Source organism: Streptodolium elevatio, assembly GCF_040649515.1.
Taxonomy (GTDB): domain Bacteria; phylum Actinomycetota; class Actinomycetes; order Streptomycetales; family Streptomycetaceae; genus Yinghuangia; species Yinghuangia elevatio.
In genome coordinates this window covers 1-57,671 of the sequence record NZ_JBEZFP010000039.1, presented here as the reverse complement: position 1 = coordinate 57,671, position 57,671 = coordinate 1, and the positions used below count along the sequence as shown (strand labels likewise).

Here is a 57,671-nt window from a genome sequence, read left to right as displayed (position 1 = left end):
TTGTGGCGGCATGGGGCCTGGGCGTCTTCGGGGTTTTCCTGGCGATCGGCTTCCTGATCGACCACTACATCATCCTCGGCATCATCGGCCTCCTCTTCGGCCTGGTGGCGGCGGCCTTCGTGTTCGGACGCCGCGCCGAGAAGGCCGTGCTCGGCGACATGGCCGGCCAGCCGGGTGCCGCGGCGGCGGTGCTGCAGTCGCTGCGCCGCGGCTGGGTCGTGACCCCGGCGGTGGCCGTGACCCGCAACCAGGACGTCGTGCACCGCGCGGTCGGCCAGGCGGGCATCGTGCTCGTCGGCGAGGGCCAGCCGAGCCGCGTCGGAAACCTGCTGGCGGCCGAGAAGCGCAAGATGTCGAAGATCGCCGAAGGCGTCGTGGTCACGGACGTGATCGTGGGCGACGGCGAGGGCCAGGTTCCGCTGCGCAAGCTGCAGGGCCACCTCGTCAAGCTGCCGCGCACGATGTCGAAGGCGCAGGTCGCGCAGATCAACGACCGGCTCCGTGCGCTCGGCAGCCTGATGGACAACATGCCGGTGCCGAAGGGCCCGATGCCGAGGAACGCGCGCATGCCGCGCGGCCCGCGTCGCTGACGCCCCTGTCGCGGACACCCGCGCCACTGTGACACCCACATCGCTGCAAAACGGCGGTGGTACGGCCCTGCCGGGCCCGTACCACCGCCGTTGTTCGTTGCTCTTTGTGTGTGCCGCAGCTAGCGCGGGACGCGCTTGCGCCGTCAGGCGCGGACGACGGCCGTGCCGACCGCCTTGTCGTGGAATCCGCGGCCGTCGCGGTCGTACACCGCGGCCGGGAGCACGAGGCACAGCAGCAGCGTGCGTACCACGACCGCGAGCGGCGTCAGGTGGTCGCGCGTCACCGACACCACGCGCAGGCCCATGAAGCGCTTGCCGACCGTGTAGCCGAGCGTGCTGACGAGCAGCAGGTTCTCGGCCGCGAAGACGGCGAGGGTGCCCATGTTGGTGCCGGTGGCGTTGAGGTCGCCGCGGCCTATGAAGGCGAACGCGATGACGTAGCAGAGCAGCCAGTCGATCACGAGCGCGATCAGGCGCCTGCCGGTGGGTGCGAGCGAGTTCGAGCCGTCCTCGGGGAGGCCGAGGCGTTTGCCCCGGTAGCCGAACTCGTCCTCTTCCGCGTCGGGCGCGGGGGCGGGCGCGGTACGCCGCTCCGCCTGCCTCGGGGGCCGCGCCGCGGCGGCCGGGGCGCCGCCGGGGCCGCTCCGTCCGCCCTGCCGATTGCCGGTTCCGTTGCCGGTCCGCTTACCGGCCTGTTTCCTGGTCACGACACCACGGTAGATGAGTGATGTGGGCAACATCCCCACCGGGGCAATCGCGAAGGATGCGTTAAGTTCGGCGGGCTCGCAAGCACAGTGGCCCGATTGGGCGACCACGTAACTTGTGTGAAACATTCGGGACACCGGCGGGAAACCGCCCCGCCATACCTTCGGGACCAGTGGCCAGCGGGGAGAACGGCCGCCCCCCGAACGAGAAGCTAACCCGAGCCCGGAGCCGGGTCGAGGAGGCATGGATGTTCAACAACGCCGACGAGGTGTCGCGGTACATCACCGACAACGACGTCAAGTTCGTCGATGTCCGGTTCTGCGACCTGCCTGGCGTCATGCAGCACTTCACGATCCCGGCCGAGATCTTCGAGCCGAACGAGACGCTGGCGTTCGACGGCTCGTCGATCCGTGGTTTCCAGGCGATCCACGAGTCCGACATGGCCCTCCGCCCGGACCTCTCGACGGCGCGTGTCGACGCGTTCCGCAAGGACAAGACGCTCAACATCAACTTCTTCATCCACGACCCGCTCACGGATGAGGAGTACAGCCGCGACCCGCGCAACATCGCGAAGAAGGCCGAGCGCTACCTCGCGGGCACCGGCATCGCCGACACCGTGTTCTTCGGCCCTGAGGCCGAGTTCTACGTGTTCGACGACGTGCGTTTCGAGACGAACCAGCACGAGTCGTACTACCACATCGACTCCGTCGCCGGCGCCTGGAACACCGGCCGCGTCGAAGAGGGCGGCAACCGCGGCTACAAGGTCCGCTACAAGGGCGGTTACTTCCCGGCCCCGCCGGTCGACCACTTCGCCGACCTGCGTGCCGAGATCTCCCTGGAGCTGGCCGCCGCCGGCCTTCAGGTCGAGCGCCAGCACCACGAGGTGGGCACCGCCGGCCAGGCCGAGATCAACTACAAGTTCAACACGCTGCTGGCCGCGGCCGACGACCTGATGCTCTTCAAGTACATCGTGAAGAACGTCGCGTGGCGCAACGGCAAGACCGCGACCTTCATGCCGAAGCCCATCTTCGGCGACAACGGCTCGGGCATGCACTGCCACCAGTCGCTGTGGAAGGAAGGCGTGCCGCTGTTCTACGACGAGGTCGGTTACGCGGGCCTGTCCGACACGGCGCGCTACTACATCGGCGGCCTGCTGAAGCACGCCCCGTCGCTGCTGGCCTTCACGAACCCGACGGTGAACTCGTACCACCGCCTGGTCCCGGGCTTCGAGGCGCCGGTCAACCTGGTCTACTCGCAGCGCAACCGCTCGGCGTGCATCCGCATCCCGATCACCGGTTCCAACCCGAAGGCCAAGCGCATCGAGTTCCGCGTGCCGGACCCGTCGTCGAACCCGTACCTGGCGTTCTCCGCGATGCTGATGGCCGGCCTCGACGGCATCAAGAACAAGATCGAGCCGCTGGAGCCGGTCGACAAGGACCTGTACGAGCTGGCGCCCGAGGAGCACTCGGCCGTCCCGCAGGTGCCGGGCTCGCTGCCCGAGGTCCTGAACGCGCTCGAGGCCGACCACGAGTACCTCCTCGAGGGCGGCGTCTTCACCCAGGACCTCATCGAGACCTGGGTCGACTACAAGCGCACCAACGAGGTGGACCCGATCCGCCTGCGTCCGCACCCGCACGAGTTCGAGATGTACTTCGACATCTAGGACATCCGAGCACCGTGCCGCGGCCCTCTTCCGGGACTCCCCGGATGAGGTGACCGCCCCGCAACTCGAAGGCCCCGCCATGACTCGCTCTGGCGGGGCCTTCGATGTGTCCGGAGCCCGGCGGCCGAGAGCGTCGGCGAGACGCCAACTCCTTTGCGGTGACCGGAAATCGCCGCCGCGGCTGCTTTCGGCAGGAAGAACACGACAAGGGCGGACTGTCCGACGAAGCGTTCGACTATCCGAATCGCGCAATGCGATGTGCATACTCGGTTTCTTGGGTGACGATGGCTCAGGGAGTGCACGTGGGGTGAACCCGCGTCACTCCTTTCCTTGTTTCCGAAGTGAAGGAGCCGCCGTGCTGCTAGTGGCCGGAGCGACGGGCAATGTCGGATCGGCTTTGGTCGACATACTCACTGCGGCTGGGCACCGCATACGTACACTCACCCGCAATCCCCTGACCACCGGACCCCAGGACGAAATCCAGCACGTCATCGGCGATCTGAACAAGCCGAAGTCCCTGGACGGCGCGTTCACCGGCGTCAAGGCCGTGTTCACACTCGCCGGATACGACGACATGCCGGCACTCGCGGCCACCATGCGTGACCAGGGTGTGGAACACGTCGTGCTGATGACCGGTGGTTCCGCCGGGATCCAGCGCATGGACAACGCGATCTCCCGCTACATGACGCTGAGCGAGCGCGCGATTCGCGAATCCGGGATGACCTGGACTTTTCTGCGGCCCCGCGCGTTCATGTCCAACTCCCTGCGCTGGGCACCCCAGTTGCGTGCAGGCAACCTGGTCCGTGTGCCCTTCTCCTGGCGGCGGACGGCGTTCATCGACCCCGGCGACATCGCCGCCGTCGCGGCGCGGGCCCTCGTCGCCGACGAACACCGTGGCGCAGTCCTGGAGTTGACCGGCCCTGAAGCCATCCTGCCCGCGGAGCAGGTGGAGATTCTGGGTGCGGCACTCGGGCGGAAGCTGCGCTTCGAGGCCGTGTCGAACGACGAGGCCCGCATCGAAATGGAATCGCGTATGCCCAAGGAGCGGGTGGACGCGTACTTCGGTTTCTACGTGGACGACCTGATCGACGAATCCGTGGTTTTCCCGGCCGTCGGCGAGGTCGTCGGCCGGCCTCCCCGCGACTACCGGACCTGGGCCGCGGACAACGCGCACCGCCTCGCCGCCTAGCCTTCCCGGAGTACGCACCTGCACAGCCAGGCCATGCCGCCCCGCCACCGATCGCACACCGGTCGGAGGCGGCGGACGGCACGGATCCGGACACCGCGATTACGTTGCTCGTCGGCCGGAATGCGCGAGCGGGGCCCCTCGGCTACTCCTCCTCGGACGTGTCCTCGTGTGTGTCCTCGTGCGTGATGGTGCCGTGCTCGTCCATCACGGGGTGGATCTGGCTGGGGCCGTAGTTGTCCACGTCGGACGGGCGGGCGGATTCGGGTCCGTCGCCGCCGATGCGGACCATGCGGCCGACGCGGGCGACGGAGTACAGGCGGTCGTCCACGCAGAGGCTGTTGGCCCGTACCTGTGCCTGGAACTCCCGGGCGAGGGCGGCGTAGCGGGCGGCCTCGGCTTCCGGCAGGTCGCGCATGAGCGGCCAGAACCGGATCAGCCAGTTCGTCAGCGCACGCCGGGCGCCGTGCGGGGTGCCCATGAGACCGGTGAGCGGGGTCCAGGAATCACCGGTGTGTTCGACGACGCAGTACGCCGGCGGGAGCAGGACCACGCCGGGGTGGGTCGCCATCGCCTGCTCGGAGTCGTGGCGTACCTCGGGCGGATAGCGCTCACCCCGGTAGTGGAGGCGTTGCAGGGCCAGGCGTTCGGTCGTCGCGACGAGGCCCGCCGCCGCGGAGTGGTCGATGACGAAGTCGCGGTCGAGCGGCGTGTCGTCGTAGCCGTCCCAGTCTGGTACGGCGGGCTCCGGGTCCGTGGGGCGCGGCGGCTCCGGCACGCTGTCGCGGCTGAAGACGAATTCGTCGGCGCGGACCACCCGGTAGCGGACGTCGAGCACGGTGAGTTCGTCGACGGGCTCGGTTTCCAGGACCCGTACGGCGGCGAGGAGTTCGCGGCGTACGAGCGGATCGTCGGTGTCGTCCTTCGCCTTGAACCACAGGTGCGAGTTGAGGGAGTCGCGTGCCTGCTGGGCGAATCCGTCGGTGATCGGGGTGAGCACCTGCCAATGGCCGTGACCCGGCGGTGACTGGGTGGCGATTCCGAACACCGGCCCGCGGACGTTCAGTGTGGTGTAGCGCGTGCGCGCTATCGACGCGTCCGCCTCCACGGCCGCCGCAACAGGGTGGTCGTCGACCTGGACCCGCATGACCAGGGGATCGGGATCATCCGATTTGTCGCTGCTCATATCCCATTGATCTCACAGCGCACGGCGGCCTGTCAGTCGATTCGCCACCCTGGCCCACGGCACCCGCCAGTCGCGGGCAGATGCCGTGGGCGGTGCGGTTCTGCCGTCAGCGCACGCGGCCACGGGGCTTGAGCGGCGTCGGCGGCAACTCGGGGGCGTCAAGACGCGGCGCGTGGTATCCGTGCACGACGCCGAAGCGCTCCTCCGCCTGCCACTGCGTCCGCGCCTCGGCGATCTCCTCGGAGGTGCGCCCGACGAAGTTCCACCACATCACGATCTTCTCCGCGAACGGCTCGCCGCCGACGAGGATCAGGTTCGACGCCGCCTCGGTGCGGATGTGCACGTCTCGGCGGCCGCAGCCGAGGTAGAGCAGCGAGCCGATCGGCACGGGTACGCCGTCGACCACCGCACCGGGCTCGGTCGCGACGACCGCGTACTCGAAGTCCCGTTCCAGCGGCAGGCGTACGTCGACGTCATCGGCCAGCGTCAGGTCCGCACCCGCGATCGGCGAGTACGCCTGACCCGGCGACCGGGCCCCGTCGATCTCGCCCATGATCACGGTGCCGGACACGCCGGGCGCCTCGAACCGCGGCAGCTCGGTGTGCAGTTCGAAGTGCGGGTCGCCGTTGCGCGCACCGTCGGGCAGGGCCACCCACAGCTGCACGCCGTGCAGGAAACGTGCGTGCGGCACCGGCGACTCCTCGGAGTGCGAGATGCCGCGCCCGGAGGTCATGAGCCCGAGGTGCCCGGGCAGGATCGTGGCGGTGTGGCCTTCGCTGTCGCGGTGCAGCATCTCGCCCTCGCGCAGCCAACTCACCGTCTGGAGGCCCATGTGCGGGTGCGGGGCCACCTGGGCGCCGGGCCCGTCGGCGATGTCGTCGGGGCCATAGTGGTCCAGGAAGCACCACGGACCGACCATGCGGCGGCCGAGGGTCGGCAGCATGCGCCGTACCGGCCGGTCGTCGCCGATGCTGACCTCGCGCCCGGGGGTGAGTTCGAGGGCCGGCTCGGCCGAGACGTCCTCGCGCCCGCCGCATTCCTTGAGGGTGGGCTTCGTTTCCAGATCACTCATGTGGCCACCGTAACCGGGGCGGCGGAGGTCGCGGCGGATGCCGTGAACGGCACCGGCGAGAGGCCGGGCACGACGCCGGTGGCCGAGCGCAGGAGTTCGAGCTGCGCGGTGTACGGCGACCCGTCGGGCGGCGTGAAGATCAGCAGTTGCTGGTCCTCGTTGGGCGTCAGGAGCCGCTCGCACATCAGGTCCACGGTGCCGACCACGGGGTGCACCACACGCATGCGGCTGCTGCGGCGCACGCCGACCTCGTGCAGCTCCCACAGGCGTACGAACTCCTCGCTCACGTCCCGGAGCCGGCGGACCAGGCGCACGGCCGCCTCGTCGTGCGAGCGCCGCGCGACGGCCGCGCGCAGGTCTGCGACGTGTTGGCGGCCGTAGTGCTCCCACTCCTCGACCGGGTACGCGCCGCGCACGACCGGATCCGTGAACCAGCGCCACACGATGTTGCGCCCGTGCTCGGAGACCGTGCAGACGCCGCCGAACAGTTCCTCGGCGAGGCAGTTCTGCGCCAGCACGTCGCCCAGGTCGCCCAGGATCTGCGCGGGGGTGTCGGCGAGTCGGTCCAACAAGTGCCGCAGCGCCGGGCTGATGGTCTCGCCGGCCTGCCGCCCCGCGGGCGGCCGGTGCCCGGCGAGGAGGTAGAGGTGGTCTCGCTCGTCGTCGCCGAGACCGAGGGCACGGGCGAGGGCGGCGAGTATCTGCGGGGACGGCTGCGGCCCGCGCGCCTGTTCGAGACGGATGTAGTAGTCGGCGGACATGCCGGTGAGGGTCGCGACTTCCTCGCGGCGGAGTCCCGGTGTACGTCGGCGCGGGCCGTCGGGCAGCCCGACGTCGGCCGGACGCAGCCGCTCGCGTGAGCGGCGCAGGAAGTCGGCCAGTTCGCGGCGGTCCATCCCGGTGGCCATGTGCGTGCCCTTCCCGTGCCGGCGGCGTATCCAGGGACCGCCGGTCCCAGGCTGGACGGTCCGCTCCTCATCGCGTGCCAAGTCCGGAAGGGTCATGGATGTTCCCGAACGAACACACGAAAGCAGGATGATCGCATGTCCGAAAACACCACCGTCGCCCCCACTGCTCCCTTCGCGTCCGCCTCGGCGGGATCCGCCCCGGCATCGGCCGCGGGATCCGCCGCGGCGGAAGCCGGACGCCCGTCCCGCGCGGTCCACTTCGCCGCGCACGGCAGCCCCGACGTGCTGGAACTCGTCGAAGTGGACCGCCTGCCCGAGCCCGGCCCCGGCGAGGTCCGGATCCGGGTGCGGGCGGTCGGCGTCAACCCGATCGACTGGAAGATCCGCTCGGGAGCGATGGCCGCGGTCTTCCCGGTCGTTCTCCCCCATGTCCCCGGCCAGGATCTCGCGGGCGTCGTCGACGCGGTCGGCGAGGGTGTGACCCGGTGGCGGGCGGGCGACGAGGTCTTCGGCCTGGGCACGCGGACGTACGCGGATCACGTCGTCACCGGCGAGAACCGCCTCGCCGCCAAGCCGGCCGCGATGCCGTGGGAGCTCGCGGGCGCGCTGCCGACCGCGGCGGATGCGGCGTACCGGGCGCTCGCGGAGGCCGGCGTGCGGTCGGACGAGACGGTTCTCGTGCACGCGGCGGCGGGCGGAGTGGGCGGCCTCGCCGTGCAGTTCGCGGTGGCCGCGGGCGCACGGGTCATCGGCACGGCGAGCGGGCGCAACCACGCGTACCTGCGCGACTTGGGCGCCGAGCCGGTCGACTACGGACCCGGTCTGGTCGACCGGGTACGCGAACTGTCCGCGGACGGGGTGGACGCGGCGGTCGACCTGGTCGGCGGCGGAGTGCTGCGCGACTCGGTCGAGCTGACCGGCGACCCGGGCCGGGCGGTGAGCATCGTGGACCCGGCGGACGCCGCGGCCAACGGCGTGCGGTTCTCGTCCGGCCACGACGGCGAGGACTACCTGTTGCGTGCGCTGGCCAAGGCGGCCGAACTGTTCGAGGCGGGCACCCTGTCCGTGCCGCTGGCCGGCGTCTACGCCCTCCCCGACGCTGCCGAGGCGCACCGCGCGAGCGAATCGGGCCACACCCGGGGCAAGTTGGTGCTGGTCACCGGATGACACCCCGGGACTCCGGGCGGGTCGCGGGGAGTTGACCCTCCACGCGACCCGCCCGGCTTTGCGTTTTCGTTACCCGAATTTCTGTTACCAGCGGTAACTCCCGGGGGTTACCCTCCAGTCACTTAGGTCCTCTCTTCCGGATCTTGTCGGAAAGCCCGCGTCGTCTGGCGCGTGCGATCGCAAGGCACAGGGCCGCAGCTCGTACTCGGTCGTACTCGCCAGGCCCTGCAACGCAGCGAGCGCGCGTGCCCGGCGTCGCGTGCCCGGCTGCATCCGGCAGAGAGGGCCCCGTACGGGCTCACCGCACCACCCCACGATCCCCCCGTCGCAGAGGGAGCAGGCATGAGCTCAGGAAAGGTTCCGCGCGCACGCACCGTCAGATCCCGCCTGGCGGTCGTGCTCGCCGTACTCGCCGCCCTGCTGGTTCCGGGCGTCGGCGCCGCGCCGCAGGCCGCCGCGGCCGGGCCGGCGTTCCGGTTCGTCGACGTGCCGGTGGCGCCCGGCGTCGTCCTCAAGGCCAACGTATTCGTCCCGGCGGGAGCCGACGCCGCCCACCGCGCGCCCGTCGTGGTGCTGCCGGCGAGTTGGTCGATGCCGCAGATCGAGTACGTCGCCCAGGCGAAGCAACTCGCCGAGAACGGCTACATCGCCCTGTCCTACACGGCGCGCGGATTCTGGCTGTCCGGCGGCGAGATCGGCGTCGCCGGCCCGGACGACGTCGCCGACGTGTCGCGCATGATCGACTGGGCGCTCGCCAACACCCCAGCGGACCCGGCGCGTATCGGAACCGTCGGCGTCTCCTACGGCGCGGGCCTCGGCCTCCTCGCCGCCGGCCACGACCCGCGCATCAAGACCGTTGCCGCACTGAGCGGTTGGGCCGATCTGGTCGACTCGATCTACGCGGGCCAGACGCAGCACATCCAGTCCGCCGCCGGACTTGCCGTGGCCGGTTACGTGACCGGCCGTCCCAGCGACGAATTCGGGCAGTTCCTGGTCGACTTCCTCACCACGGCCAACGTGCCCGAGCTGATCGCGTGGGCGAACGTACGCTCGCCCGCCACGTACCTGGACCGGATCAACGCGAACGGCCCGGCCGTCATGCTGGCCAACGCGTGGGGCGACAGCATCTTCCCGCCCAACCAACTCGCCGAGTTCTACGAGAAGCTGACCGTGCCCAAGCGCCTGGAGTTCCGGCCCGGCGATCACGCCACACCGGAGATCCCGGGGCTGGCCGGGCTGCCCAACGACACCTGGGCCAACACCCGCGCCTGGCTCGACCACCACCTCAAGGGCGTCGACAACGGCATCGACCGGCAGCCGCCCGTGCAGATCAAGCCGCGCATCGAGGGCGGGTACGAGGGCTACGCCGACTGGGCGGACCTGACCGGTTCGCGGCTGAACCTGCGGCTCGGCGACAACGGCTGGTCGCGCACCGGCCCGCTCGCGCCGAGTGCGGGCACCGGCTGGACCACGCCCATCGGCACAAATATCGATTCAGGCGCCAATGGAGGCGTGATCTTCCTGACCAACCTGGTCGAGGAGTACCTGCGCATCCCACCGATGGTGTCGGTCCCGCTGCTGCCGCGGGCGGTCGCGGCGGTGTGGCAGTCGGACCGCCTGGCCTCCGAAAGCCAGGTACGCGGCACGACGAGCCTGCACGTGACCGTGAATCCGAGCGCTTCCGCCGGCACATTCGTGGCCTACCTGTACGACGTGGACTCGCTCGGCGTCGGCAAACTCGTCACGCACATGCCCTACACGTTCTTCGGCAAGCAGGCGGGACGGCCCTTCGCCGCCGACCTGGACCTGCTCGCGACGGCGTACGACGTCCCGGCAGGCCACCGGCTCGCCCTCGTCATCGACACCGTCGACCCGCTCTACATCGAGCAGAACCCGGCTTTCTCGACGCTCGCGTTCGGCTCCCCGAGCGCCGACCCCTCGTGGATCTCGGTGCCGCTGCGCTAGCGCGTCCCGCACACCGCCCGCGTATCGCCCGCGTATCGCCCGGCCCACCGCCGAGCACGCCGGTCGGCCGCCACCGCACGCGGCCGTGCGCGACCCGGGGTCCCGCCCGCACGGGGGACCCGGGGTCGTCCGCAGGGGGTACACGTGATCGTCCGAACCGTACCCGCGGGTGATCGGCGCACCGCCTGCCTCTGGCAGACTGGGTCCTTATGGGGGAAACGCAAACCCAGCAGAGCCCGCCGCAGTCGTCGCCGGACGCTTCGGCGGCGATGGGTCCCGCGTCGGCAGCGGGTGAGCCGACTCCGCTGTACGTGCGCGTGCGCACGTACCTGCGGACACCCCGCCGCCCGCGCTTCGTCGTGGAGCTGGCGCTCGTGGCGCTCAGCTACTGGGTCTACTCCCTCATCCGCAACGCGGTGCCCAACCGCGAGTCCCTCGCCGTGGAACGCGCGTGGCAGCTCCTCGACTTCGAGAAGTCGCTGCACATCGACGTGGAGTACGCGATCAACCACGCCGCCGACAAGGTGACCTGGCTGATCGTCGGCATGAACTACTACTACGCCACGCTGCACTTCATCGTGACCATAGGCGTGCTGGTGTGGCTGTTCCGCTGGCATCCGGGCCGCTATCGGGCTGTGCGCACAGTCCTGTTCGTCACCACGGGGCTCGCGCTGTTCGGGTACTTCTTCTACGCGCTTGCCCCGCCGCGCCTGCTGCCCGGCGCGGGCTACATCGACACCGTGCTCGTGCACAACACCTGGGGTTCGATGTCCTCGGGCAACATGAAGAGCGTGTCGAACCAGTTCGCCGCGATGCCGTCGATGCACATCGGCTGGTCGACCTGGTGTGCGGTCGCCATCTGGAAGTTCGCGATGCCGATGTGGGTGCGCGTGCTCGGCGTGCTGTACCCGCTGATGACGCTCGTGGTGATCATGGCGACGGGCAACCACTTCATCCTCGACGCGGTCGGCGGCTGGATCACGCTGGCCGCCGGGTTCGCCGTGCAACGGCTGGTGAACGGGTGCTCGGCCTACCAGTTCCCGCGCTACACGCCTGATGACCCGCGGTACGAGGAGCACGGCGGCGACCGGCACGGTGACGCCGACGGCGACCACGACGGACGCGGGGACGGCGGCCCTTCGGGGCGGGATGCAGCCCACGCATCCGGGCGGTCCCCGGCAGAAGGTGCGAAATCCCCCCGAGGGCCGGACAATTCCTCCGGCAGTCAGCGCGAGCCGGCCGCTTCGTTCCCGTCACCGTAGGTCTCGCCGTAGAACACCCGGTCGACGACGGCCCTGGCGTGCCGCGTGATGCGGCGGTAGTCCTCGATCACGGTGCCCGCCCCCACCGGGCCCGCGCCGGTCGCGCGGTAGCCGAGCAGACGTGCGACCCCGGCCAGTTCGCGCACGTCGGAGGGGAACTGGTCGGACGGGCGGCCGCGTACCACCATCACCGCGTTGCGCACGCGCGTCGCCTCCAGCCACGCGTCGTCGAGCACCTTGGCGTCCTGCGCGTCCAGTAGCCCGGCCTCGGCCGCCGCGGCCAGCGCCTCGCGCGTCCCGGTGGTACGCAGCGCCGGCACCGCGTGCGCGTGCTTCATCTGCAGCAACTGCGCGACCCACTCGACGTCGGCCAGGCCGCCGCGCCCCAGTTTGGTGTGCGTGGTCGGGTCCGCGCCGCGCGGCAGCCGCTCGGCCTCGATACGGGCCTTCATGCGCCGGATCTCGCGTACCTCGTTGTCGGTCAACCCGGCCGTGGGCCAGCGCAGCGGCGCGATGAGGTCGACGAACCGGGCGCCGAGGTCGGCATCGCCCGCGACCGGCGCGGCCCGCAGCAGCGCCTGGCTCTCCCACAGCTTGGACCAGCGCTCGTAGTAGGCCCGGTACGACGCGAGCGTCCGTACGAGCGGGCCCTGCCGCCCTTCCGGCCGCAGGTCGGCGTCGACCACGAGCGGCGGGTCGGTGGCGGGCAGTTGCAGCAGGCGGCGCATCTCGTTGGCGATGGCGTGTGCCTGCTTGGCCGCCACCTCCTCGCCGGTGCCCTCCTCGGGCTCGTGCACGAAGACGACGTCGGCATCGCTCGCGTAGCCCTGTTCGTGCCCGCCGAAACGGCCCATCGCGATCACCGCGAGGCGGGTGCCGATCGCCTTCCCGGTCTGGCGCGCGTACTCGTCGGCCGCCGCCCGCAGGGCGCCGGTGAGGGTCGCCGCGGTGACGTCGGACAACGCGCGGCCCACCTCGTCGACGTCCAGCCTGCCGAGCACGTCGGCGGCGACGATGCGGAACAGCTCGCGGCGGCGCACGCTGCGGGCGATCTGCACGGCGACCTCGGCGCTGGGCGCGCGGCCCACCGCGGCCAGCACCTCGGACTCCAGGGCCGCGCGGGAGCGGGGCCGCAGGCCGTCCGGGTCGCCGAGCAGGGCGACCGCCTCGGGCGCACGCAGCAGCAGGTCGGGGGCGAGACGCCCGGAGGCCAGCACGCGGGCCATGTTCTCGGCCGCCGCGCCGCCGGCGTGCCCGGCCCCCGAGTCGCGCAGCAGGCGCAGGTACCAGTGCGTGTTGCCGAGCGCGTCGGAGATCTGCCGGAAAGCCAGCAGACCCGCGTCCGGATCGGCGGAGTCGGCGAACCAGCCGAGCATGACGGGCAGCAGCGTGCGCTGGATGGACGCGCGGCGGCTCACACCGGAGGCGAGCGCCTCCAGGTGGCGCAGGGCGCCGGCGGGGTCGGCGTACCCGAGCGCCTCCAAGCGCTGGGCGGCGGCTTCCGGGGTCAGCCTGGTCTCGCCGGGCTGGAGCCGGGCCACCGCGTCGAGCAGCGGGCGGTAGAACAACTTCTCGTGCAGACGGCGCACCTCGTGCCGGGTGCGGCGCCAGGTGGCCTCCAGCTCACCGACCGGGTTCGCGCGGAACCCCACCGAGCGGCCGAGCCGGCGCAGGTCGACGGAGTCGGTCGGCAGGAGGTGGGTGCGGCGCAGGCGGTGCAGCTGGATGCGGTGTTCGAGCAGGCGCAGGAAGCGGTACGCCTCGTCGAGCGAGGCCCCGTCGGCGCGGCCGACGTACCCCTCGGCGGACAGCGCGGCCAGTGCCTCCAGGGTGGATCCGCTGCGCAGCGACGAGTCGGCGCGGCCGTGCACGAGTTGCAGCAGCTGTACGGCGAACTCGATGTCGCGCAGGCCGCCGGGGCCGAGCTTGAGCTCGCGCTCGACCTCGGTGTGCGGGATGGACTCGACGACGCGGCGGCGCATGGCCTGGACGTCGGGGACGAAGTTCTCGCGCTGGGCGGCGGTCCACACGAGGGGGGCGATGCGCTCGACGTACTTGCGGCCGAGGGCCATGTCGCCGGCCACCGGGCGGGCCTTCAGCAGTGCCTGGAACTCCCAGGTCTTGGCCCAGCGCTCGTAGTACGCCAGGTGGCTGGTGAGCGTGCGGACCAGCGGCCCGTTGCGGCCCTCCGGCCGCAGGTTGGCGTCGACCGGCCAGATCGTGCCCTCGCGCGTGGTGTGCGAGCAGGCGCGCATCATGGCGGCGGCGATGCGGGAGGCCGCGGCGATCGCGGTGCCCTCCTCGACACCGGGCCGGGCGTCGGCGACGAAGACCACGTCGACGTCGCTGACGTAGTTGAGCTCCCGGCCGCCGCACTTGCCCATGCCGATGACCGCGAGGCGGCACTGCCCGGCCTCGACGGGGTGTTCGCGGGCCACGAGGTCGAGCGCCGCGTCGAGTGTGGCCCCGGCCAGGTCGGCGAGTTCGGCGGCGACCTGGGCGACGTCGGCGGTTCCGCACACGTCGCGGGCGGCGATGGAGAGCAGGCAGCGGCGGTACGCGACACGCAGGGCGTCGAGGGCGTCGTCGCCGGCCAGCGTGCCGTTCGTGCGGTCGTCCAGAGCGGCGCCGAGCGTACGGCGGAAGTACTCGGGGGTCGGGTGCGCGTCCTGTACGTCGTACGTGACCAGGGTCCGCCAGTCCTCGGGGTGCCGGGCGAGGTGGTCGCCGAGGGCGGCGCTGACGCCGAGCACGCCGAGCAGCCGGTCGCGCAGGGGCTTGGCCGAGGCGAGTGTGGACAGCAGGACCGGGCGGTCGTCGGCGGTCTCGGCCAGGCGTACCAGGCCGAGCAGCGCGAGGTCGGGGTCGGCCGTCGCGGACAGGCCTTCGAGCAGTTGCGAGTCGTCGCGTATGCCCGCGAGGACCGGGTCGGCCAGGCGCCGCGCGGCCGCGGCCGCGTCGGTGAAACCCAGCCTGACCAGGCGCGCTGTCGACACTCCCGTGGATACCGGGTCCCATGTGGTCACCTGCCGAGCGTAGCCTCGCGGTGGCCTGCTCCCAACAGCTGACCCACCGTCAGATGCGAGAATGCGGGCGGCGAGGCGGCGGCGCGCTCGCCTGGGCGGGCACGAACATCAGGCCAGGACACACGCCGAGCAGCACAGGCCAAGCAACACAGGCCAAGCGACACAGGCGGGTCGGGCGGGGAGCTGCGGTGGAACGCAACATGCGGCCGCCGGGAGGGAGCTCCCGACGGCCGCACGCCGTAGGCGCGTCCCGACCATCGAGTCCCCCGACCGCGATGACCGGTGCCGACGCGCTACCCGCCCGGTGGTTCAGGAGAACCGTCCCGTCAGGTCGTCCGTCCCACGGCCTGGGGGATCCTCCGTCTTGCCAGTTCTCCATACGCCACCGTACGGGAAGTCACCCTACGTTAGCGTGTGAGGCATGCGCAACGGTGTTCCCCCGGACAGTGTCCGAACAGACAGACCCGCACGGGCCGGCAGACGCACGCTGTCGCGGGACGATTGGGCACGCGCCGCTCTCGAGGCGATGCGCGAAAGCGGCCTCGGCGCCATCGCCGTGGAACCGCTCGCCGAACGTCTCGGGACGACCAAGGGCAGCTTCTACTGGCACTTCAAGGACCGCGACGCGCTCATCCACGCCGCCCTCGAACTGTGGGTCGAAGAGTCCGACGCGATGATGTCGGCCGCCGCCCGCATCACCGATCCGGCCGAACGCGGGCGGTGGCTCACCGAGTTCGCGTTCACCGGACCGCAGGGCGCGGACATCAGCACCACCCTGCTGGTGAACTCGACGCACCCGGTCGTCGGCCCCTTCCTGGAGCGCGTCACCGAGCAGCGCATCGCGTGGGGCGCGTCCCTCAACGAGGAGCTGGGCCTCGCCCCGGAGGCCGCGCGGCAGCACGCGCTGGCCGCCTGGATGGTCGCGGTAGGCATCGCGCTGGTCCGCCGCGGCGCGCCGCAACTGCTCCCGCAGGGTGACGAGTCCGACGCGTTCAAGCGCTACATCATGGAGCTGCTGCGCCCGAGGCCGTGACCGGCGCGCCCGCCTCGGCGGGCGTACCGGGGACGGCTCGGCGGTCCGCGGCGGTCCGCCGCCCACGGGGGAACGGGCGGCGCGCGATGCGGCACGCCTGCCGAGGTGTCTCCTGAGGGACGCGTCGGCAGGCGGTCAGGCTGCGGGTCGGTACGACGGTGGCGCGGGCGGTCGGCACATCCGCCGGCCGGCACGTCATGCGGCCGACGGCATGCACGGGTTACAGGACCGGCAGGTACTTTTGCAGCTCGAACGGCGTGACCTGCTGCCGGTACTCCTCCCACTCCTGGCGCTTGTTGCGCAGGAAGAACTCGAAGACGTGCTCGCCCAGCACCTCGGGCAGCAGCTCGCTGCGTTCCATCAGGGCGATGGCCTCGGCCAGGTTCTGCGGCAGCGGCGCGATGCCCAGCGCGCGGCGCTCGGCATCGGTCAGCGCCCACACGTCGTCCTCGGCACCGGCCGGCAGCTCGTAACCCTCTTCGACGCCCTTGAGCCCTGCACCGAGCAGGACGGCGAAGGTCAGGTACGGGTTGCACGCCGAGTCGATCGACCGCACCTCGATGCGCGTCGACTGGCCCTTGGTGGGCTTGTACATCGGCACCCGTACGAGCGCCGAGCGGTTGTTGTGCCCCCAGCAGATGTACGACGGGGCCTCGCCGCCCATGCCCGCGGTACGCGCCGACGCGCCCCACAGCCGCTTGTACGAGTTGACCCACTGGTTCGTGATCGCCGCCATCTCCCCCGCGTGCCGCAGCAGGCCCGCGATGAAGGAGCGCCCCACCTTGGAGAGCTGGTACTCCGCGCCGGCCTCGTAGAAGGCGTTGCGGTCGCCCTCGAACAGCGACAGGTGGGTGTGCATGCCCGAGCCCGGGTACTGCGAGAACGGCTTCGGCATGAAGGACGCGTGCACGCCCTGCTCCAGCGCGACCTCCTTGACCACCAGGCGGAAGGTCATGATGTTGTCCGCGGTGCTGAGCGCGTCGGCGTACCGCAGGTCGATCTCCTGCTGGCCGGGGGCGCCCTCGTGGTGGCTGAACTCCACCGAGATCCCCATGTTCTCCAGCATGGTGATCGCCTGGCGGCGGAAGTCGTGGCTGACCATCTGGGGCGTGTGGTCGAAGTAGCCGCTGTGGTCGACCGGCGTGGGCGGCGTGCCGTCCAGCGGCATGTCCTTGAACAGGAAGAACTCGATCTCGGGGTGCGTGTAGAAGGTGAAGCCCCGGTCGGACGCGCGCTCCAGGGTGCGCTTCAGGACGTACCGCGGGTCCGCGAACGACGGCGAGCCGTCGGGCATGAGGATGTCGCAGAACATGCGGGCGGTCCCGGGCGCCTCGGCGCGCCACGGCAGTATCTGGAAGGTCGCAGGATCCGGCTTGGCCAGCATGTCCGACTCGTGCACGCGCGCGAAGCCCTCGATGGCCGAACCGTCGAAGCCGATCCCCTCGGCAAACGCCTGTTCAAGCTCGGCAGGGGCCACGGCGACCGACTTGAGAAAGCCGAGCACATCGGTGAACCACAGGCGCACGAACCGAATGTCGCGCTCCTCCAGCGTGCGAAGCACGAACTCCTGCTGCTTATCCATGGGTACATCTTGGCCTGTCCCGGTTGCGAACACATTACGGGCCCTCCAACAAAGGGAGCGCGGCGCGAATCAGCCCCCCGGGCGTGACCGGCATCACACCGGCGGCTCCCGGGGACTGTCACATCCGCAGGGGGCCGCCCCGTCGTTCTCACGTCCGCCGCATCCGGGCGGCGGGCCGCAAAAAACACCGGAAGGACCGCCTCAAATGCAGCAGCGCATGGACATCTCCCAGGCCGCACCGCAGGGCTACCAGGCCGTCATCGGCCTGGAGAAGTACGTCCGGGCCAACGTCGACCCGACCCTCCTCCACCTGATCAAGCTGCGCGCGTCCGTCGTCAACGGCTGCGCCTTCTGCGTCGACATGCACAGCACCGAGGCGCTGAAGGACGGCGAGCAGGGCCGGCGCCTCTTCGCGGTGAGCGCGTGGCGCGAGTCGCCGTTCTTCTCCGAGGTCGAGCGGGCCGCGCTCGAGCTGACCGACGAGGTCACGGCGCTCGGCGAGCACGGTGTCACGGACCAGGTCTGGGCGGCGGCGCAGGACGCGTTCTCGGACAAGGAGCTCGCCGACATCATCCTCGCGATCAGTACGATCAACGTGTGGAACCGGGTCGCAGTGAGCACACACCTCCAGCCCCCGGCCCTGTGACGGAGACGCTCACCGAACGGCCGGCGTCCGGGAACGGCGCCGGGAGCGGGTACGACGAGGTCTTCGAGCGGCACCGGCAGGTGCTGCTCGGCCTCGCGTACCGCATGCTCGGCAGCTGGTGGGACGCCGAGGACTGCGTCCAGGAGGCGTGGCTGCGCTGGCGCCGGGCGACCGCCGACCCCGGCACCGCGCCGATCGACGACCCGCGCGGCTGGCTCGTCACCGCCACCACCCGGCTCGCGCTCGACCAGCTGCGTTCGGCGCGGCACCGGCGGGAGACGTACGTCGGCCCCTGGGTGCCCGAGCCGGTGCCCACGGGCCGGCTCGCGCTCGACCCCGCCGAGACCGCGGCGCAGCGGTCCACGGTGTCGCTGGCCGCGTTGCGGCTGATGGAGCAGTTGTCGCCACCCGAACGGGCGGTCTTCCTACTGCGCGAGGCGTTCGAACTGCCGTACCAGGAAATCGCCGACGCGCTGGGCATCGAGGCCGCCAACGCCCGGCAGCTGCACCGCCGCGCGGCCGGACGGCTGGACCGGGACCGTGTCCGCTTCCGCGTCGACAGCGGCGAACACCATGCGCTGGTCGACCGGTTCGTGGCGGCCGCGGCGTCGGGCGACCGCAAGGGGCTCGAATCGCTGCTGGCGCGCGACGTGGTGCTGTGGAACGACGGCGGCGGCCGGGTCAGTGCCGCGCGCAATCCCATCTACGGGCCGGAGCGGGTCGTACGCTTCCTGCTCGGCGTCATGGACCGCTGGCCCCGCACCCGCGCGCACCGCATCGAGGTCAACGGCGGCCCCGCGCTGCTGCTGGACTTCGACACCGTCCGGCTGCTGCTGAGCTTCGAGACGGGCGACGGAATCATCGTGGGGATCCAGGGAGTTGTGAACCCGGACAAGCTCGGCACGGTCGCCACGCCGGACGGCGAACCGTACTTCGAGTACCGGCCGGAGGACTTCCCGCCGGCCTGACCCGCGCGGCGCGCCGAGACCTCCACCACTATTCGTCACTTTGACGTCAAGGTCGGCTAGACTGCCGCCGTGCCTCAGCTTCGGATCGCCCTCAGCCAGCTCAACCCCACCGTCGGCGACCTGACCCGCAACGCGGACCTGGTCGTCGCCTGGACCCGACGCGCCGCCGCCAAGGGTGCGCACCTGGTCGCCTTCCCCGAGATGGTGCTCACCGGCTACCCGGTCGAAGACCTCGCCCTGCGGGCGTCCTTCGTCGAGGCGTCGCGCCGCACGCTCGACGCGCTCGCGCTGCGGCTCGCCGCCGAGGGCCTGGGCGACACCACCGTCGTCGTCGGTTACCTCGACCGCTGCGACACCTCCACGCCGCGGCTCGGCCTCCCGGCCGGGGCACCGCAGAACGCGGCGGCCGTGCTGCACGGCGGCCGGGTGGTCGTGCGTACCGCGAAGCACCACCTGCCCAACTACGGCGTGTTCGACGAGGCCCGCTACTTCGTGCCGGGCGACACGCTGGCGGTCGTGCGGGTACACGGCATCGACGTCGCCCTCGCCATCTGCGAGGACCTGTGGCAGGACGGCGGTCCGGTCGCGGCGGTGCGGGCGGCCGGGGCGGGGCTGCTCATGGTCGTCAACGGGTCGCCGTACGAGCTGGCCAAGGACGACGTACGCCTCGACCTCGCCCGGCGGCGGGCCTCCGAGGCGGGGTGCGCGCTGGCGTACGTCAACATGGTCGGCGGGCAGGACGAACTGGTCTTCGAGGGGGACTCCCTGGTCGTCGGCGACGACGGCCGACTCGTCGCCCGCGCCCCGCAGTTCGAGGAGGCGCTGCTGATCACCGACCTGGAGCTGCCGGCGGCGTCGACGGACGAGAGCGCGTACAACGCGGGCGACGTGGTCGCCGACGGACTGACGATCGTGCAGGCGACGGTGTCCGAGACGCCCGTGCCACCCTACGAGCCGCTGGCGCCCACCGTCGCCGACCACCTCTCCGACGACGCCGAGATCTACGCCGCAACGGTCGTCGGCCTGCGCGACTACGCCGCGAAGAACGGCTTCAAGTCCGTGGTCCTGGGCCTGTCCGGCGGTATCGACTCCGCGCTCGTGGCGGCCATCGCGGCCGACGCCGTGGGAGCGGAGAACGTGTACGGCATCTCCATGCCGAGCAAGTACTCCTCCGACCACTCCAAGGACGACGCCGCCGACACCGCCGAGCGCATCGGCCTCAACTACCGGCAGGTTCCCATCGCGCCGATGGTCGACGCGTACCTCGACGCGGTGCACCTGACCGGCGTCGCCGAGGAGAACCTCCAGGCGCGCGTGCGCGGCACGACCCTGATGGGCGTCTCCAATCAGGACGGCCACCTCGTCCTCGCGACCGGCAACAAGAGCGAACTCGCCTGCGGCTACTCGACCTTGTACGGTGACGCGGTCGGCGGCTTCGCGCCGATCAAGGACCTCCCGAAGACGGTCGTGTGGCGCATCGCGCGCTGGCGCAACGAAGAGGCGCTGCGCCGCGGCACCGTGCCGCCCATCCCGGAGAACTCCATCACCAAGCCCCCGAGCGCCGAACTGCGGCCGGACCAGAAGGACTCCGACTCGCTGCCGGACTACGAGATCCTCGACGACATCCTGGACGACTACGTCGAACTCGACATGGGCCGCGACGAGATCGTCGCCGCGGGCTTCGACCCCGACCTCGTCGACCGTGTCCTCAAGCTCGTCGACAGTGCCGAGTACAAGCGCCGCCAGTACCCGCCGGGGACCAAGATCTCCCTCAAGGCCTTCGGCCGCGACCGCCGCCTGCCGATCACCAACCGCTGGCGCGAGAGCTGACCCGGTCGGCTCGTCAGTGGGGAGCCGGGCAGGCGCAGGAGTTCGGGTAGTCGGCTGCCATGCGGTCGAGCCGCTCGGCGTACGCCGCCCGGCCGAGGTCGCGGTAGGCCCTCGCCCACAGGGGCTTGAGCTCCGCGAAGTGGCAGGTGGGAGAGGTGACGAACGCGTCCATGAGCACGAGGAGAGCAGTCGCCGGATGCCCGGCGGCGAGGGCGCGGCGGGCCGCGGCCAACGTCTCGGCCAGGGACGGTTCGTCGCCGGGCGCGAAGGGTTCCCCGACGTCGAAGGCGGCGGCCGGGGCGAGAACTCCGATGCCGTCGTACCCGGGCTCGTTGCGCCACCCTTGCGGGACGTCGAACACGATCTCGAACTCGTCGTCTCTCGTCACGCCGGAGCCGTGCCAGGACGATCCCGGGTAGACCCGGTCCGGGTCCGGCCGCACGTGCAGTTCCTCGGCCAGCCGACCGACGAGCTCCCGCCTTGTCGTCGGGGGCGCGTCGTGCTGACGCAGCCGCCGCAGCGCCCACGACAGCATGAACTCCAGGCCGGAACGGGTGTCCGGGCCGATGAAGGTCACCCCGTGCTCGTGACCGCTCGCGAGCGCGACCGGGTGGTCCGTCCGCCCCAGCTCCGGAGCGGGCACGAGCCAGCCGACGTACGCACCGGTCCCCAGGGCCCCGAACGGCACGAACTCCGGTGTGGCGTAGAGCGGTACCGGCAGTCGCCGGTCGTCCTCGTCCGGCGGCGGGTACTGCTCCCAGCCGTTGTACGGACGCGGCGCCGCGACCAGGTCGAACATGAAGTCGCAGTGGGATTCAACGAGGGTGCGGTCGTACACCTCGGTCTCGAGGAGGGTGTCGTAGGCGTGCTGCCAAGCGACGTCGATCAACACGCGCAGCGCGGGCGGCGTGGCGAACGGAAACAGGTCGTCGACCCACGGCGGCGCGATCGGACCGGTCACAGCGGCCGAGGCTACCGCGACGCCTAACATCGTCCGCATGTCACCGACCTCCCCGGTCTCCCCCGAAACAGCGCTGGTACGTCTGGGACTTGCCGACGTACGGCCGCCTGCGCCGATCGGCAACTTCTGCTTCGGCGTACGCGCGGGCGACCTGTTCTTCGTGTCCGGCACGTACGGCACCACCAAGGACGCGGACGGCAACGACCAACTCCCGATCACCGGCAAGCTCGGCCGCGAACTCACCATCGAGGAAGGCCAGGCATCCGCCCGCCTCGTGGCGATCAACCTCCTCGCGATGGCTCGCGCGGAACTCGGCAGCCTCGACAAGGTCCTTCGCGTGGTCCGCCTGGCCGGCTACATCAATTGCGTCCCGGGCTTCGCCCAAGCCCCCGCCGTCCTGAACGGCGCCTCGGACCTCCTCATCGAGGTCTTCGGCCCCGACCTCGGCAAACACGCCCGCATAGCCCTCTACCAACCGGACCTCCCCCGCGAAGCCCCACTAACCGCCGAACTGACCCTCCAACTCCACCCCGACAAGTGACAGCCAAGACCGTCACCGTTGGCGCGGACGGTCCGTCTCGACCAAGGCGTTAATTGTGGGAACTCCCGCATTCGTCGGTCCGAACGGCGTCGCGTAGTCGACCCTGTCGGTCCCCATCCGCGCGGGCTGGAGGGCGGTCTGGCGCGCTCCGGGCACTTGCACGCGGGCGAGGTCGGTGGGCCGTACTTCGTCCATGTGTATGTGATCCCGCTGGGCGGGTGCGTTCGGCCCTGGGGGCAATCGCCGGATGTCTTTCCTTGTAAAGATTGCCCTGTTAGCTTGCGCGGGTGGAGGACGACGAGCTGGACCTGCTTCGGGACACCGCCGCGCGTATCGCCGAGTCGCTGCGGCCTGCGGATACGACGCGCCTAATGGCCGCGGACAGTGCGCAGGCGTTGGCGGTTCTGGAACGGGCCGGGCTGACGGGGATGCGGGCGGCGGGGGCGACCGCCGCTCAGGTGGCCGTGGTCGCCACCGAGTTGGCGCGTACGTCGGCGCCCGTCGCGTACGTCGACGGCGAGTCGGGCGGCGAAGCCGCCCTCACGCTGGCGTTGGTGTGCGCGGATCTCGTGGGTGTCGCGCGCGGGGCGCTGGACGATGCCTTGCGCCACGCGCGTACGCGGACGCAGTTCGGGCGGGCGATCGGGGCGTTCCAGGCCGTCGCGCATCTGGCGGCCGAGGCGGCGGTGGATCTCGCGGCGGCGGAGGCGTTCGCTTCGCATGCCGCCTGGGCGGTGGACGCGTTGGCGGCCGACGAGGCACTCGCCGTGGCCGCGGCGGCGCGCGAGGTATGCGCAGAGGCTGCCGTCGCCGTCTGCGAGACGGCCATCCAGGTCCTCGGCGGCATGGGGATGACCTGGGAGCATCTGGCGCACATACGGCTCCGGCGGGCCCACGCGGGTCGGCGGCGGGAGGTCGACGGGACGACGGCGAGCGGCGTGCTTCCGGATCTTCGAGGGCTGGACTCGCCTGCCGAGGCGGCGTTCAGGGCGGAACTGGTCGCGTGGATCGACGGGTTCGAGGCGGGGGCCGAGGACAGCGCGGGGCGGCCCCGCCTCGCGTGGCATCGGGCGCTCTACTCGGCCGGATACGTGGGAGTGTCCTTCCCGGCGGCCTCGGGTGGACGGGGTATGCCGGCGGCGTACGAGGCCGTCGTCAACGACGAGTTGGGGTTCCGCGGCATGCCGCCGGTCCCGCCGATCGGTCATCTCGCGCACGCGTTGCGGCGGTTCGGTAGCGACACGCAGCGGGAGACGTACCTTGCCGATCTGCTGTCGGGCGCGGTCGCGTGGTGCCAGGGGTTCAGCGAGCCGGGAGCGGGGTCGGACCTCGCGGCGCTGACGACGAAGGCCCGCCGCGAGGGCGACGCCTACCGCGTGAACGGCACCAAGATCTGGACCAGCGACGCCGTGGACTCCGACCGGTGCCTGCTGCTGTGCCGGACCGGCGAGGCCGGGCACCGGGGCCTGTCGATGCTGATCGTGCCGATGGACGCCCCCGGGGTACGCGTCGATCCGATCGTCACCGCCTTCGAGACGCGGGAGTTCGCGCAGGTCTTCTTCGACGACGTACGCGTGCCCGCCGCCGACCGGCTCGGCGGCGAGGGCGACGGGTGGGCCATCGCGATGGCGCTGCTGGCGTACGAGCGGGGGCCGGCCGACATCGGCTGGACGTCCCGCCTCGCCGCCGCCGTCGCGGAGATGCGCGCCCGGGGAACCGGCGGCGATCCGGTGCTCGCCCACCGCCTCGACCACGCCGAGCGGTGGCTGTACGCGCTGCGCCTCCGGGTGCGAGCCCGCCTGAACGCCCGTGACACGAACGACAGCGCCGATGCCGACCACGGCCCCGGCCCCGAGGGCTCGATCGACAAGCTGCTGCTCACGCGCGTCGACAAGCTCATCGGGCGGCTCCAACTCGACCTGGTGGGCGACGAGGCGATGACCGGGTATCTGTGGTCGCGCGCGGCCGGAATCTACGGTGGGACCGAGCAGATACAGCGCGACATCGTGGCGCAGCGCGTACTGGGTCTGCCCCGGGCGCGCTGACGGCCGTGACCACGGGTCGCTTGCATCTGACGGGGCATCAGCTTACGTTCGAGAAGTCCTCGGCTGATGACTTTCGGCCCAGTCGCCTCGGACCCGGGAGGCCCTGTGAGCACGTCTGATTCCGGCGCGGTGCGCGACTTCCTCGCCTCCGACGGCATCACGCCCTCGGAAGGTGAGCTCGCGGCACTGGCCGCCGCACGCGCCCAGACGGAAGCGGACGCCCGGACACTGCACGCCACCGCACCGGCCGAAGGCGAGAACGCCGGACTCCCCGGCCGCGCACCGACCTTCGCCGAGGGCACCGCCCCGGACGCCACGCACACTCCTGACGGCTCCCTCCTCCGCACCGCCGACGCGCTCGCGCAGGGGAAGGTGTCGAGCGTCGAACTGGTCACCGAACTACTCGCCCGCGCCGACGCGTCCGACCCCGGGCTCGGCGTCTACCTCGCGCGGTTCGACGACGCCGCGCTGGCCGCCGCCCGCGACGCGGACGACGCGCGGGCCCGCGGCGACGTACGCGGACCTCTGCACGGCGTCCCCATCACACTCAAGGACCTGATCGCCTCGCGCGAAGGACCCACGACCGCGCACTCCGCGGTCCCGCCGCGGCACACCGGCGGCGAGGACGCACTCGTCACCAGACGGCTGCGCGACGCGGGGGCGGTCGTGCTCGGCAAGGTGTCGCTCTCGGAGTTCGGCTTCGGCGCCTCCGACGACCCCGAACTGCCGGTGACGCGCAATCCGTGGGACACCGAACGCTGGCCGGGCGGTTCGAGCTCGGGCAGCGCGGCGGGCGTCGCCGCCGGGCTTTTCCCCGCGTCCATCGGAACGGACACCGGCGGCAGCATCCGCATCCCGTCCGCGCTGTGCGGCGTGACCGGCTTCAAGCCGACGTTCGGCGCGGTCCCCGTCGACGGCGTCGTGCCGGGTGCGCCGACCGTGGACACCGTCGGGCCGATCGCCGCCGACGCGGCCGACTGCCTCGCGCTCTACCAGGTCATCGCGGGCGTGCCGGCCCGAGGACCGGGTGATCCCGGGATCCTGCGCGGGCTGCGGGTCGCGGTGGACACGACAGGGCTCGACCGGCCGGGTGCGGATCCGGCGGCGGGACGCGCGGTGGCGGACGCGGTACGTGTTCTGGCCGACGCGGGCGCCGTCATCCGCGAGCAGGCGGTTCCGGGTCTCGCGGACCTGGAGACTGCGTGCCGGGTCGTGCAGGGTGCGGAGACGTACGACACGCACCGCGAGCGGCTCGCGCGGCATTGGTCGGCGTACGGCTCGCTCACCCGCGTGTTCATGGCTGCCGGAGCCTTCTGGACGGCCCGCGACTACCTGCACGCCCAGCGCGTGCGCGCCCGCGGGCGTCGACAGGTCGCGGAGTTCCTGGGCGAATACGACGTCGTGCTCAGTGCCACCATCGGCACCGCCGCGCCCCGGCTGGACGCCGGACTCCTGCACCTGCTCCCGCTCTTCTACACCTCGGTGTGGAACGCCACGGGCTTCCCGGCGGTCTCGCTCCCCGGCCCGCCGAACGTCGCGGGCCTGCCGATCGGCCTGCAGTTGGCGGCCGCACCGGCGGCGGACCACCGCCTGCTGACAGTTGCCCACGCGCTGCAGATGCGGACCGACTGGCACCTGCGGAGGCCGGCGCCGAGCGTCAGAACTTGAGGTCCGCGCTCACGGGACGGTGGTCGCTCGACGTCTTGGGCAGCACCTTGGCGCTGACCGTGTCGACGCCGCGCACCATCACGTGGTCGATAGCGGCCATCGGCAGCGACGAGGGCCAGGTGAAGCCGAAGCCACCGCCCGCGGCCTCCTGCGCGTCGGTCAGGCCGTCGGTGAGCGGTTCGAGGCCGCGGTCGTCGACAGTGCCGTTGAGGTCGCCCATCAGCACGATGTTGTCGGAGTCGTCGCGGTCGACGGCGGCCGCGAGCCGGCGGATCGTGTCGTCGCGCGAGGCCACGCCGAAGCCGCTCGGGCCGAAGCGGACGGAGGCGAGGTGGGCGACGTACACCGCGAGCTCGCCCTTGGGGGTCCTGATCTCGGCGCGGATCGCGCGGGTCCAGCCCATGCCGACGTCGACCGCGCTGACGTTCTCGATCGGGTAGCGGCTCCAGAGCGCGACGGTGCCTTCGGCGACGTGGTACTCGTACGCGTCGTCCAGCACCGTGCCGTACCGCCCGCTCTCGCCCGAGGGGATCTCCTGGAGCGCGACGATGTCGGCCTTCGAGGCCAGCAGCGATTGCGCGGTGCCCGAGGGGTCGGGGTTCTCGGCGTTGATGTTGTGGGTGACCACGCGCACGTCGTACGGCCCGCTCCCCGCCGCGGAGAACGCCGTGCCGCCGAACATCGCGAGCCAGACGGCGACCGGGAGCAGGGTGGCGACGAGGGCGGTCCAGGACCGCCGTACGCCCGCCGCGACCAGCAGCGGCAGCACCAGCAGTCCCGTCCACGGCAGGAACGTCTCCACGAGCGAGCCGATCTGCCCCGGGGTGTTGGGGATGAACGCGTGTCCGCCGATGAACAGCGCGACGGCGGCCGCGCACCCGGCGACGATCCGGCCGCGGTGCCACGACGGCCGCTCCATGAGCGCCTTGAAACCGGGCCACTGGGGCAGCCCGCGACGGGTGCCCCGTCCGGCCGCGGTCGCCGGCGGCGCGTGGGTCTCCGCGGTGGGCCACGTCATTGCTGTCTCCTGGGGTAGCTCGGCGCGGAGGCCGATTCCCCCTGCGGCGAATGTCGCATACGTCCTCTGAGGACGCACGCCGCACGCCGGGAGGTTCCCCGGCGACACCGCCGGGACGTTTCCGGGACACGACCGTCACAAACCACTCGTTCGAGCGGGATCGGAGGGGCTACCGACCGGTCTCCGCCCTACACCGGACCACCCGCCGTGCCGACGTCCGCGCTGTGCTCCGAACCGGCCGCCGAGCCGGTCCCCGGCCCGTCCGCCGAGTCAGCCGCCGACCCGGCACCAACCCCCCGCCCGCTGATCCCGCGCAGGACCGTGTCCACCACCTGCGCCGGCAACTCCTGTGGCACCTCGGTCTCGTGCACGAGCTTGCGGATCAGCATCGGGGCCGCGAGCAGGTCCCGCATCAGCTCCACCGACAGGTCCGCACGCAGCTCGCCCGTCTCGATGCCGCGGCGCAGGACGACCCGCATGGCCTCGCGGCGCCGCTCGATGACCATCTCGTGGTAGCGGCGGTATAGCTCCGGGTGCTGGTGGACCTCGGTGAGCACCATCGCGACCAGGCCTTCGCCGCGCCGGCCGACCAGGTTGGCGCGCATGGCCTCCAGAAGGCGTACGAGGTCGTCCCGCACGTTCTCGCCGACCAACTCGGGGATCGGCTCCTCCGCGGCCTCGACGGCCGCGATGACCAGCGCCTCCTTGTTGGGCCAGCGCCGGTAGATGGTCGCCTTCCCGACCCCGGCCTGCTGCGCGACGGCCTCGATGGACAGCGCGCCCACGCTGCCCTGTTCGCCGATGAGCCGCAGCGTCGTGTCCAGGATCGCGCGCTCCACGGTCGCGCTCCGCGGCCGTCCCCTCGGTCGCGCGGACGGGACCTGCGGAGCGTCGCCCACCGGGCAGGGCGCATCCTCCGCGACACGCGGCTCGACCCCGCCGGTGTGCTGCTCGGCGGGGTCTGCCGCGTCGTTTCTCACCGGGTTCATCGGTCAGACCTTAGCGGTCTCGCGATGCTGTTCCGGCTGCTCCGGCGCGCCCTCCACCGGCTTGCGAGGCATCCACTTGAACACCACGACCGCGCCGATGGCACCGACGAGGGCGGATCCCAGCGCGGAGTAGTGCATCGCCTGGATGAAGGCGTCCTTGGCCGGGTCCACCCATCCGGCCCCGGACGGCCCCGCATGGGCGGCCGCGCCGAGGGTCGCCTCGATCGACTCGTCGGCACCCTTCGGTACGCCGTTGCCGGCGATCTCGTCGCGGTAGACCGACGACAGGACCGAGCCGAGGACCGCGACGCCGAGCGCACCGCCGACCTGCCGCACGGTGTTCGTCACCGCGGAGCCGGCCCCGGCCTTCTCGCGCGGCAGCGAGGCCATCACGGAGTTGGTCGCGGGCGGCATGACCAGCGACATTCCGATGCCCTGGAGGAAGAACACCACGCACAGGATCCACATGGGGGTGTCCCGGCCCATGAGGGTGAAGGACGACAGCGTCCCGGTAACCACCAGCATGCCGACGGTCGTGACCGCGCGGACGCCGAATTTGCGTACGAGCCCCGCACTGCGCGGCGCGAACAGCAGCTGGCCGATCGCGAGCGGGAGCAGGAACAGGCCGGTCTCCAGCGGCGTGTACCCGCGCACGCTCTGCAGGTAGAACGCCATGAAGAAGGTCACGCCCATGAGCGCGAAGAACACCAGGCCTATGGCGGCCGACGCGGCGGAGAAGGACCGCTCGCGGAAGAAGCGGATGTCGAGCGCCGGGTGGTCGCTGCGCTTCTCGTACCAGACGAAGGTGGCCAGGATCGCGAGGCCGACCGCGATGGTGGCGAGCACCTCGGGGTTCGTCCAGGAGTCCTCGCCGCCCTTGATGATGCCGTACACGAGGGAGACGAGGCCCGCGATGGACAGCGCGACGCCGACGGGGTCGAGCTTGCCGGGGCGGGGGTCCTTGGAGTCCGGCACGATCAGGATCATGGCGGCGACGCCGATGATGACGATCGGCACGTTGATGAGGAAGACCGAGCCCCACCAGAAGTGTTCGAGCAGTGCTCCGCCGGTGATCGGGCCTATGGCGATGGCCAGGCCGACCGCGCCGGACCAGATGCCGATGGCCTTGGCCCGCTCGTGCGGCTCGAAGACGTTGCTGATGATCGAGAGCGTCGCGGGCATGACGAACGCGGCGCCGAAGCCCATCACCGCGCGGGCAGCGATCAGTTGGGTCGGGCTCTGGGACATCGCGGAGAGCAGCGACGCGACGCCGAAGACGACCATGCCGAACAGCAGCAGCTTCTTGCGGCCGAAGCGGTCACCCAGGATGCCGGCGGTGAACAGCAGCCCGGCGAAGACCAGCGTGTAGGAGTTGATCGCCCATTGGAGCTGGCTCTGCGATGCGCCGAGGCCCTCGTCGGGGTCGGCGATGACCTTGATGGCGACGTTGAGGATCGAGTTGTCGAGGACGACGACCAGCAGGCTGACGACCAGTACCGCGAGGATGTACCAGCGGCGCTTGTGCACGTGCGGGTCGACGGTTGTGGGCGGCGCGGCCGCCGGGTTGTCGGCTGTTGCCATGTGGTGTCCCCCAGGTCCCGGCCCGTCCGGGCCTCTTGGTGGAGCGATCGGTGATGCGACCGGCGAGGCGGTCGGTGGTTGCTCAGTGGTTCTCGGTGGTTGCTCGACGGGTGCTCGACGGACTGTCGAGGGAATCGATACGAGCGGGTCTCGTTTACGTGTCGACGGTACTCCTTTTTACGAAACGGTTTAGTCTCGTATCGTAAATACTCGGCAAACTGCGCCGGACGCCCGAGCGGCCGTCCGGTCCCCCGCCCGGCCGGACCGAAGAGGGACCGGCGACCCTTTTGTCGTCGCGCGGCACGTGCCACCATGGCGTTAGTCCGGGGACGCCGACCGTGCGCCTCGAGATGAGGAGTCAGACAATGTCCGAGCAGCTTTCGCAGCAGTCCGCCGTACAGCCCCCCGCCACCTCGCCCGCAGCAGGCGCCCCGGCCGCACCCAAGGCGGCACCGGAAGGCCCCGGGCTCACCCTGTACGGCGGCAACGGCACCGGTCGGCGCGTGACCGTCCGCGACCTGGCCCGTGCGAAGCAGACCGGCGAGCGGTGGCCGATGCTCACCGCGTACGACGCGATGATCGCCTCGGTGTTCGACGACGCGGGCATACCCGTGCTGCTCGTCGGGGACTCCGCGGGCAACAACCACCTCGGCTACGAGAACACCATCCCCGTCACCGTGGACCAGTTGGTCATGCTCACCGGTGCGGTCGTACGCGGCACCAAGCGCGCGATGGTCGTGGCCGACCTCCCGTTCGGCTCCTACCAGGTCTCCCCGGCGCAGGCGCTGGAGACCGGCGCGCGCTTCATGAAGGAGGCCGGCGCCGGAGCGGTCAAGCTCGAAGGCGGCGTCGCCATGGCACCGCAGGTCGAGGCCCTGGTCACGGCCGGCGTGCCGGTCATGGCGCACATCGGCCTCACCCCGCAGTCCGTCAACGTGCTCGGCGGCTACCGCGTGCAGGGCCGCGGCGACGAGGCGGCGGCCCAGCTCCTCGCCGACGCCAAGGCCATGCAGGCGGCCGGCGCCTTCGCCGTCGTCCTCGAACTCGTGCCCGAGGAACTTGCCGCCAAGGTCACCGCGCAGCTCGACATCCCGACCGTCGGCATCGGCGCGGGCTCCGGCTGCGACGCCCAGGTCCTCGTCTGGACCGACATGGCCGGCCTCACCCCCGGCAAGCTGCCCAAGTTCGTCAAGCAGTACGCGGACCTGCGCGCCACCCTCGGCGACGCGGCGCGGGCGTTCGCGTCCGACGTGGTCGGCGGCGAGTACCCGGGCCCGGAGCACGCGTTCCACTGAGGTAGCCCGGGCTGCCGAACGGGCTGCCGGGACTGCGGGGAGCGGCGGCGGTCCGCCCGCTGCCGAACCGGCCGACCTCCCACCCGCGTAGACCCGTCCGGATCCCTTGTGCCCCGTCCCCGCCTCCTGTGCCGAGGCGGCGGACGGGGCATACTTTCGGGATGACCGACGCCTGGACCCGCCGCGGTTCACACCTGCGCCACGTGCGGCCGTCGCCACTTTTCCTCGCACTCGTCGCCGTCTTCGGGATCTCCGGTGCCGTGTTGTGGAACGGCAGCGGCGACCAGGAGATCCCGGTCTTCCTCTTCGTCATGACCGGCTGGCTCGTCTCGCTGTGCCTCCACGAGTTCATGCACGCCTTCACCGCACTGCGGGCGGGCGACACGTCGGTGATCGACAAGGGCTACCTGACGCTCGACCCGCTCAAGTACAGCGACCCGCTGTTCACCTTCGCCATCCCGACCGTATTCGTCCTGCTCGGCGGCATCCCGCTGACCGGCGGCGCGGTCTGGATCGAGCGCGGGCTCATCCGGGGCAAGGCGCAGCACAGCCTGGTCTCGGCTTCCGGGCCGCTGGTCAACATCGTGTTCGCGGGCGTGGGTGTCGCGCTCATCAACTCGTCGGTCTTCGACGGGTCGAGCCCGGCCTTCTACGCGGCGGTCGTCTTCTTCACCCAGCTGCAGATCATCGCGGCGGTCATCAACCTGCTGCCGGTGCCGGGCCTCGACGGCTACGGGATCATCGAGCCGTGGCTGCCGTACGACTTCCGGCGCTCGATCGCGCCGTTCGCGCCGTACGCCCCCCTGCTGCTCTTCGGCCTGCTGCTGACCCCGGAGATCAACCACTGGTTCTTCGACCAGGTCCACACCCTCACGAACGCGCTCGACGTCCCGGACGAATGGGCGTCCGCGGGCTACCGCCTCTTCCAGTTCTGGAAGTAGCGCGAGGCCGCTAACCGTCCTCACCCCCGCGGCCGGGACCGCTGCCGTCCGAGCGCTTCCGCCCCAGCCGTCGGCGCTTCGGGCGTTCCTGGTGCGCGGGCGCGAGCGGGTGCTCGGTGACCTCGTACCGGCGCACGTACGTGCTGGAGAACGCCGTCGCGGTCGCCGTCGCCGGGATCGCGATAAGCGCGCCCGTCGGACCGAGCAGCGCGGCCCCCGCGATCACCGAGCCGAACGCGACCGCGGGGTGGATGTCGACGGTCATCGACGTGATGCGCGGGTGCAGCAGGTAGTTCTCGAACTGCTGGTACGCGGTGGCGAACACGATCACCCACAATGCGTCCACCGGGCTCTCGGTCAGCGCCACGATCGCGGGCAGTGCGGCGGCCAGGTACGTGCCCACGGTCGGGATGAACTGGCTGATCAGACCCACCCACATGGCCAGCGCGATCGCGTAGTCGAGACCGATGGCGAGGAAGAAGATGTAGTGCGCGACGGCCGACACCAAGGCCATCAGCGCCCGCGAGTAGAGATAGCCGCCGGTCTTGTCGATCGCGATCTCCCAGGCCCGCAGCACCTCGGCCTGCCGGGTCGGGGGCAGCAGCGAGCACAGCGCTCGGCGTACGCGCGGGCCTTCGGCGGCGAAGTAGAACGTGAACAGCCCGATGGTGAACAGCTCGAAGAGCCCGCCCACGATGGCCGCGCCGAGCCCGAGCGCGTTGTCCGCGATCGTCTCGGCATAGCCCTGCACGGTGTTCGAGTCCTTGAACAGACCGCCCTGGATCTTCTCCATCGTCAGCTCGGTGTCGAAGCGCTTGTTGATCCAGTCGAGCAGCGACTGGATGTGGTCCGGCAGGTCGTGTGCGAGCTCCACGACCTGGTCGACCAGGAGCGAGCCGATCGCGGCGATGATCCCGGCGAAGGCGATGAGGACGACGACGAACACGATGCCGGTGGCGACACCGCGCCGCATGCCGCGCCGGGCCAACCGGTCGACCGCGGGTTCGATCGCGAGGGACAGAAAGAGCGCGATCAACAAGTCGGTGAGGAAGCCGCGTAAGTGCCCGAACGCCCACCGCAGCAGCAGGAACCCGATGAACGTCGCGAACACCAGCAGGACGGCGCGCGGCAGCCACGGCGGCATGCGCTCCCCCAGAATCCCGCCACCCGACGGCACCGCCCCGTCGCCCCCACCCCCCTCGCCCCCCGAGCCGTCTCCCCCGGCGGCAGGCGCGCGCGGACCCTCGGGCACGGCAGGCGTAGCTGTCACGGAATGCACCCTATGCCGCGATCTATGCAATTTAGGGCATACGACCGCACGGTCGGCCGTACGGGCGACCGTGCGGCCCGCAGACCGTTCACCGCACGCGCCGGCCTCACTGTCGGAGCGGTTGGCTAGATTCGTCGCGCTCGGCCCCCGGGGCCGGAAAGGGGACCAAGGTGGGCACCGAAACGCCGACGACAGCGACGCGCGCAACTCGCCACGAGGGAACGTTCGTTCTGCCGGACGCCTGGAATCGATCCACGACCCTCCGCGCGTCGGCGCCGCACGACCCAGAGCGGCTCGCCGCCACGCTCAGCGGGTACATCTCCCACTGGCTGGCCGCGGCAGCCGGGATCGAGGCCGACGCGGCAGCTCTCGACGGCGTCGACGTCGTCTGGGCCGCCACGGTCGTCCAGGAGCTGAGCGGCACCATGGAGAACACGTACAACTACATCTCTCCGTCCGACCGGCGCAAGCTCTACGGCATCCTCGTCGAACTGCCCACCGACGAGGCGTTCCGCGTCCTGCTCGACCATGTGGACCACGCTCGGGCTGCGGTGCTCGCCGCGGCGAAGCGCTACCCGGTCCGCGCGCTGCGCCTGCTGGTGGACGCGGTCGCGGAGGATCCCGAGCCCGCTGCCGCCACGGCCCGACTGCTGCTCACCACGCACATCGACGCGCACCGCGACCTCGTCGCGGCCGTGCGCCCGATGCTCGACCCGGAGACCGTCGGGATCATCGACGCGCAGACGCGCGTCGTCGTCACGGCGCCGCCCGCGTCCGCCGCGGAAGTTCCGCCCGTGCTGGCGACTCCCCCGTGGACGCGCAAGCGCACCCGTCCGGTCACGGTCCCGGGCCTCGCAGCAGGGGCGACCGGCCGATTGGTCTGGCAAGCCGGGGAGCGCGAGGCGTTCGCCGCCGCCGCGCGGCAGAGCCCGAGCCCGCGGCCGATACCTCTGACCACCGAGCGTGTCGACGCCCTGCGCGCCGGCGAACTGTCCGATTGGGAGGCCGTCCAGCTCTTCCTCCAGAATTCGGACGCGGGCCTCACCGACGAGCTGCTGTGCTGGCGGCCGAACCTTCGGTGGTTCGCGCCCTCCGACGCCCGCGCGCTGCTGGCCACGTACGAAGCCGACGCGATTCCCCTGATGCTCGCCGTGGCGCTCGAGTCGCCGATCCACAAGGCCGACGTGCTCATGCCCGTCGTGGATCTCGACACCGCGCGCCTCATGGCCGGTTGGCTGCACCGCCGTTCGGACGCCCCGCGCGACGTGGCTGCGGCCTGGCTCACCCGGCATCAGGACGATGCCGCGCGGCTGCTCGTCCCCGACGCCGTCGGCAAAGCCGGTCCCGAACGCCGGGCGGCTGAGCGCGCGTTGCGCCACATCGCCGCCGACGACGGCGAGGCGGTGGTACGCAAGGCCGCCGCGACGTACGGAAGCAGAGCGGCTGCGGCGATCGACGCGATGTTCGCGACCGACCCGCTGTCGCTCGGCCTGCCGGCGCGCATGCCGGCCATCCCGCAGTGGGCCTCTCCGTCCATGCTTCCGCAGGTCACCCTCCGGTCCGGCACCGCACTGCCCGACGAGGCCGCCGGTGCTCTCGTGGCGATGCTGGCGATTTCCAAGCCCGGCATGCCGTACGCCGGACTGGTCGAAGTCAAGGCCGCCTGCGACCCCGACGCGGCGGCCGCGTTCGCCTGGGCGCTCTTCGAGGCCTGGCGCCTCGCGGGCATGCCGACCAAGGAAGCGTGGGCGTTCCACGCGCTGGGCGTGCTCGGTACGGACGACACGGCGGCACGACTGGAACCCTTTGTGCTGCGGTGGCCGCACCAGGGCGTACACAAGCGTGCGGTCGACGGCGTCGACGTGCTGGCCGCGATCGGCACCCCGGCGACCTTGCGGCGGCTGCTCGCGTTGTCCCGAGGCCAAGGGCTGCGCGCGGTGCGTACCCGGGCGAAGGACAAAGTGGCCGAGGTGGCCGCGTCGCTCGGGCTGAGCGACGCCCAGCTCGCCGAGCGCCTCGTCCCCGACTTCGGGTTGGACGCCGACGGAACGACCGTTCTCGACTTCGGATCGCGCCGCTTCACGGTGGGATTCGACGCGCAGCTCAGGCCCTACGTCCTCGACGAGGCCGGGAAGCACCGCAAGGACCTGCCCCCGGTGGGCCCCGCGGACGACGCCGAGATTGCGGGCGCCGCCCGTGACCGGTTCGCGGCGCTCAAGAAGGACGTCCGCAAGACGGCGACCGCGGCGCTGCGGCGTCTGGAGGCCGCAATGGTCGGCGGCCGTACGTGGACCGCCGACGAGTTCCGCGAGTTCATCGCCGAGCAGCCGCTGATCCGGCACATCGCCCGGCGCCTTTTGTGGTCCGCCAAGGTCGGCGCGGCCGATCCCGTCACCTTCCGGATCTCCGAGGACGGAGCGTTCACGGACGTTCACGGCGATGTCGTCGCTCTGCCGCCCGACGAGACCTCCGACGCGGTCGTGGCCGTGGCGCACCCCGCCGTGCTGGGCGACGACCTCCCGCGATGGGTGGAGGTCTTCGCGGACCGTGAGATCGCCCAGCCGTTCGCGCAACTCGACCGTGCGGTGCACACCCCGCTGCCCGGCGAGTCGGCGGACGCCCAGGTGGCGCGGTACGCCGGGGCGACGGTCGAGACGGCCAAGCTGCTGGGTCTGGAACGGCGCGGGTGGCTTCGCGAGGCTCCTGGTCAGGGCGGATACCAGTGCGCAAGCGTGTTGCCGCTCGGCGACGGGTGGGAGGTGACGCTGTCCTACCACCCGGGCATCTACGCGGGCGTGCCGACCATGAATCCGACGCAGGCGCTGGAAGCGATCGAACTCACCCGTACGGGACGGGGCGCGTACGCCTCCGCCGTGCACAGCCGGACGTTCGCCGACCTTGGCCCCGCCCTCGTCAGCGAGATCCTGGCGGCACTCGACTCGCTCTCCGGGCCGCCTCCGACCGCCTGACGCCACGCTTCGAGCAGATCCTGCAGAGATGGAACGGGGTCGGGACCGCGCGGGTCAGCGGCGGGAGGGGGGTATGTCCATGGCTGCGCAGACGGCGCGCCATACGTCCTTGGCTTCGTAGCCGGCGTCCAGTGCCTGTACGACGGTGCGTCCGCCCAGCTCGGTCATGACGTGGTCGTTGGCGAACGAGTCGGCGTACGTCTCGCCGAAGTGGGCGCGCATCCGCTCCCAGAAGTCGGTCAGTCGCATGGGTCGATTATCCCAGGCCGGACAGCCCTGCCGGTCCGGTCGTACGCCCGGCCGAGAGGACCGCGGCCGCGTGTCCGGGCCGCTGTCGGGCCGATTGTCGGTGGGACCCGGCACCATGGAATGGCCATGCATGACGACCCTGACGCGACGCCCCCCGAGGCCGCCCCGACCGAGGCCGAGGCCTTGGTCGACCCCGCCGAGGTTCTGGCCGGGTTCTCGCCCGCGACGCGGGACTGGTTCACGGGGGCCTTCCACCGGCCCACCGCCGCACAGGCGGGCGCCTGGGCGGCGATCGCCGCGGACCGCGACGCCCTGGTCGTCGCGCCCACCGGCTCCGGCAAGACCCTCGCGGCCTTCCTGTCGGCGCTGGACCGGCTGGCCGCCGAGCCGCCGCCGGTCGACGCCCGGCGGCGCTGCCGCGTCCTGTACATCTCGCCGCTGAAAGCGCTCGCGGTCGACGTCGAGCGCAACCTGCGCGGCCCGCTCGCCGGGATCCGGCAGGCGTCGGTGCGGCTGGGGCTGCCCGAGCCGCAGGTCGAGGTCGGCGTACGCTCCGGCGACACCCCCGCCGCCGACCGCCGCCGCTTCGCCACGAAGCCGCCGGACATCCTGATCACGACCCCCGAGTCGTTGTTCCTGATCCTCACCTCGCAGGCCCGCGACGCGCTGCGCGGCGTCGACACCGTCATCGTCGACGAGGTGCACGCCGTCGCCGGCACCAAGCGCGGCGCCCACCTCGCGCTGACCCTGGAACGCCTCGACCAGCTCCTCGACCGCCCGGCGCGGCGCATCGGGCTGTCCGCGACCGTGCGGCCCGTCGACGAGGTGGCCCGCTTCCTGTGCGGCACGCGCGAGGTCACCGTCGTACAGCCGCCCGCCGCCAAGACCTTCGACCTGTCGGTGGTCGTGCCCGTCGAGGACCTCGGCGAACTGGCCCAGCGGCCCACCGAGTACGACGAACTCGGCCAGGTCCAGCGTGCCTCGGTGTGGCCGCACGTCGAGGAACGCATCGTCGACCTGGTGCAGGCGCACCGCTCCACGATCGTCTTCGCCAACTCGCGGCGCCTCGCCGAGCGGCTGTGCGGGCGGCTGAACGAGATCGCCTACGAGCGGGCGACCGGCGAGGCGATGCCCGAGTCGGGGCCGCCCGCCGAACTCATGGCCCAGGCGGGGAGCCTCAAGGGCGCCCCGCCGGTGCTCGCCCGCGCGCACCACGGATCGGTGTCCAAGGAGCAGCGCGCGCTCGTCGAGGAAGACCTCAAGGCGGGGCGCCTTCCGGCCGTGGTCGCGACCTCCAGCCTCGAACTGGGCATCGACATGGGCGCCGTCGACCTGGTCGTGCAGGTCGAGTCGCCGCCGTCGGTCGCCTCCGGCCTCCAGCGCGTCGGGCGCGCGGGCCACCAGGTCGGTGCGGTGTCGCGCGGCGTCGTGTTCCCGAAGTTCCGCGGCGACCTCGTGCAGACCGCGGTGGTGACCGAGCGCATGCGCACGGGCGCTATCGAGGCCGTGCGGCCGCCGCGCAACCCGCTCGACGTCCTGGCCCAGCAGATCGTCTCGATGGTGTCGGTCGAGGACTGGGACGTCGAGGAGCTGCTGACGCTGGTACGCCGGGCCGCGCCGTTCGCGTCCCTGCCGGTGTCGGCGTACGAGGCCGTGCTCGACATGCTCGCCGGGCGCTACCCGAGCGACGCGTTCGCCGAGCTGCGCCCGCGCCTGGTGTGGGACCGCGTCGGCGGCACGCTGACCGCCCGGCCCGGAGCCCAGCGCCTCGCGGTGACCAGCGGCGGGACCATCCCGGACCGCGGGCTCTTCGGCGTCTTCCTGGCCGCGGGTGACGGCAAGCAGAAGTCGCGCGTCGGGGAACTCGACGAGGAGATGGTCTACGAGTCGCGCGTCGGCGACGTGTTCACCCTGGGCACGTCGTCGTGGCGCATCGAGGACATCACGCACGACAAGGTGCTCGTCTCCCCCGCGCCGGGCGTGCCCGGCAAGCTGCCGTTCTGGCACGGCGACGCCCTCGGCCGGCCGGTGGAACTGGGGCGTGCGCTGGGGGCGTTCCTGCGCGAGGTCGGTGCGATGGACGCCGAGAGCGCGCGCGAGCGGGTCGCGGCGGCGGGACTGGACGCGTGGGCGGTGGACAACCTCCTCGCCTACCTCGCGGAGCAGCGCGAAGCGTGCGGCCACATCCCGGACGACCGGACGATCGTCGTCGAGCGGTTCCGCGACGAGCTGGGCGACTGGCGCGTCGTGGTGCACTCGCCGTTCGGCGCGCAGGTGCACGCCCCGTGGGCGCTCGCGGTGGCGGCGCGGCTGCGCGAGCGCACCGGGCTCGACGTGCAGACGATGCACGGCGACGACGGCATCGTGCTGCGGCTGCCCGACACCGGCGATCCTCCCCCAGCCTGGCGGCTGGGCGGTGCCCCCGAGTCCGGGGTCGACCTGTTCCCGACATCGAGCCCAGGAAACGCGGACGCCGACGCCGAGTTCAGCCTGCCGCCCGACTTCGCGGTCTTCGACGCGGCGGAGGTCGAGCCGCTGGTGACCGCCGAGGTGGGCGGCTCGGCGCTGTTCGCGTCGCGGTTCCGGGAGTGCGCGGCCCGGGCCCTGCTGCTGCCGCGGCGGATGCCGGGCCGACGTACCCCGTTGTGGCAGCAGCGGCAGCGCGCCGCCCAACTGCTGTCGGTGGCCAGCGAGTACGGGTCGTTCCCGATCGTCCTGGAGACGATGCGCGAGTGCCTTCAAGACGTCTTCGACGTCCCGGGCCTGGCGGAGCTCATGGCCGACATCGCCGCCCGCAAGGTGCGCATCGTCGAGGTGACCACCCCCGAGCCCTCGCCGTTCGCCCGCTCGCTGCTGTTCGGGTACGTCGCCCAGTTCATGTACGAGGGCGACTCGCCGCTCGCCGAGCGCCGTGCCGCCGCTCTCGCCCTCGACTCTCGCCTGCTGTCCGAGCTGCTCGGCCAGGCGGAACTGCGCGAACTCCTCGACGCGGAGGTGGTCGCGCGTACCGAGGCCGAATTGCAGCGGCTGGCCGAGGACCGGCGGGCGCGCGACGTCGAGGGTGTCGCCGACCTGCTGCGCCTGCTCGGGCCGCTGGGCACCGACGAGGTGGCCGAGCGCAGCCTCGGCACGCCCGCCGACACCGCGCGGTGGCTGGTCGCGCTGGAGGAGGCGCGCCGGGCGATCCGGGTGCGGGTCGCGGGTGTCGAGCGCTGGGCGGCGATCGAGGACGCCGGGCGGCTGCGCGACGCGCTGGGCACACCGCTGCCCGTGGGGGTTCCCGAGGCGTTCACCGAACCGGTCAAGGACCCGCTCGGCGACCTGTTGGCCCGGCACGCGCGCACCCGGGGGCCCTTCCATGCGGCCGACGCCGCGGCCCGGTTCGGGCTGGGGACGGCCGTGGTGACCGGGGCGTACCAGCGCCTGTCGGCGACCGGCCGGGTAGTGTCCGGCGAGTTCCGGCCCGGCGGCGCGGGCACCGAGTGGTGCGACGCCGAGGTGTTGCGGATGCTGCGGCGGCGTTCGCTGGCCGCGCTGCGCCACGAGGTCGAACCGGTGCCGCCGCTCGCGCTCGCCCGGTTCCTGCCGGTGTGGCAGGGGGCAGGCGGTTCCGCAGCCCGCGGGCTGCGCGGCGTCGACGGCCTGGTGCGCGCGGTGGAGCAGTTGCAGGGGGCGGCTGTTCCGGCGTCGGCGCTGGAGAAGCTGGTGCTGCCGTCGCGCGTGGCGGCGTACAACCCGGCGCTGCTCGACGAGTTGTGCGCGACGGGCGAGGTGGTGTGGGCCGGCCACGGCGCGCTGCCGGGCAACGACGGGTGGGCGTCGCTCTACCTCGCCGACGCCGCTCCGCTGCTTCTGCCGCCGCCCGCGCCGCTCGACCTCGGTCCGCTGCACCGGGCGGTCCTGACCGCGCTGGACGGCGGGTACGGCCTGTTCTTCCGGCAGATCGCGGACCGCGTCCCGCAGTTTCTGCCGCCCGACGCCACCGTGCCGAGCGATGCCGAGGTCGTCACGGCTTTGTGGGATCTGGCGTGGGCGGGCCATGTCACGGGCGACACGCTCGCGCCGCTGCGGGCGCTGATGGGGTCCGGGCGTACCGCCGGATCGACGGCGCACCGGGCGCGCCGGGCCACCCCGCGCGGCCGGTACGGCGGGCTCAGCCGTGGCCGTCCCGTCGCCCCCGCGCGGTCCGCGCCGCCCATCGCGGTGGGCCGGTGGTCGCTCGTGCCCGAGCGCGAGGAGGATCCGACGCGTCGGGCGCACGCGTTGGCCGAGACGCTGTTGGACCGGCACGGTGTCGTGACGCGCGGCGCCGTGGTCGCGGAGGGGAGCCCGGGCGGGTTCTCGGCGGCGTACCGGGTGCTCTCGGCGTTCGAGGAGACCGGACGGGTACGCCGCGGCTACTTCGTCGAAGGTCTCGGGGCCGCCCAGTTCGCGGCCGACGGGGCGGTGGACCGGCTGCGCGCGCTGCAACAGGCGGCGGAGCGGCGGGCCGAGTCGTCCGGGGCTTTCGGGGCGTTCACGGGGGACGCGTCGTCCGGTGGCATGCCGCCCGGCTTCGCGGACGCCGGCGCGCGGCGGTCCGGCTTCACCCCGGCGCGCGACGACGCGGGGCCGCGGGCACTGCTGCTCGCGGCGGCCGACCCCGCCAACCCGTACGGCGCGGCGCTGCCCTGGCCGGACCGCCCCGGCGAGGCCGCGGGCGGACACCGGGCGGGCCGCAAGGCCGGTGCCCTCGTGGTACTCGTGGACGGCGAACTGGTGCTCTACGTAGAGCGGGGCGGCCGGTCGCTGCTCACCTGGACCGAGCAGCCCGAGCGGCTGCAACCGGCCGTCGACGCGCTGGCGCTCGCGGTGCGCGAGGGGGCGCTCGGCAAGCTGACCGTCGAACGGGCGGACGGCGAAGGCGTCTTGACCTCGTCGCTGGGCCGGGCCCTGGAGGCCGCCGGATTCCACGCGACGCCGCGCGGTCTGCGGCTGCGTGGGTGAGACCTTTTCGTTACGCGTCCGCCTGCCGTACGAAACACCCCGGTCACGTGGGTCGCGCAGTATCGAGTCACGGATGCAGCGCCATTCCGTACCTCCCCACCAGGAGGAACCTCGCCCGTGGCGACCCTGCACGCGCCACGGTGGGGGACGATCGCAACTGGTGTCGCGCACGTGTTCCTGGCCGCACGGGTGCGACACCGGTTGTGATCATTTTTTTGTGCCCTGGGGCCGCGCCTGCCCAGCGCAGGGCCTCTCGGGAGCGGCATCCGGTGAAGCGGTGCCCGAGATGACGCAGCGCCCGACAGCGCGGCGCGCGTACCCGTCGGCGACCCTCCCCGCGCTTCCGGGCCGCCCGCACGGACAATGGACCCATGCCTGAAGGCGACACGGTGTTCCAGACCGCGACCCTGCTGCGCGGCGCGCTGGCGGGGCGGGTTCTCACGCACACGGACTTCCGCGTACCCCGGTACGCGACGGTGGACTTCGCGGGCCGCCGGGTCCTCGCGGCCGAGTCGCGCGGCAAGCACCTGCTCGTCCGCTTCGAGGGCAACGTGACCCTGCACACGCACTTGCGGATGGACGGGGCGTGGCGCGTACGGGAAGCGGGCGGGCGCGTCGGGGCAAGTCCGCGGGACCAGGTGCGCGTGGTGCTGGCCAACGACGCGTACACCGCGATCGGGCTGCGGCTCCCGGTCGTGGACCTGGTGCGAACCGCGGAGGAGTCGCGGGTGGTCGGCCACCTCGGGCCCGACCTGCTCGGTCCCGACTGGGATGCGGACGAGGCCGTGCGGCGGTTGGCCGCGCGGCCCGGGCGTCCGGTTGGCGAAGCTCTTCTCGACCAGCGCAACCTTGCCGGCGTGGGCAATGTCTACCGGGCCGAACTGTGCTTCCTGCGCGGCGTGTCCCCTTTCGCGCGCGTCGACGCGGCGGGCGACCTGCATGCGATGGTCGACCTGGCCAAGCGTGCCCTTGAGGCGAACCGCGAGCGCCACGGGCACATCACGACGGGCGATCCGCGGCCCGGCCACCAGCACTGGGTGTACGGGCGCCTCGGTCGCCCCTGCCGCCGCTGCGGCACCCTGATCCGCAAGGTCGAGGCGGGCGAACCGCCGCGCGTCGTGTTCTGGTGCCCGCGATGCCAGCCGGGCGACCACGATGCCCGAAGCACGCGCTGAGGACGGGATGAACGGGATGATGGGCGCCATGAACGCTCCCATCACCTGGACCGTCCGCCCCGAGACGCGGGCCGACGTCCCCGTCATCCACGCGATCACCGCGGCCGCCTTCGAGACCCCGATGGAAGCCGACCTCGTCGACGCGCTGCGCGCCGACCCGGCGTGGATCGAGGGGCTTTCGGTCGTGGCGGTGACCCCGGACGGCACCGTGGCGGGGCATGCGCTGCTGACCCGCTGCCACATCGACGGTGTGCCGGCGCTGTGCCTGGCCCCGGTGTCGGTGCTGCCCGAGTTCCAGAAGACCGGCGCGGGCTCGGCGTGCGTCCGGGCGCTCCTGGAGGCGGCCCGCGAGCGCGGCGAGAACGCCGTCACGGTGCTCGGACACCCGGACTACTACCCGAAGTTCGGCTTCGTGCGGGCCTCCGGGCACGGGATCAGGCCGCCGATGGAGGTGCCGGACGAGGCCATGATGGTGCTCGCACTCGACCCGGCCCGCCCCCTGCCGCAGGGCACGATCGAGTACGCGGCGCCGTTCGGGATCTGAGGCCGACACCGGTCGGGCCAGGGCCGCGGTTCCGCGGATCGCCGCGGACCACTCTTCGGGGGGACTTGGGGTGACCGCCGGGCGCCTGGGTCGTCGTACAGGGCGTCCGCGCGACCGCCTCGGAGGTTCCTGTGACCGCGTACCGGCTGTCCGTTCCCCGACTGGGCGCTCTGCTGTGCCTGCCGCTGCTCGCCGGGTGTGTCTCCGGCGGGCCGCGCGCCGCGGGGGTGTTCGACATGCCGCCGCCACCCGCGCCCGCGGCGGTGGCCGCGCCGGCAGGGCCAGAGGTGTCCACCACGCCGGAGTCGGGGCCCGCGGTGTCGGTCGGGCCGCCGATGGTTTCGTGGACGTCGCCGTCGCCAGTGCCGCCGAGCGGCGGACCGTCGGTGGTGCCGCCGGTGGTGCCCGCGGTGGATGCACCGCACGACGGCGAGGCCTCCGTACCGCGGCAGCCGCCACGCCGACCGGGGCCGACGCACGGGACCGTCCCGCCGCGGCGTCCCGCTCCGGCGCCGTCCGCCGCGCCGTCCCCGACGACGCTGCCCGGCAACGCGTGCGACGGGCTCGCCCGGTACGGCGTGTTCCCGGAGGGCGGCACGGCGCACCAGTGGTGCCTGAGTCGGCAGCAGGCGTACTGACACCGGCGTACTGACACCGGCGTACTCACACCACCCGCCCGACATCGGCGGGCTGACCTGCGGCGGAGCGACCGGACCCACAGCGCACGTTTATTGACTGTTCGTCAGATCGAATCTACGGTCCCCCGTGGGCCCGGTATCCCGGCCCCAGGCACTCCTTGGGAGGGGAACCCGTGTTGCGCACAGCCCTCGATCTGTCCGGCCGCGTGGCCGTCGTCACCGGTGCCGCGAGCGGAATCGGCCGCAGCAGCGCGCAGGTTCTGGCCGAACTCGGTGCCGCGGTCGTCTGCGCCGACATCAACCAGGCCGGCGCCGAGGCCACCGCGAAGCTGATCGCCGACGCGGGCGGCAGCGCGACCGGCACCACCGTGGACGTGTCGTCGGCCGCCTCGGTCGACGCCCTCGTCGCCGCGGCCGTCGCCGAGCACGGGCGCCTGGACGTCATGGCCAACATCGCCGGCATCATGCACACCAGCACCGTGATCGAGACGACCGACGAGGATCTGGAGCGGGTCCTGTCGATCAACTTCAAGGGTGTCTTCTACGGCTGCCGTGCGGCGGCGCGCGTCATGGTCGAGCAGGGCTCCGGAAGCATCGTCAACATGGCGTCCAGCGCCATCGACACCGCCAACGCGGGGCTTCTGTGCTACGGCGCCGCCAAGGCCGCGATGTACCAGCTGACCAAGACCCTCGCGACCGAGGTCGGGCCGCGGGGCGTACGCGTCAACGCGGTCGCGCCCGGCTGGACCGTGACCGGCATGACCGGCCGCCACTGGACGGCCGAGGACGGCACGCAGGACGAGGAGCGCAAGGCCGCCGTCGCCGCGCCGATGATGAAGATGTCGCCGCTGAAGCGCGTCGGCGAGCCGGAGGACATCGCGTACGCGGTGGCCTACCTCGCGTCCGACGCCGCCAAGTTCATGACCGGCCAGGTGCTGCGCCCCAACGGCGGCGTGACGATGCCTTGGTGACGCGTTTCGCGTCGTGACGGCGCACGTCTCACGCGGTACGCACCAGCTGGTGCGTACCGCGTCGTGCCTCACACTGCCCAGGACCCGGGAGGCGCCGGCGGGGACTCGTCCCGGTCGGCGCTTTCGGCGTGCGGGACGGGGAGGCCCGTACCGGCCGCCGCGGCGGTCGCGCCCGCCGGGTTCGGCACCCGGGCCGCACGCCGGAAGCGCCGGGCGGCGCAGTGCACCGGCAGCAGCGTCAGGCTCCACCCGCCGAGCAGCACGGCCGAGGAGCCGGGGCGCGGGGCGGTGGCCTCCGCGTGCAGCGCCCAGGCCATGCCGGCGAGCCAGGCCAGCGTGAGGACCGAGGCGAGCAGCCAGGTGGCCGCGTCGCGGTCGCGTACGTCGCGGTGCACGACGTCGTGCACCAGGGACCGCAGCGTGCGGTCCGGTCGGCCGCCGGGAACGCGCCCAGGGATCCTGCCTGCGGCGCCGCCAGCGGTCCTGCCAAGGTGTTGCCCAACCTGGTTCATGGTCGGCCTCCTCGGTTCCCCTTTTGGGGGCATCCCCAGCCTCCCCCCGGAACATCCGGTCGGGCCAGGAAGCGGGTGGCCAATCACCCGATCGGCGCATGTCGCAGTCACCCTGCGTGATGATTTGTGTGGTACCGGCTACCGGCTGCACGCGCGGGCGGGTGCCTTGCGGACTCGTGCGTACGGGAACGCGTGAGGGCGGCGCCGGATCCCTCGGGATCCGCACCGCCCTCCACAGGTCCGCAGCCGGGGCGCCGCCATCGCGGGCCCGGCCGGGCGGACTACGCCGCGACGACCACGTCCACCTGGCTCGTGGCCTTGACCGAACCGGACGACCCCGGCCCGGGAACGCGCTCCGACCCCGACGGTCCGACCGGTTCCAGCACCGGACGCGAAGTCAGTCCCTCGTTGTGCGCCAGCTCGGAAAGCGCCAGCTCGTCGCTGACCTCCCGAAGCACTATCGACATTCGTACGTCCAACGCCTCGCAGATGGCGGCGAGAAGCTCGGACGACGCTTCCTTCTGACCGCGCTCGACCTCCGAGAGGTACCCGAGGGACACCCGGGCCGCCGACGACACCTCGCGCAGGGTGCGGCCCTGGCGCTGGCGTTGCCGACGCAGCACGTCACCCAGCAGGCGACGGAGCAGAATCATCGGTCGCTCCCTCCTAGGACCCCGGCTGCAACGGACACAGCCCCACCGTACCCGGCATCCCTCGACTGCGTACCGGGTCTGCCGTCCTGTTCACCGAGAGCGTGGAGCCAACGCGCCCTGGGTGACGGCTTGTCGCTTTCGCACCGTTCAAAACCTTCGTTCCGCATCGGTCGCACAACCCCCCTCTCAGCCCGTGAATTCCCGGGCGGGCTCCTGCGGCAGCCCCAGGATCGTGCGCCGCAGCAGTTCCAAGGTCCGCACCACGGTCAGAGTCCGGATCCTGTCACGGTCTCCCGGCAGGTGCGGGGAGACGGTCACGGTGCCCTCCGGGCCCGCCACCGCGATGTGCACCTCGCCCACCGGACGGCCGTCCTGCGGTTCCGGCCCGGCCACGCCGGTCGTGGCCACACCGTAGGTACCCGACAGCAGCGCCCGCACACCCTCGGCCATCTCCCGTGCCACCTGCGGGTGTACGGCGCCTTCGGCGGCCAGCAGTGCCGCGCCGACGCCGAGCACCGAGGTCTTGACGTCGGTGGCGTACGCCGTCACCGAACCGCGGAACGCCGCGGACACGCCGGGCACGGTCACCACGGTCGCGGCCAGCAGCCCGCCGGTCAGCGACTCGGCGGCCGCGAGGGTCGCGCCGCGTTCCACCAGCAACCGTGCAACGACTGCGACCAGCGACTCGGTTCCCTCGGCGTACACGCAGTCGCCCAGCAGCTCGTACGCCCGCAGCGCGGCGGCGTCCACCTCGGCGCCGCCGCCCGGGCCCGTCGAGGTGAGTTTGACGCGGGTCTCGCCCGGCTCGGCGAGATAGGCGACCTCGACCGCGCCGGACGCGGCGAGGTCCTTCTCCAGCGGTTCGAGGTGCTGCGCGACGACGCCCTCGCCGACGCCGACCGTGCGCAGCACCCGCTGCGCCCGCGGCGCGGGGGCGCCGGAGCGGCGCAGCAGGTCCGGCAGGACCTGGTCGCCGACCATCGCGGCCATCTCGTGCGGGACGCCCGGGGTCGCGTACACGACGGTGCCGCGGACCTCGATGGTCAGGCCGGGCGCGCTGCCCCGGTCGTTGGGGAGAATGCGCCCGCCTTCGGGCAGGTCGGCCTGCTGGAGTCCGAGGCCGGTCAGCGTGCGGTTGGTGTCCCGGTAGCGGTCGCGCAGCCACTGCTCGACCTCGGGGTCGCGGCGCAGTTCCACGCCGGCCACGCGGGCCACGGCCTCGCGGGTGCGGTCGTCGGAGGTGGGTCCGAGGCCACCGGTGATCAGCACGGCGTCGGCGCGGTCGACCGCGATGCGCAGGACCTCGACCAGTTCGCCGAGGCCGTCGCCGACCGTGGACACGCCGGTGACGCGCAGACCGGCGTCGGTGAGCATGCGCCCGAGACGGCTCGCGTTGGTGTTGACGACGTCGCCGATGAGCAGTTCGTCGCCGACCGCGACAAGTTCGACCTTCACCTGGCGTGCCCCCTGTCCCTTGTGGTCCTTGTGGTGTCCCTAGTCGGTGCGCCCCAGCTCGGGATGCACCGGCTGGGCGCGTCCCGGGTCCACGGCCGCTCCGACGCCGCTGCCCTCCGCCGATTCGGCGGCACCGGTCGAGTCACCGGCCGCGTCGCCGGCCGAGGAACCGGCCGAGGAACCAGCCGGGTCGTCAGCCGCATCGTCGGCCGAATCCCCGCCGCGCAGCGCCTTGACCACGTAGTCCACGCCCGTGACGACGGTGGCGATCACCGCGACGGCCATGACCCACGCACGGAACGACGCGAGCGGGCCGGTCATCACGAGGACGTACATACCGATCGCGGTGCCCTGCAGCAGTGTCTTGAGCTTGCCCCCGCGGCTTGCCGGGATCACTCCCCGTTTGATCACCCAGAAACGCATCAGGGTGATGCCGATCTCGCGGAACAGCACCACGCCGGTGACCCACCAGGGCAGATCGCCCAATGCGGACAGGCCGATCAGCGCGGCACCCATCAAAGCTTTGTCGGCGATGGGGTCGACGAGCTTGCCGAAGTCGGTCACCAGACCGTGGCGGCGCGCGAGCATGCCGTCGAAGCGGTCGCTGATGCTGGCGACGGCGAACGCGGCCCACGCGTAGGCGCGCCAGACGGGGTCGTGGCCGCCGTCCTGGACGAGCAGGTACACGAACAGCGGCACGATGGCGATGCGCATCATCGTGAGGCCGTTGGCGGCGTTCCACACACTGACCGACGTCGTCGGGTCGCCCAGGCGGTCCGGCTTGGGCGGGTGGTTGGCCGCCGCGGTGCGGACCGCTTCGGCGGGATGCGCGGCGGCCGCGCGGACCGCCTCGGCGCGCTGGTGGGTCGCGGCGCGCATGGCCTCGGCGCGGTGGGCCGCGGCGGTGCGTACGGCTTCCGCCCGCTTGGCCGCCGCGGCTCGGGCGGCCTCGGACGGGCGGGGGCGGGACGACGGTGTCGTGGGTGTGGGGTCTTCGGTCACCGCATGGGTCCCGATGGCACGTCGTCGGGTACGCCCGGGGCGGAGATGGCCGCGGCGGCGTCGGCGGCGGCCGTCCCGGCGGCGGGATCGGGTTCGAGGTCGAGGTCGAGGTCGGCGTCGAGGTCGGTGTCGGCGTACAGGTCGACCCCCTCGCTGCCGACCACGAGGGCGCGTACGAACGTGCCGACCGTCAGATCGCGGCCGCGCAGGACGGTCAGGCCGTCGATCTCCGGCGCCTGGTGCGCCGCCCGGCCCTCGGCGGTGACGGTGCCATCGTCGGCGATGTCGACGATCTCCTCGACGAGGACCGTGACTTCGGTGCCGACGCGCTCCTCGGCGCGCTGTGCGGTCAGCTCCTCGGCCAGGCGCGTGACGCGCTCCAACCGCTCGGCGACCACCTCGTCGGGCAGCTTGCCGTCGTATCCGGCGGCCTCGGTGCCCTCCTCGTCGGAGTACCCGAACACGCCGATCGCGTCGAGGCGGGCCTCGGTGAGGAACCGCATGAGCTCCTCGACGTCCTCCTCGGTCTCCCCGGGGAAGCCGACGATGAAGTTCGAGCGGGCGCCCGCCTCGGGGGCCTTGGCCCGCACCTGGTCGAGAAGGCCGGTGAACGCCTCGCGCGAGCCGAACCGGCGCATGCGGCGCAGCACCGGCTCGCTGGCGTGCTGGAACGACAGGTCGAAGTACGGGGTGACACCGGCGGTTCCGGTGAGCACGTCGACCAGCCCCGGGCGCATCTCGGCCGGCTGGAGGTAGTTGACGCGCACGCGCTCGATGCCTTCGACGGCGGCGAGTTCGGGCAGCAGCGTCTCCAGGAGGCGGATGTCGCCCAGGTCCTTGCCGTACGACGTGGAGTTCTCGCTCACCAGCACGATTTCGCGCACGCCCTCCGAGGCGAGCCAGCGCGCCTCGTCCAGCAGATCGGTCGGCCGCCGCGACAGGAACGAGCCGCGGAAGGACGGAATCGCGCAGAACGAGCAGCGGCGGTCGCAGCCGGACGCGAGCTTGACCGAGGCCACCGGCCCGTCGCCGAGGCGCCGGCGCAGGGTGCGCGGACCGGACGCGGGGGCGACGCCCTCGGGAAGGTCCTCGGGGACGGCCGCGTCGGCGCGCTCGGCGCCCCCGTGGCCCGGCACGGCTCCGGCGGCGTCCTGCCGCTCGGCGGGACTCAGCGGCAGCAGCTTGCGGCGGTCGCGCGGTACGTGCGAGGTGTGCTTCTCGCCCGCGAGGATCGCGCGGAGCCGGCCCGCGATGTCCTCGTAGTCATCGAAGCCGAGCACCGCGTCGGCCTCGGGCAGCGCGCCCGCGAGTTGGTCGCCATAGCGCTCGGCCATGCAGCCGACGGCGACGACCGCTTGCGTGGGGCCGCCGTCCTTCTTCAGGTCGGCGGCCTCCAGGACGGTGTCGATGGAGTCCTTCTTCGCGGACTCGACGAAGCCGCAGGTGTTGACGAGGACGACCGAGGCGTCCGAGGCGTCTTCGGTGAGGCGCCAGCCGTCCGCTTCCAGCCGCCCGGCCAACTCCTCGGAGTCGACCTCGTTGCGGGCGCAGCCGAGCGTGACCAACGCCACGGTGCGACCGCCGCCCGCCGTGGCGGCAACGGAGTCTGCGGCGTGGTCTGCGGGGCGTTCATCGGACGCGGTGCGGGGGGCGGGCATGCCGGAAAGCCTACGTCAGGACGGGACCCGGACCCGACGCGGGAAGCATTCCGGCGGCGGTTCGGGTCGTCGGAGCGGCCCGGGGCGCCGGATCAGCCCTGCTGGGGATCGCCGGGCTTGAAGGTGAAGCGTACGACGTGGTCCTTGATGCTCGCCGGGCCGAGGTCCTTGCCGTTCACGTTGAGCCGGGCGGCCGGGCCGTTGCCGAGGACCACCTTGAGCTGGGTGGGATCGGTGAACTCCTGGCCCTTGCCCTTGGCGATGACGCCGTCGAACACCTCTTTGCCCGCGCTGTTGGTGACGCTGGCCCAGGTGGAGCCGGTGACCGCGTCGATGCGGACCTTGACGTCGACCGGTGCCTGCGCGACGACCTCCTGCGGGGGCGCGGGGGGCGGCGGCACCGGAGCAGCCTGGGTGGCGGGCGGCGGCGGGGTGGGCGTGGCGGTCGCCGTACTGCCCTTGTCGTCGTCCTTGCCGCTGAACACCTGGAACGCGACGAAGCCGATCACGGCGACGACCGCGGCGGCCATCGCGGCGGTCCAGTTCGGGGCGATCCGCCGCTCGGGTTTGACCCGTTCGGGTTCGAAGATCACCGTGGGGCTCGGCACCGGGCCGCTGCCGTAGCGCGCGTCGTACTCGGCGAGCAGCGGCTCGGGGTCGGTGTCGACCGCGCGGGCGAACGAGCGGATGTGGCCGCGAGCGTAGAAGTCGCCGCCGCAGGCCGCGAAGTCGTCGTGCTCGATCGCCTCCACCAGGGGCTGCCTGATGCGCGTGACCTCACTCACCTGATCGACGGTGAGTCCCGCTTTGGTGCGGGCGTCGGCGAGAGTCTGACCGATGGACACGAGCGCGCCTCCGAGCGTGCAGCCACTGCGGCGGAAATCAGTCTAGGGCTGGGCGGAACGGTGGTTTCGCGGCTGAGTGGCCTCACAGGCGCCTTGTAGCTCAGCTGAAACACAGATGATCATGAGTTGACTATTTTTGCTCATTCCCCGCGCAGCGTGCTCAACACCTGATCAAGTTCATCCGGCTTGATGAGCACGTCGCGGGCTTTGGAACCCTCACTCGGACCGACGATCCCGCGCGACTCCATCAGGTCCATCAGCCGGCCCGCCTTGGCGAACCCTACGCGCAATTTGCGCTGCAGCATCGAGGTCGAACCGAACTGCGTGGAGACCACCAACTCCGCGGCCTGGCACAGCAGGTCGAGGTCGTCGCCGATCTCCTCGTCGATCTGCTTCTTCGGACCGGCCGCCTCCGCGACGTCCTCGCGGTACTCCGGCTGCAGCTGCTCCTTGCAGTGCCGGACGACCGCCTCGACCTCGGCCTCGGTGACGTACGCACCCTGCATGCGCACCGGTTTGTTGGCACCCATTGGGAGGAACAGTCCGTCACCCTTGCCGATCAACTTCTCGGCGCCCGGCTGGTCGAGGATCACCCGGCTGTCGGCGAGCGAGCTCGTCGCGAACGCCAGCCGCGACGGCACGTTGGCCTTGATCAGCCCGGTCACGACGTCCACGCTCGGTCGCTGCGTCGCGAGCACCAGGTGGATGCCGGCCGCGCGGGCCAGCTGGGTGATGCGCACGATCGAGTCCTCGACGTCGCGCGGCGCCACCATCATCAGGTCGGCCAGCTCGTCGACGATGACCAACAAGTAGGGGTACGGCGTCAGTTCGCGTTCACTGCCGGGCGGCGTGGTCAACTTGCCGGACCGCAGCGCCTTGTTGAAGTCGTCGACGTGCCGGAACCCGAAGTTCGCCAGGTCGTCGTAGCGCATGTCCATCTCGCGGACGACCCACTGGAGGGCCTCCGCGGCGCGCTTCGGGTTGGTGATGATCGGGGTGATCAGGTGCGGGATGCCCTCGTACGCGGTCAGCTCCACGCGCTTGGGGTCGACCAGCACGAGGCGTACCTCGTCCGGTGTCGCGCGCATCATGATCGAGGTGATCAGGCCGTTGATGCAGGACGACTTGCCCGCGCCGGTGGCGCCCGCGACGAGCACGTGCGGCATCTTGGCGAGGTTCGCGACGACGAAGCCGCCCTCGACGTCCTTGCCGAGCGCGACCAGCATCGGGTGGTGGTCGGTGACCGCCTCGTCCGAGCACAGCACGTCGCCGAGGTTGACCATCTCGCGGTCGGTGTTCGGGATCTCGATGCCGACGGCGGACTTGCCGGGGATCGGGCTGATGATGCGCACATCGGCGCTGGCGACCGCGTACGCGATGTTCTTGGCGAGTGCGGTGATCCGCTCGACCTTGACCGCCGGGCCCAGCTCGACCACGTAGCGCGTCACCGTGGGGCCGCGCGTGAAACCGGTGACCTGCGCGTCGACGTTGAACTGCTCGAAAACCTGGGTCAGCGCGGCGACGACGTCGTCGTTGGCCTTGCTGCGGGCCTTGCCAGGGCCGCCACGCGTCAGCAGGTCGCTGGCCGGCAGGTGGTAGGTCACGTCGCCGGAGAGCCGCAACTGCTCGCTGCGCGGCGGCGCCGGGCTGTGCGGCGGCGCCTTGCGCGTGTTGTCCGGAACGGTCTTGCGGCTGCGCGCCGAGGGGACCGGGAGTGCCGCGGCGTCCAGCGCGGCGGCCGCCGCGGCGGCGACGTCGATGGGGTCGGGGCCCTTGCCCATGGCGCCCTGCCGACGGCGGGGGCGGGCGCGGCGCGGGGCCTCGTCCTCGCCCCCGGGGGCCTGCTTCGTCAGGGGGTCGGCGGCAGGGGTGGAGCGTCTGCGCCCGCGACGTGGCTCCTCTTCTACAGGCTCGGCACGGACGTCGTCCTCGTACTCGTCGTCGTACGGGTCGTACTCGTCGTACATCTCCTCCCCGCCGGGGAAGCCCAGGTAGCCGCGCAGCCGGTAGGGGACCGACGCGATCGGCGTCGCGGTGACGACCAGCAGGCCGAAGAAGATGACGAGGAGGAGCAGCGGTATGGCCGCCCACTTGGTGACGGACTCCACCAGCGGGGCGGAGAAGACGTACCCGACGAAGCCGCCGGCGGTGCGCATCGCGGTGGCGCCGTCGCCGGGCCGCGGGGTGCCGGAACCGACGTGGATCATGCCGAGGACGCCGGCCACCAGCGCCGTACAGCCGATGACGATGCGGCCGGTCGCGTCGACCAGTTCGGGGTGCCGCAGGACGCGGATCGCGAGCGCGGCCACCAGGAACGGGACCAGGACGTCCAGCCGCCCGACAAGCCCGGCGACCACCGCGTCCACCAGGTCACCCACCGGACCGTCGACGTTGCCCCACACACCGGCGGCGACCACGATAGCGAGGCCGAAGAGGGCCAGGCCGAGCCCGTCCCTGCGGTGCGCCGGATCCAGCCCTCGCGCACCCTGCCCGATGCTGCGGAAGACCCCGCCGAGGGCGTGTGCGATGCCGAGCCAGATGCCCTTGACCACGCGGAAGACCAGATCCCCGATCTTCTCGAACGCGCCCTTCTTGGGCGGCGGCGGAGGAGGCGCCGGCTTCTTGGCCGGTGCCTTCTTCTTCGCGGCGCCGCCGGTGCGGGCGCCGCCGCCGGACGTACGCGTGGCCATAAAAGCGAGGCTACCCCCCGGGCACGCGCGTCTCACGTGTCACAACGAACTCACCGGCGCGTGTCGCCCGCTCCCAGCCGGTCCGCCCCATTCGTTCCGGTGGCCCGTGCGGCACCTCGGGGACGGTCGGCGCGGGCCCGTCAGGAGGGGGCGTACCGGCTCGGCGCGGGTGGCTCAGGACGGGTGGCTCGGGGCAGACGACCGGGACGCGCGATCAGGAGGTGGCGTCGGGAGGACGGCGTGCCGCGGGCGGGGTGGACTGGCGCTGGTCCGCGGGCGGCGGGCCGCCGTGGCCCGCGGGAGCCGGGACGAGGGCGTCCAGGGCGGCACGGAGCCTGGCCACCCGGCTGAGGACCTGGTTCGCCGACGCGGTCAGGGACGGGTCCTCGGACAGCTCGACCTGCTTGGCCATGCCGTCCGCGCTCTCCTCCAGCGCCGTGAGGCGCGTGAAGAGCTCGGCCAGCACGTCGCCGGTGCGGGTCTCCCCCGGCACCGCGTCCAGGCGGCCGCGCAGCAGCGCCGCCTGCTCGCGCAGCTGGCAGTTCTTCTTGTAGAGGTCGACGAACACGGCGACCTTGGCGCGCAGCACCCACGGGTCGAACGGCTTGGAGATGTAGTCGACCGCACCCGCCGCGTAACCGCGGAAGGTGTGGTGCGGCCCGTGGTTGATGGCGGTCAGGAAGATGATCGGGATGTCCCGGGTCTTCTCGCGCCGCTTGATGTGCGCGGCTGTCTCGAATCCGTCCATGCCGGGCATCTGCACGTCCAGCAGGATGACCGCGAACTCGTCCGTGAGCAGCGCCTTCAACGCCTCCTCGCCCGAGTGGGCGCGCACGAGGGTCTGATCCAGTGCGGACAGGATCGCCTCCAGTGCGAGGAGGTTCTCCTGACGGTCATCGACCAGGAGGATCTTGGCCTTCTCCGTCATGGCCCACCCTCTTCGATCCGGCGACCCGGGCATGCCCGCGTCCCGGTCGGCTCCGCTCGTCTCTGGCTCAGTGTTCTGCCGCTTCGTACACATACTGGTCGAGGTCTGTGGTCGTCCCGGTCATGGTAGTGCTCTCGGCCGGGCCGAGGCAGGCGGTTCCGGAAGCGACGACCGCACGGCGTAACCGAAAACCAACGTACGGTGTCGGAAAACCCCGCAGAACCCTCCCACGGATTCAACGCTGCCGACACCCCCAGGGTTCCCGGGCGGGCCCGGAGCCCTGGCACGACAATGCACTATTTGCCAGGGAACCGGACATGCCGGACAGCGTCAACTCCCCTGCCCCACCTCACTGTTCCAGCCAGGTGCGGATGAGGCCGAGGAGGTGCGCGGTGTCAACGGGCTTGGCCACATAGTCGGACGCACCGGAGGCAATGCTCTTCTCCTGGTCGCCCTTCATCGCCTTCGCCGTCAGCGCAACAATCGGCAGGCCAGCGTACTGCGGCATACGCCGGATGGCCGAAGTCGTGGCGTATCCGTCCATCTCCGGCATCATGATGTCCATCAGGACGATGGCGATGTCCTCTTCCGCCTGAAGTTTCTCGATTCCCTCGCGCCCGTTCTCCGCGTAGGTGACCACAAGGCCGTACTGCTCCAGCACGCTTGTGAGAGCAAACACATTGCGGACGTCGTCGTCGACGATGAGCACCTTTTCGCCATGGAAGGCCCCCTCGAACGGCTGCACGGCCGGCTTGGTCCGGGCCTCCGCGGGTGTGGGCCGCGCCACGTCCGCGACGAAGTCGGCGAGTGCGTCCGGCGACGAGACCCGGTGCAGGGTGGCGATGCGGCGCCGGTATCCGCGCAGGCGGGCCGCCTCGGAGCGGGTGGGGCGCCCTGGGATGTGCACCAGTACCGGGACGTCCTCCAGGTCGACACGGTCGGTCAGTGCGTCCAGCAGCCGCCAGGCGCCCTCCTCGGCCAGCCTCAGGTCGACCACGATGCACGCGGGGGCGAACAGCTCGACCGCCGCGGTGGCCTCGGAGGCCGTCGCCGCGGTCGCCACCTCCACCTGGTCGCCGAGCCCGGCGAGTGTCGTGACGATCGGGCCGCCGTCCTGGCGCGGCTCCTCGACCGCCAGGACGCGGCGGCGCGCAGGGGCGTTGGGGGCACGGCGCGGTGCCTCGACCGCGCCCGCCGGCGCCTCGGCGGGCGCGGCGATCTGCCGGGTCTCCTCGTGGACCCCTCCCTGGCGGGCCAGGGCCACGCCGACGGGCGTCGGGTCGTCCTCCGCGAGCACGTTGTCGAGCGGGATGTAGAGCGTGAACGTGCTGCCGCGGCCCGGCTCGCTCTCGGCGTGGATCTCGCCGCCGAGCAGCCAGGCGATCTCCCGGCTGATCGACAACCCGAGGCCGGTGCCGCCGTAGCGGCGGCTGGTCGTGCCGTCGGCCTGCTGGAACGCCTCGAAGATGACCTTGAGCTTGTCCTCCGCGATCCCGATCCCGGTGTCGACCACGGAGAAGGCGATGGCCTGCTCGGCGTCCTCCAAGTCGCCGCCGCTGACCGGGATGTCGTCGGTGAGCCGGATCACCACCTCGACGGACCCGCTGTCGGTGAACTTGACCGCGTTCGACAACAGGTTGCGCAGCACCTGCTGGAGGCGCTGCTCGTCCGTGTAGAGCGTGGCCGGCACCTCGGACGAGACGTGGACGGTGAAGTCCAACCCCTTCTCGGAGGTCAGCGGGCGGATGGTGGCCTCGACGTAGTCCATGAGCTGGACCAGCGCGATCCGCGCCGGTCGTACGTCCATCTTCCCGGCCTGCACCTTGGACAGGTCGAGGATGTCGTTGATCAGTTGCAGCAGGTCCGAACCGGCCGCGTGGATGGTCTCGGAGAACTCCACCTGCTTGCGGGTGAGGTTGCCCTCGACGTTGTCGGCGAGCAGCTTGGCGAGGATCAGCAGGCTGTTGAGCGGGGTCCGCAGTTCGTGCGACATGTTCGCGAGGAACTCGGACTTGTAGCGCGACGACAGCGCGAGCTGCTCGGCGCGCTCCTCCAGCGCCTTGCGGGCCTGCTCGATCTCGCTGTTCTTGATCTCGATGTCGCGGTTCTGCCGGGCCAGCAGCTCGGCCTTGTCCTCGAGTTCGGCGTTGGAGTTCCGCAACTCGCCCTGCTGGCGCTGGAGTTCCTCGGACCGCTCCTGCAGCTCCTCGGTCAGCCGCTGCGACTCGGCGAGCAGCATCTCGGTCCGCGAGTTCGCCATGATCGTGTTGACCGTGACGCCGATCTGCTCGTTGAGCTGCTCCAGGAAGTTGCGGTGCACCTGGGTGAACGCGCTGAACGAGGCCAGTTCCAGGACGCCGAGCAGTTGGTCCTCGAACAGCACCGGGAGCACGACCACGTTGACCGGGGACGCCTCGCCGAGGCCCGAGGAGATCTTGATGTAGCCGGGCGGCGCCTTCTCGACGAGGATCGACCGCTTCTCCAGCGCGGCCTGGCCGACCAGCGACTGGCCGAGCCGGAAGCGCGTCGGGGCGCCGCCGTTCTGGTAGCCGTAGCTGGCGATCAGGCGCAGCTCGATGCGGTCCTCGACGGTCGGCTCGGCGAGGAAGAAGGCGCCGTGCTGGGCGGACACCACCGGGGTCAGCTCGCTCATGATGAGCGCGGCGACCGCCATCAGGTCGCGGCGGCCCTGCATCAGGCCGGAGATGCGCGCGAGGTTGGTCTTGAGCCAGTCCTGCTCGCGGTTGGCCCGCGTCGTCTCGCCGAGGTTGGCGATCATCTGGTTGATGTTGTCCTTGAGCTCCAGGATCTCGCCGCGCGCGTCGACGTCGATCTGGAGGGTCAGGTCGCCGCGGGTCACCGCGGTGGCGACCTCGGCGATGGCACGCACCTGGCGGGTCAGGTTCCCGGCCAGCTCGTTCACGTTCTCGGTCAGCTGCTTCCACGTGCCCGAGACGCCCTCGACCTCGGCCTGGCCGCCGAGGATTCCGTCGGTGCCCACCTCGCGGGCCACACGGGTGACCTCACCGGCGAACGCGGACAGCTGGTCGACCATCGTGTTGATCGTGGTCTTGAGCTCCAGGATCTCGCCGCGCGCGTCGACGGTGATCTTCTGCGACAGGTCGCCTCGGGCGACCGCCGTGGTGACCTCGGCGATGCTCCGGACCTGGCCCGTGAGGTTGTCCGCCATCGAGTTGACGTTGTCGGTGAGGTCCTTCCAGGTCCCCGCCACCCCGGGCACGTGCGCCTGGCCGCCGAGGATGCCCTCCGTACCCACCTCGCGCGCCACCCGCGTCAC

The 57,671-nt window shown here is 71.8% G+C and carries 42 protein-coding genes (1 of these 42 running past the window's edge); 21 read left to right on the top strand and 21 right to left on the bottom strand.

Going from position 1 to position 57,671, the window contains the following annotated elements; genetic code table 11:
- Window positions 1-590 carry the 3' portion of a DUF4191 domain-containing protein gene (locus AB0C36_RS17280; protein WP_358354829.1) on the top strand. The gene continues 97 nt to the left of window position 1, outside the view, so the window shows 590 of its 687 coding nt (coding positions 98-687); its start codon lies beyond the left edge, outside the window; its stop codon occupies window positions 588-590.
- A gap of 143 nt (window positions 591-733) precedes the next feature.
- Here the strand turns inward: AB0C36_RS17280 and AB0C36_RS17275 are convergent, their stop codons facing one another.
- A complete protein-coding gene (locus tag AB0C36_RS17275; protein ID WP_358354826.1) occupies window positions 734-1,297 on the bottom strand; it encodes an RDD family protein in 564 nt (187 codons plus the stop codon).
- Window positions 1,298-1,542: 245 nt separating this feature from the next.
- Between AB0C36_RS17275 and glnA the strand changes: the two genes are divergently transcribed.
- Both glnA and AB0C36_RS17265 read left to right on the top strand, forming a co-directional pair.
- Window positions 1,543-2,958, top strand: coding sequence for a type I glutamate--ammonia ligase (gene glnA / locus AB0C36_RS17270; RefSeq protein ID WP_358354823.1), 1,416 nt, complete (start codon window positions 1,543-1,545; stop codon window positions 2,956-2,958).
- Between the two features lie 355 nt (window positions 2,959-3,313).
- Window positions 3,314-4,147: an NAD(P)H-binding protein gene (locus tag AB0C36_RS17265; RefSeq protein WP_358354821.1), complete on the top strand. Its 834-nt coding sequence runs from the start codon at window positions 3,314-3,316 to the stop codon at window positions 4,145-4,147.
- Between the two features lie 142 nt (window positions 4,148-4,289).
- Here the strand turns inward: AB0C36_RS17265 and AB0C36_RS17260 are convergent, their stop codons facing one another.
- From AB0C36_RS17260 to AB0C36_RS17250, 3 genes are all read right to left on the bottom strand, one after another.
- Window positions 4,290-5,330 carry a DUF5954 family protein gene (locus tag AB0C36_RS17260; RefSeq protein WP_358354819.1) on the bottom strand — a complete coding sequence of 347 codons (1,041 nt, stop codon included), beginning with the start codon at window positions 5,328-5,330 and terminating at the stop codon, window positions 4,290-4,292.
- A 106-nt stretch (window positions 5,331-5,436) separates the two neighbouring features.
- Window positions 5,437-6,402, bottom strand: coding sequence for a pirin family protein (locus tag AB0C36_RS17255; RefSeq protein WP_358354817.1), 966 nt, complete (start codon window positions 6,400-6,402; stop codon window positions 5,437-5,439).
- The gene (locus AB0C36_RS17250; RefSeq protein WP_358354858.1) at window positions 6,399-7,298 is read right to left on the bottom strand and encodes a helix-turn-helix transcriptional regulator; all 900 of its coding nucleotides are present in this window, start codon (window positions 7,296-7,298) and stop codon (window positions 6,399-6,401) included. The genes AB0C36_RS17255 and AB0C36_RS17250 overlap by 4 nt, the downstream gene beginning before the upstream one ends.
- 147 nt (window positions 7,299-7,445) lie before the next feature.
- Here AB0C36_RS17250 and AB0C36_RS17245 point away from each other — a divergent pair, with 147 nt between their 5' ends.
- The 3 genes from AB0C36_RS17245 (at window position 7,446) to AB0C36_RS17235 (ending at window position 11,704) form a co-directional block, all read left to right on the top strand.
- On the top strand, window positions 7,446-8,477 hold the full coding sequence (locus tag AB0C36_RS17245) for an NADP-dependent oxidoreductase (RefSeq protein ID WP_358354814.1): 1,032 nt from the start codon (window positions 7,446-7,448) through the stop codon (window positions 8,475-8,477).
- Window positions 8,478-8,819: 342 nt separating this feature from the next.
- On the top strand, window positions 8,820-10,442 hold the full coding sequence (locus AB0C36_RS17240; RefSeq protein ID WP_358354811.1) for a CocE/NonD family hydrolase: 1,623 nt from the start codon (window positions 8,820-8,822) through the stop codon (window positions 10,440-10,442).
- 209 nt (window positions 10,443-10,651) lie between these two features.
- Window positions 10,652-11,704, top strand: a complete 1,053-nt coding sequence (locus AB0C36_RS17235) for a phosphatase PAP2 family protein (RefSeq protein ID WP_435839058.1) — start codon at window positions 10,652-10,654, stop codon at window positions 11,702-11,704.
- Here AB0C36_RS17235 and AB0C36_RS17230 read toward each other — a convergent pair.
- Window positions 11,668-14,730 (bottom strand): bifunctional [glutamine synthetase] adenylyltransferase/[glutamine synthetase]-adenylyl-L-tyrosine phosphorylase, encoded by a 3,063-nt coding sequence (locus tag AB0C36_RS17230; protein ID WP_358354809.1) that lies wholly within the window; start codon window positions 14,728-14,730, stop codon window positions 11,668-11,670. The genes AB0C36_RS17235 and AB0C36_RS17230 overlap by 37 nt on opposite strands.
- 421 nt (window positions 14,731-15,151) lie before the next feature.
- Here AB0C36_RS17230 and AB0C36_RS17225 point away from each other — a divergent pair, with 421 nt between their 5' ends.
- The gene (locus tag AB0C36_RS17225) at window positions 15,152-15,763 is read left to right on the top strand and encodes a TetR/AcrR family transcriptional regulator (RefSeq protein WP_358354806.1); all 612 of its coding nucleotides are present in this window, start codon (window positions 15,152-15,154) and stop codon (window positions 15,761-15,763) included.
- A gap of 220 nt (window positions 15,764-15,983) precedes the next feature.
- On the opposite strand, the gene AB0C36_RS17220 is transcribed toward AB0C36_RS17225, so the two are convergent.
- Window positions 15,984-17,345, bottom strand: a complete 1,362-nt coding sequence (locus AB0C36_RS17220; protein WP_358354803.1) for a glutamine synthetase family protein — start codon at window positions 17,343-17,345, stop codon at window positions 15,984-15,986.
- Between the two features lie 205 nt (window positions 17,346-17,550).
- On the opposite strand from AB0C36_RS17220, the gene AB0C36_RS17215 reads away from it, so the two are divergent.
- The 3 genes from AB0C36_RS17215 (at window position 17,551) to AB0C36_RS17205 (ending at window position 20,789) form a co-directional block, all read left to right on the top strand.
- Complete coding sequence (locus AB0C36_RS17215; RefSeq protein ID WP_358354800.1) at window positions 17,551-17,991, top strand: carboxymuconolactone decarboxylase family protein; 441 nt, start codon at window positions 17,551-17,553, stop codon at window positions 17,989-17,991.
- A complete protein-coding gene (gene sigJ, locus AB0C36_RS17210; RefSeq protein ID WP_358354798.1) occupies window positions 17,988-18,959 on the top strand; it encodes an RNA polymerase sigma factor SigJ in 972 nt (323 codons plus the stop codon). Before AB0C36_RS17215 ends, sigJ begins: the two co-directional genes overlap by 4 nt.
- Window positions 18,960-19,028: 69 nt before the next feature.
- Window positions 19,029-20,789 (top strand): NAD+ synthase, encoded by a 1,761-nt coding sequence (locus AB0C36_RS17205; RefSeq protein WP_358354796.1) that lies wholly within the window; start codon window positions 19,029-19,031, stop codon window positions 20,787-20,789.
- A gap of 13 nt (window positions 20,790-20,802) precedes the next feature.
- On the opposite strand, the gene AB0C36_RS17200 is transcribed toward AB0C36_RS17205, so the two are convergent.
- Window positions 20,803-21,750, bottom strand: coding sequence for a hypothetical protein (locus AB0C36_RS17200; RefSeq protein ID WP_358354794.1), 948 nt, complete (start codon window positions 21,748-21,750; stop codon window positions 20,803-20,805).
- Window positions 21,751-21,787: 37 nt separating this feature from the next.
- Here AB0C36_RS17200 and AB0C36_RS17195 point away from each other — a divergent pair, with 37 nt between their 5' ends.
- The 3 genes from AB0C36_RS17195 (at window position 21,788) to AB0C36_RS17185 (ending at window position 26,004) form a co-directional block, all read left to right on the top strand.
- Entirely contained in the window at window positions 21,788-22,291 is a 504-nt protein-coding gene (locus AB0C36_RS17195) for a RidA family protein (RefSeq protein ID WP_358354792.1), read from the top strand.
- Between the two features lie 287 nt (window positions 22,292-22,578).
- Window positions 22,579-24,336 (top strand): acyl-CoA dehydrogenase family protein, encoded by a 1,758-nt coding sequence (locus AB0C36_RS17190; RefSeq protein WP_358354789.1) that lies wholly within the window; start codon window positions 22,579-22,581, stop codon window positions 24,334-24,336.
- Between the two features lie 105 nt (window positions 24,337-24,441).
- Window positions 24,442-26,004 carry an amidase gene (locus AB0C36_RS17185; RefSeq protein WP_358354787.1) on the top strand — a complete coding sequence of 521 codons (1,563 nt, stop codon included), beginning with the start codon at window positions 24,442-24,444 and terminating at the stop codon, window positions 26,002-26,004.
- Here the strand turns inward: AB0C36_RS17185 and AB0C36_RS17180 are convergent.
- From AB0C36_RS17180 to AB0C36_RS17170, 3 genes are all read right to left on the bottom strand, one after another.
- On the bottom strand, window positions 25,994-27,022 hold the full coding sequence (locus tag AB0C36_RS17180) for an endonuclease/exonuclease/phosphatase family protein (RefSeq protein WP_358354785.1): 1,029 nt from the start codon (window positions 27,020-27,022) through the stop codon (window positions 25,994-25,996). The two genes, AB0C36_RS17185 and AB0C36_RS17180, sit on opposite strands and share 11 nt — an antisense overlap.
- Window positions 27,023-27,210: 188 nt before the next feature.
- The gene (locus AB0C36_RS17175; RefSeq protein WP_358354783.1) at window positions 27,211-28,011 is read right to left on the bottom strand and encodes a TetR/AcrR family transcriptional regulator; all 801 of its coding nucleotides are present in this window, start codon (window positions 28,009-28,011) and stop codon (window positions 27,211-27,213) included.
- 3 nt (window positions 28,012-28,014) lie between these two features.
- A complete protein-coding gene (locus tag AB0C36_RS17170; RefSeq protein ID WP_358354780.1) occupies window positions 28,015-29,592 on the bottom strand; it encodes an MFS transporter in 1,578 nt (525 codons plus the stop codon).
- A gap of 365 nt (window positions 29,593-29,957) precedes the next feature.
- Here AB0C36_RS17170 and panB point away from each other — a divergent pair, with 365 nt between their 5' ends.
- Window positions 29,958-30,887: a 3-methyl-2-oxobutanoate hydroxymethyltransferase gene (gene panB, locus AB0C36_RS17165; RefSeq protein WP_358354778.1), complete on the top strand. Its 930-nt coding sequence runs from the start codon at window positions 29,958-29,960 to the stop codon at window positions 30,885-30,887.
- Between the two features lie 161 nt (window positions 30,888-31,048).
- The gene (locus AB0C36_RS17160) at window positions 31,049-31,828 is read left to right on the top strand and encodes a site-2 protease family protein (RefSeq protein ID WP_358354775.1); all 780 of its coding nucleotides are present in this window, start codon (window positions 31,049-31,051) and stop codon (window positions 31,826-31,828) included.
- Between the two features lie 10 nt (window positions 31,829-31,838).
- Here the strand turns inward: AB0C36_RS17160 and AB0C36_RS17155 are convergent, their stop codons facing one another.
- Entirely contained in the window at window positions 31,839-33,098 is a 1,260-nt protein-coding gene (locus tag AB0C36_RS17155) for an AI-2E family transporter (protein ID WP_358354772.1), read from the bottom strand.
- A 170-nt stretch (window positions 33,099-33,268) separates the two neighbouring features.
- Between AB0C36_RS17155 and AB0C36_RS17150 the strand changes: the two genes are divergently transcribed.
- Window positions 33,269-36,067: a DUF4132 domain-containing protein gene (locus tag AB0C36_RS17150; protein ID WP_358354770.1), complete on the top strand. Its 2,799-nt coding sequence runs from the start codon at window positions 33,269-33,271 to the stop codon at window positions 36,065-36,067.
- Window positions 36,068-36,121: 54 nt separating this feature from the next.
- Here AB0C36_RS17150 and AB0C36_RS17145 read toward each other — a convergent pair whose 3' ends face one another.
- Complete coding sequence (locus AB0C36_RS17145; RefSeq protein WP_358354767.1) at window positions 36,122-36,316, bottom strand: DUF3046 domain-containing protein; 195 nt, start codon at window positions 36,314-36,316, stop codon at window positions 36,122-36,124.
- A gap of 126 nt (window positions 36,317-36,442) precedes the next feature.
- On the opposite strand from AB0C36_RS17145, the gene AB0C36_RS17140 reads away from it, so the two are divergent.
- From AB0C36_RS17140 to AB0C36_RS17120, 5 genes are all read left to right on the top strand, one after another.
- Window positions 36,443-41,302 carry an Lhr family helicase gene (locus AB0C36_RS17140; protein ID WP_358354765.1) on the top strand — a complete coding sequence of 1,620 codons (4,860 nt, stop codon included), beginning with the start codon at window positions 36,443-36,445 and terminating at the stop codon, window positions 41,300-41,302.
- A 371-nt stretch (window positions 41,303-41,673) separates the two neighbouring features.
- Window positions 41,674-42,477: a DNA-formamidopyrimidine glycosylase family protein gene (locus tag AB0C36_RS17135; RefSeq protein ID WP_358354763.1), complete on the top strand. Its 804-nt coding sequence runs from the start codon at window positions 41,674-41,676 to the stop codon at window positions 42,475-42,477.
- Window positions 42,478-42,505: 28 nt separating this feature from the next.
- Window positions 42,506-43,021, top strand: coding sequence for a GNAT family N-acetyltransferase (locus AB0C36_RS17130; RefSeq protein WP_358354760.1), 516 nt, complete (start codon window positions 42,506-42,508; stop codon window positions 43,019-43,021).
- Between the two features lie 131 nt (window positions 43,022-43,152).
- On the top strand, window positions 43,153-43,659 hold the full coding sequence (locus AB0C36_RS17125; RefSeq protein ID WP_358354757.1) for a hypothetical protein: 507 nt from the start codon (window positions 43,153-43,155) through the stop codon (window positions 43,657-43,659).
- A 173-nt stretch (window positions 43,660-43,832) separates the two neighbouring features.
- The gene (locus tag AB0C36_RS17120; RefSeq protein ID WP_358354755.1) at window positions 43,833-44,630 is read left to right on the top strand and encodes an SDR family NAD(P)-dependent oxidoreductase; all 798 of its coding nucleotides are present in this window, start codon (window positions 43,833-43,835) and stop codon (window positions 44,628-44,630) included.
- A gap of 68 nt (window positions 44,631-44,698) precedes the next feature.
- Here AB0C36_RS17120 and AB0C36_RS17115 read toward each other — a convergent pair whose 3' ends face one another.
- From AB0C36_RS17115 to AB0C36_RS17075, 9 genes are all read right to left on the bottom strand, one after another.
- On the bottom strand, window positions 44,699-45,142 hold the full coding sequence (locus AB0C36_RS17115) for a hypothetical protein (protein ID WP_358354752.1): 444 nt from the start codon (window positions 45,140-45,142) through the stop codon (window positions 44,699-44,701).
- Between the two features lie 281 nt (window positions 45,143-45,423).
- Window positions 45,424-45,795, bottom strand: coding sequence for a helix-turn-helix domain-containing protein (locus AB0C36_RS17110; RefSeq protein ID WP_358354749.1), 372 nt, complete (start codon window positions 45,793-45,795; stop codon window positions 45,424-45,426).
- Window positions 45,796-45,981: 186 nt separating this feature from the next.
- Window positions 45,982-47,250: a CinA family nicotinamide mononucleotide deamidase-related protein gene (locus AB0C36_RS17105; protein WP_358354746.1), complete on the bottom strand. Its 1,269-nt coding sequence runs from the start codon at window positions 47,248-47,250 to the stop codon at window positions 45,982-45,984.
- Between the two features lie 39 nt (window positions 47,251-47,289).
- Window positions 47,290-48,129, bottom strand: a complete 840-nt coding sequence (gene pgsA, locus AB0C36_RS17100; protein WP_435839059.1) for a CDP-diacylglycerol--glycerol-3-phosphate 3-phosphatidyltransferase — start codon at window positions 48,127-48,129, stop codon at window positions 47,290-47,292.
- Window positions 48,130-48,248: 119 nt separating this feature from the next.
- Window positions 48,249-49,910, bottom strand: a complete 1,662-nt coding sequence (rimO, locus tag AB0C36_RS17095) for a 30S ribosomal protein S12 methylthiotransferase RimO (protein ID WP_358354744.1) — start codon at window positions 49,908-49,910, stop codon at window positions 48,249-48,251.
- Window positions 49,911-50,002: 92 nt separating this feature from the next.
- Window positions 50,003-50,755 (bottom strand): helix-turn-helix domain-containing protein, encoded by a 753-nt coding sequence (locus AB0C36_RS17090; RefSeq protein ID WP_358354742.1) that lies wholly within the window; start codon window positions 50,753-50,755, stop codon window positions 50,003-50,005.
- 140 nt (window positions 50,756-50,895) lie between these two features.
- Window positions 50,896-53,445 (bottom strand): FtsK/SpoIIIE family DNA translocase, encoded by a 2,550-nt coding sequence (locus AB0C36_RS17085; protein WP_358354740.1) that lies wholly within the window; start codon window positions 53,443-53,445, stop codon window positions 50,896-50,898.
- Between the two features lie 214 nt (window positions 53,446-53,659).
- Window positions 53,660-54,373, bottom strand: a complete 714-nt coding sequence (locus AB0C36_RS17080) for a response regulator (protein ID WP_358354737.1) — start codon at window positions 54,371-54,373, stop codon at window positions 53,660-53,662.
- A gap of 349 nt (window positions 54,374-54,722) precedes the next feature.
- Window positions 54,723-57,671, bottom strand: a 2,949-nt coding sequence (locus AB0C36_RS17075) for an ATP-binding protein (RefSeq protein ID WP_358354735.1), incomplete at its 5' end; no start/stop codon positions are given.

What these genes read in the sequence shown, in the direction of transcription:
- glnA (WP_358354823.1), top strand. Translation starts at nt 1,543, where the DNA reads ATGTTCAACAACGCCGACGAGGTGTCGCGGTACATCACCGACAACGAC.
- AB0C36_RS17260 (WP_358354819.1), bottom strand. Translation starts at nt 5,330, where the DNA reads ATGAGCAGCGACAAATCGGATGATCCCGATCCCCTGGTCATGCGGGTC.
- AB0C36_RS17255 (WP_358354817.1), bottom strand. Translation starts at nt 6,402, where the DNA reads ATGAGTGATCTGGAAACGAAGCCCACCCTCAAGGAATGCGGCGGGCGC.
- AB0C36_RS17250 (WP_358354858.1), bottom strand. Translation starts at nt 7,298, where the DNA reads ATGGACCGCCGCGAACTGGCCGACTTCCTGCGCCGCTCACGCGAGCGG.
- AB0C36_RS17245 (WP_358354814.1), top strand. Translation starts at nt 7,446, where the DNA reads ATGTCCGAAAACACCACCGTCGCCCCCACTGCTCCCTTCGCGTCCGCC.
- AB0C36_RS17240 (WP_358354811.1), top strand. Translation starts at nt 8,820, where the DNA reads ATGAGCTCAGGAAAGGTTCCGCGCGCACGCACCGTCAGATCCCGCCTG.
- AB0C36_RS17235 (WP_435839058.1), top strand. Translation starts at nt 10,652, where the DNA reads ATGGGGGAAACGCAAACCCAGCAGAGCCCGCCGCAGTCGTCGCCGGAC.
- AB0C36_RS17225 (WP_358354806.1), top strand. Translation starts at nt 15,152, where the DNA reads ATGCGCAACGGTGTTCCCCCGGACAGTGTCCGAACAGACAGACCCGCA.
- AB0C36_RS17220 (WP_358354803.1), bottom strand. Translation starts at nt 17,345, where the DNA reads ATGGATAAGCAGCAGGAGTTCGTGCTTCGCACGCTGGAGGAGCGCGAC.
- AB0C36_RS17215 (WP_358354800.1), top strand. Translation starts at nt 17,551, where the DNA reads ATGCAGCAGCGCATGGACATCTCCCAGGCCGCACCGCAGGGCTACCAG.
- AB0C36_RS17195 (WP_358354792.1), top strand. Translation starts at nt 21,788, where the DNA reads ATGTCACCGACCTCCCCGGTCTCCCCCGAAACAGCGCTGGTACGTCTG.
- AB0C36_RS17180 (WP_358354785.1), bottom strand. Translation starts at nt 27,022, where the DNA reads ATGACGTGGCCCACCGCGGAGACCCACGCGCCGCCGGCGACCGCGGCC.
- AB0C36_RS17175 (WP_358354783.1), bottom strand. Translation starts at nt 28,011, where the DNA reads ATGAACCCGGTGAGAAACGACGCGGCAGACCCCGCCGAGCAGCACACC.
- AB0C36_RS17170 (WP_358354780.1), bottom strand. Translation starts at nt 29,592, where the DNA reads ATGGCAACAGCCGACAACCCGGCGGCCGCGCCGCCCACAACCGTCGAC.
- panB (WP_358354778.1), top strand. Translation starts at nt 29,958, where the DNA reads ATGTCCGAGCAGCTTTCGCAGCAGTCCGCCGTACAGCCCCCCGCCACC.
- AB0C36_RS17160 (WP_358354775.1), top strand. Translation starts at nt 31,049, where the DNA reads ATGACCGACGCCTGGACCCGCCGCGGTTCACACCTGCGCCACGTGCGG.
- AB0C36_RS17145 (WP_358354767.1), bottom strand. Translation starts at nt 36,316, where the DNA reads ATGCGACTGACCGACTTCTGGGAGCGGATGCGCGCCCACTTCGGCGAG.
- AB0C36_RS17140 (WP_358354765.1), top strand. Translation starts at nt 36,443, where the DNA reads ATGCATGACGACCCTGACGCGACGCCCCCCGAGGCCGCCCCGACCGAG.
- AB0C36_RS17135 (WP_358354763.1), top strand. Translation starts at nt 41,674, where the DNA reads ATGCCTGAAGGCGACACGGTGTTCCAGACCGCGACCCTGCTGCGCGGC.
- AB0C36_RS17130 (WP_358354760.1), top strand. Translation starts at nt 42,506, where the DNA reads ATGAACGCTCCCATCACCTGGACCGTCCGCCCCGAGACGCGGGCCGAC.
- AB0C36_RS17115 (WP_358354752.1), bottom strand. Translation starts at nt 45,142, where the DNA reads ATGAACCAGGTTGGGCAACACCTTGGCAGGACCGCTGGCGGCGCCGCA.
- AB0C36_RS17110 (WP_358354749.1), bottom strand. Translation starts at nt 45,795, where the DNA reads ATGATTCTGCTCCGTCGCCTGCTGGGTGACGTGCTGCGTCGGCAACGC.
- pgsA (WP_435839059.1), bottom strand. Translation starts at nt 48,129, where the DNA reads ATGCGCGCCGCGACCCACCAGCGCGCCGAGGCGGTCCGCGCGGCCGCC.
- rimO (WP_358354744.1), bottom strand. Translation starts at nt 49,910, where the DNA reads ATGCCCGCCCCCCGCACCGCGTCCGATGAACGCCCCGCAGACCACGCC.
- AB0C36_RS17085 (WP_358354740.1), bottom strand. Translation starts at nt 53,445, where the DNA reads ATGGCCACGCGTACGTCCGGCGGCGGCGCCCGCACCGGCGGCGCCGCG.
- AB0C36_RS17080 (WP_358354737.1), bottom strand. Translation starts at nt 54,373, where the DNA reads ATGACGGAGAAGGCCAAGATCCTCCTGGTCGATGACCGTCAGGAGAAC.